The sequence below is a fragment of the Pseudoalteromonas sp. SG43-1 genome, from assembly GCF_014164415.1.
GTDB classification, from domain to species: domain Bacteria; phylum Pseudomonadota; class Gammaproteobacteria; order Enterobacterales; family Alteromonadaceae; genus Pseudoalteromonas; species Pseudoalteromonas distincta.
In genome coordinates, this window is record NZ_JACJFD010000014.1 from 57672 (window position 1) to 105574 (window position 47903).

The following is a 47903-nucleotide window of genomic DNA, read 5'->3' on the forward strand; positions in this document are numbered from 1 at the left end:
CGCGTCTACCAATTCCGCCACTCCCGCATCACTAATTTGCTCATTTAAACTCTAAGCAAGAGTCATTCTTTTATCCAACTTTCCTTGGTAGAAGAAGTTGGCTGGGATACCAGGATTTGAACCTGGGAATGCCAGGATCAAAACCTGGTGCCTTACCGCTTGGCGATATCCCAACAAAGAATTAATTGATATTTTTAGTTCGTATCAAGAACATGGTGCGGAAAGAGAGACTTGAACTCTCACAACCGAAGTTACTGGAACCTAAATCCAGCGCGTCTACCAATTCCGCCACTCCCGCATCGTTTGTGTTATAAAACACAGGTAGCTATTTTAGACTCTTCATTGAGTGCAATTTAACTCTTGCAGAGCCACTTCTAAAAATAGAAATGGTGGCTAAGACGGGATTTGAACCTGTGACCCCATCATTATGAGTGATGTGCTCTAACCAGCTGAGCTACTTAGCCATTGTTGGCTGGGATACCAGGATTTGAACCTGGGAATGCCAGGATCAAAACCTGGTGCCTTACCGCTTGGCGATATCCCAACAATAACAATTGATAGTTTTAATTCTTATCAAGAATTATGGTGCGGAAGGAGAGACTTGAACTCTCACATCCTAAGATACTGGAACCTAAATCCAGCGCGTCTACCAATTCCGCCACTCCCGCACACAAGGTAGTTATTTTAAACTCTTCATTGAGCAACAAAAAATATGGTGGCTAAGACGGGATTTGAACCTGTGACCCCATCATTATGAGTGATGTGCTCTAACCAGCTGAGCTACTTAGCCATCTTTTTTTGTTAGCACTTCATCGCTGAGTGCGGGGCGTATTATGCTGATATGACCCAAATTCGTCAACACCTTTTTTGCAAAAAAACACTTAACTGTGTTTGTTTGCAGGAAAATTAAGCTAAGCGGCTAAATTTTAATAAAAATGATGATTTTTTGAGTGCAATTCAGATACAAAATTTGTCGCTAAATAAAAAAAGCAAAAACCAATAGTTTGAAGCTGTTTGATTATTCGACAAATTATTACGCTCTGGTTAAATCTTAACATTAATTTGTTTAAGAGGTACTTATTATTGAGGTTTGATCTTCTGCGCAGTGTGTTTTTTTAAATTAAACGTAGGCATTTAGGTTGGGGCTAAATCAATTTTATAAGTTTATAACGTTGGAGGTACAAAAAAGGCTCGTAAAAACGAGCCTTTAAAATTATTACCAATACTAACTTGGTTTCATTTGACTTATACGTTGAACAAGAAGTTCATTACATCGCCGTCTTTAACAATGTACTCTTTACCTTCTTGACGCATCTTACCTGCTTCTTTTGCGCCGCTTTCACCTTTAAAGGCAACAAAGTCGTCAAAAGCAATCGTTTGCGCACGAATAAAGCCACGCTCGAAGTCGGTATGGATTTTACCCGCTGCTTGTGGCGCTGTTGCACCTACAGGGATTGTCCATGCACGCACTTCTTTAACACCCGCAGTGAAATAAGTTTGTAATTGTAGTAATTCATAACCACCACGAATAACAAGATTAAGACCGGGCTCTTCTAAGCCAAGATCAGCCATAAACTCAAGCTTGTCTTCGTCATCTAATTCTGAAAGCTCAGATTCGATAGCAGCACATACAGGAACAACAATCGCATCTTCTGCTGCAGCAATAGCGCGTACACGGTCAAGGTATGGATTATTTTCAAAACCATCTTCAGCAACGTTTGCAATATACATAGTTGGTTTAATAGTTAAGAAGTTGATAGAGCTGATTGCTGCTTTTTCTTCTTTAGTTAATGCTAAAGCGCGTAAAGTTAAGCCTTCATCAAGATGCACTTTTACTTTTTCAAGTACGGCATTTTGCTCTTTGGCGTCTTTATCACCACCTTTTGCTTTTTTTGCGTTACGGAAAAGGGCTTTTTCAGCGCTATCCATATCAGCAAGTACTAACTCAGTGTTGATTACGTCAATATCGTCAGCAGGGTCAATAGTGCCTGCTACGTGTATGATGTTTTCATCTTCAAAACAGCGAACTACGTGGCCAATTGCATCGGTTTCACGAATGTTAGCTAAAAACTGGTTACCAAGGCCTTCACCTTTAGATGCGCCCTTTACCAAGCCAGCAATGTCTACAAATTCCATACTAGTGGTAAGAACTCGTTGAGGATTAACAATTTTAGCAAGTTCGTCTAGACGAGGATCTGGCACAGGTACCACACCTGTATTAGGCTCAATGGTACAAAAAGGAAAGTTAGCGGCTTCAATACCCGCTTTAGTTAGTGCATTGAAAAGCGTTGATTTACCTACGTTAGGCAAGCCAACGATGCCACATTTAAAACCCATAGTAAGATACCTTGTTTAGAATTCGTTTAAACGGTGTACTTGGACCCAAGTTACTAGGGTTTAAACGAATGTAGTCTGTTTTGTGCTTTTAACACACCATCTTTTGCAAGTATTTCCATGCAACGAACTGCTTCATCAACAGCAGCATCCATTTTTTCTTGGTCTTCTTTGGTCGCTTTTCCAAGCACCCAACCAGTTACCATTTCACGATGCCCCGGATGACCTACACCAATGCGCAAGCGCATAAAGTCTTTTTGATTTGCCATTTTTGCAATAATGTCTTTTAAACCATTATGACCGCCATGCCCGCCACCTTTTTTTAATTTGGCAACGCCTGGGTCTAAATCCAATTCGTCATGGGCAACTAAAATGTCCTCGACAGGGATTTTGAAAAAATTAGCTAAACTACTGACCGCTTTACCACTTAAATTCATGTAAGTAGTGGGGATCAATAATTTGAATTCTTGGCCTTGAATGATCACTTTGCCTGTAAGGCCGTGATATTTAGGATCGTGTTTTAGAGTGCAGTTATAGCGTGCAGCGATTTGCTCGATGAACCAAGCACCTGCATTGTGGCGTGTGTTTGCGTATTCGGGGCCTGGATTAGCCAGGCCCACAAGCATTTGAATAGAATTCAAGGTTGCGAGACCTTAAATATTATTCTGCTGCTGCAGCGTCGTCTTCAACTGGAGCTGCTTTGTTTGCTTTGATAGTCAGGATAGACTGATCATGGCCTTCGCCTTTAGCTAAATCTACAGAGCTAACGCCTTTAGGGAAAGTTAGGTCAGAGATATGAACTGAATCGCCAACAACAAACTTAGAAACATCTACTTCAATGAATTCTGGAAGTGCTTTTGGAAGACACGTAATTTCAACTTCAGTTAACTGGTGAACAACAGTTGCGCCAGCTTTAGTTACAATCTCTTCACCGATGAAGTGTAGAGGAACTTTAGTTTGAAATTTATGAGTAGCATCTACACGTTGGAAATCAAGGTGAGTAAGCTTAGGCTTGAATGGGTGACGTTGGATATCTTTTAAGATTACTTCAACAGCTTCGCCATCAACGTTAAGCGTAAGGATATGCGTGTAGAAACCTTCGTCTTCTTGAGCTTTGATCATATCTTTATGAGCAAAAGTAAGAGATAAAGCTTCTTTATCAGCTCCGTAAAGGATTGCAGGAACTTTGTCTTCGCGACGTAGGCGGCGGCTCGCACCAGTACCAGTTTCTACGCGAAGTTCAGCGTTATACGTATAAGTTTTGTTAGACATGATGTCTCCAGTTATTTAAATGTGTAGGGCCTTTGCGACCAAGGTCCCTAGCCAAAAGGCGCGCTATCATACCACCACGCCCAGATAAAATAAACATCGCTTACAAAAAAAGCGCCAAAAGGCGCTTTTATATTCAGGAATGTTTAATTTTAGTGTTCAAACATCGCTGAGATAGATTCTTCGTTACTAATACGACGAATAGTCTCTGCTAACATGTCAGCAAGCGTAAGTACCTTAACTTTATCAAGGGCTTTAAGCTCATCAGATAGCGGAATTGAGTCAGTTACAATTACTTCATCAATCATTGAGTCACGTAAGTTTTCGGCTGCTTTACCTGAAAGGATAGGGTGTGTTGCGTATGCAAATACACGCTTAGCGCCATGTTCTTTAAGTGCTTCTGCGGCTTTACACAATGTACCACCGGTATCAATCATATCATCTACGATAATACAATCACGACCTTCAACGTCACCAATAATGTGCATTACTTGAGAAACATTTGCTTGAGGGCGACGTTTATCAATGATTGCTAAATCGGTATCGTTTAGTAGTTTTGCAATTGCACGAGCACGTACAACACCACCAATATCTGGAGATACAACAACGACGTCTTCAAAGTCGCGTTCTTTCATATCTTCAAGTAATACAGGGCTGCCAAATACGTTATCTACAGGTACATCAAAGAAGCCTTGGATTTGTTCAGCGTGTAAATCAACCGTAAGAACACGGTCAACACCAACACTTGATAAGAAATCTGCAACAACTTTAGCGGTAATTGGAACACGAGCAGAACGTACGCGACGGTCTTGGCGCGCATAACCAAAATAAGGAATGACGGCAGTAATACGACCTGCAGATGCACGACGTAGAGCATCAACCATAACGATAAGTTCCATCAGGTTATCGTTTGTAGGGGCACAGGTTGATTGCAAGATAAAAACGTCCGAGCCACGAACATTTTCATTTATTTGAACACTGATCTCACCGTCGCTAAAACGGCCAACAACAGCATCGCCTAATTCAATATATAAACGTTTTGCAACTTTTTGAGCTAACTCAGGTGTTGCGTTACCAGCGAAGAGCTTCATGTCAGGCACGGTAGGGTTCCTCAGGCACTGAATATTTGGACTAACGGGCAATGATAAATTTCACTGCGGGTTAACTTATGATTACTTGTACGTTACTTCATTGATCGAATATGGCGGTTAACTCCGTATGAGCAGGTGAGACATTTGCGCTTGAAGCCACAAAACCCTGCCAAGTATGGGGGAGATTTTCAAGTACATCTTGTGCTTGAACTTGGCTAGCAAATTCGACAAAACAACATGAACCTGTTCCGGTCATCTTCGACGGTGCGTATTTTAGCAACCACTGGAGGGTTTTTTCAACCTCGGGGCAAAGCTTTTTAACTAAAGGCTCACAATCGTTGGTCAAAGTATGGTGTTTCCAGTCGCCTATTATTTTTGGTGTGTCGCGTTTTAAATCTGGATGTGTAAATATTTTTGCGGTACTTACATGTTGGTTAGGGTGTACAACGCAGTACCATTTTTGTTCAAGTGTTACGTGGTGTAGTTTTTCACCAATACCGTGCGCTATGGCGCTTTGACCTTGTATGAACACTGGAACATCTGCCCCTAACTTGAGCCCTAGTTGAGCTAGTGTTTCTAAATTTAGTGCCAATTTCCATAACTTATTTAGGGCTAATAAAGTACTCGCTGCGTCAGATGAACCTCCTCCAACACCGCCCCCCATCGGCAAGCGCTTAATTAAATTTATTTTTACACCCAAAGAGGTTTTACAGTGTGTTTGTAATAATAAAGCCGCTTTATAGATGAGATTATCATTTAGAGGGATGTCTTTAGTATCACCACCGACAGAAATACTCCCATCTGTTGTTAACTCAAAATGCAGCTCATCGCCAAAATTTAAAAAAGTAAATAAGGTTTCAAGTTCATGATAGCCATCTTCTCGGCGAGCATTAATATGTAAAAATAAATTGAGTTTTGCCGGAGCTATAAGTGAAAAAGAGGTTTTGTTATTCATACTTATTTAAACTGCCAATCGTATAGTTGAATTTTAATTTTTATTTGTTGGTGCTTTAACGTCAGTTTAGTAGGTAACCAGTAACCTGCGTTTTGTACATAGGTGCCATAATCTATTTGCCATTTTTTGCCTGTATTATCAAACCATAATACTTGCTTTGCACGCCCAAGCTCATCAACAATTAAACTTTCATCGTCAATAGTGCCTTTAAGCCAGTTATCGGCATTATCAACCGGTAGTGTAAAACCCGTTAATCGTTTTAAAAGCTCTGCAGCATTAGTATCAAAGTATTGTTCACCGTCAAACTCTAATTCAGCACCGTTAGTTGTTTGTTTAAGTGATAAAATACGAGTACCAATAAAAGTAGTCAGTATTAAATTATTGGAATTTGTTGTTTGCTGCCAATTTAAGTTTGCAGATTGACGCTCTTCTGGGCTAATAAATGCAAGTTTACCTTCTACTTGCCAAGTTTTTTGAGCAGCTAAACGTGGTTTCCAATCATCATAAAGTGTTGTTTTTGTATCAATTTGATGAGCACAGCCACCTAAAAACAAAAAAAACATGAATAAAATCAAATATTGTCGAATCAAATGTTGTTCCTTACTTTCCATATTCCGCTGATTTTTGGTAAAATTACCGCCTTTGAAGTAGGGCTCAGCAATATTTGGCAAATATGACCATAATAGCACTAGGTATAAATCACAAAACCGCATCCGTAGAATTACGTGAAAAAGTGGCTTTTTCGCCTGAGCAAATTTCAGAGGCGTTGCAACAATTAAGTGGTCATGCCGACTTTAATGAAGCGGTTATTGTGTCTACCTGCAATCGAACCGAGATCTATTGTAGCCTCGCTCAGCAAAATTCCCAAACACTGTTGAGCTGGCTTGCCAGTTTCCATGGTTTGGATGAACATGAACTGAGCAAAAACACTTATTGCTACGAAGATAACGATGCTATTAATCACTTAATGCGCGTGGCGTGTGGGTTGGATTCTTTGGTGTTGGGCGAACCGCAAATTTTGGGGCAAATAAAACAATCGTTTTTTAGTGCTAAAAACCACGATGCAGTAGGTGTTACGTTTGATAGGTTGTTTCAAAAAACATTTTCAGTAGCGAAACAAGTTAGAACTGAAACCGATATTGGCGCAAGTGCTGTATCGGTAGCGTTTGCTGCAGTTAACTTGGCAAAGCATATTTATGGCAAGCTTGATAAGACCAATGTGTTATTAATTGGCGCAGGTGAAACCATTGAATTGGTTGCTAAACATTTATACCAAAATGAGCCTCAAAATATCACTGTTGCAAATAGAACTATTGAGCGAGCTCGTAACTTAGCTGATGAAGTGTCGGCAGATGTGATTGCTTTGGCGCAATTGCCTGAGCGTTTGCATAAAGCCGATATAGTGATTAGTTCTACAGCCAGCACTTTGCCTATTATTGGTAAAGGGGTGGTTGAGCAGGCGCTAAAGCAGCGACGTCACAAACCTATGCTATTTATAGATATAGCGGTTCCGCGTGATATAGAAAGCCAAGTTGGGGAGCTAGATGCTGCCTATTTATATTCCGTTGATGACTTACAAACCATTGTAAGCGAGAATATGGCAGCGCGCGAGCAAGCTGCACAGCAAGCGCAAATAATTATTACTGAACGCACCAAAGAATTTGCAATGTGGATGCGTTCACTCGATTCGGTAGATTTAATCCGCCATTATCGAAACGATGTACAAACAATTAAGTCTGAACTTGTAGAGCGTGCTGTTAGTCAGCTCAATACAGGTAAAGATGCAGAAAAAATTATATTAGAGCTCGCCAATAAATTAACCAATCGCTTAATGCACGCGCCTACCCGTGCAATACAAGATGCAGCGAAAAAAGGTGAAGTGGCGCAGCTAAACCAGTTGAAAAAAATGTTAGGTATTGATCAGGAATAACCGTTAAATGAAAGAGTCTGTTTATAATAAATTAGAAACCTTAGTCGAGCGTTATGAAGAAGTACAAGCGCTGCTAAGCGACCCGTCGGTCATTAGTGATCAAAACCGTTTTCGTGCGCTTTCAAAAGAGTATTCTGAGCTTGAAGAGATTGTAAAAACGTTTTTAAACTATAAAGAAACGCAAGACGATTTAGCCAGTGCAGAAGAAATGCTTAAAGATTCTGACCCTGAAATGCGTGAAATGGCGCAAGAAGAATATAAAGAAGCAAAAGCACAAATACTAGTGATTGAAGATCAAATTCAAGTATTAATGTTGCCAAAAGATCCGCGAGATAACAATAACGTGTTTGTTGAAGTACGTGCAGGGACGGGCGGCGATGAAGCGGCTATTTTTGCTGGTGACTTATTTCGTATGTACAGCCGCTACGCAGAAAATAAAAAATGGAAAGTAGAAGTTGTAAGCACCAATGAAGGTGAGCATGGCGGTTACAAAGAAGTTATTGCAAATATCAGTGGCGAAGGCGTTTACGGTCAATTAAAGTTTGAATCAGGTGTACACCGCGTACAACGTGTGCCAGAGACTGAATCACAAGGTCGTGTTCATACCTCAGCGTGTACTGTTGCGGTTATGGCAGAAGTACCAGAAGCAGAAGCGATACAAATTAATACAGCAGATTTAAAAGTTGATACATTTCGTGCATCAGGCGCAGGTGGTCAGCACGTAAATAAAACTGATTCTGCTATTCGACTTACACATATACCTACCGGTGTTGTGGTTGAGTGTCAGGATCAGCGTTCGCAGCATAAAAACCGCGCTAAAGCGATGTCAGTACTTGCAGCTCGACTGCAACAAGCTGAAGATGAAAAACGCCATGCGGCAGAAGCCTCTGAACGTCGTGACTTGGTAGGTAGTGGCGATCGTTCTGAGCGTATTCGTACTTATAACTACCCGCAAGGTCGTATTACCGATCACCGTATTAACTTAACACTTTATCGTTTAAACGAAGTGGTAGCCGGTGATTTAAGTGCGATTATTGACCCATTAATGCAAGAGCATCAAGCTGACTTACTTGCGGCCATGGGCGACGAGTAATTGTGGCTCACACTCTTGAACAAGCAATTGCTGCAGGTGCTGACTTATTAGCACTTAGCAGCGAAAGTGCTAAATTAGATGCACAAGTTTTACTTCTTCATATACTTCAAAAACCTCGCAGTTACCTTTTTACTTGGCCAGAACATGCGCTTAGTGATGAGCAACAATCGCAGTTTAATGTATTTATCCAAAGACGTTTAAAAGGTGAGCCCGTAGCCCATATAACTGGGCTGCGTGAATTTTGGAGCTTATCGCTTGAAGTTAACGCAACGACCCTAATACCTCGACCAGATACTGAAACATTAGTCGAGCAAGCACTTGAAATAGCGCTACCCGCTACAGCAAAGGTGCTTGATTTAGGCACTGGTACTGGTGCAATAGCGTTGGCACTGGGTAGTGAAATGCCTAATTGGCAAATTACGGCAGTAGATAGAGTAAGCGATGCAGTTGCACTTGCTACACGTAACCAGCAGCGATTAGCGATTAATAATGTACATGTTAAACAAAGTAACTGGTTTAGTGAGTTGCATGGCGAAAAATTCAATTTAATTGTCACTAACCCTCCTTATATAGAAAGTAGTGATATACATTTAAATCAGGGTGATGTGCGCTTTGAGCCTTTATCGGCATTAGTGGCTGATGATTGCGGAATGTCTGATATTAAACAAATAATTACACAATCACGTGACTATTTGTCATCTAATGGCTATCTTTTAATAGAACACGGTTTTGAGCAAGGTGAAGCTGTTCGTCATTTTTTTGAAAAAATGGCGTTTGTTAATATTAAAACAGTGAAAGACCTTGGTAACAATGACCGTGTAACACTTGCACTGTGGCCCTAGAGAATAATAATTGCCTACTAGTGCGTTAAATAATGCCATGAAGGAATTTCGACTATGATGGGTGATTTTTTATTTTCAGATGAACCAGAAGAAACAATCGATGAGATTGAACACGGTACCTGGAAAGTATTAATCGTTGATGATGAACCTGAAGTTCATGCTGTTACAAAACTAGCACTGAGTGATTTTGAATTTCAAAATAAACGCTTAGAGTTTATTAGTGCTTACTCAGGTGCTGAAGCGAAAGAGCTCATAAAAGAGCATCCAGATGCCGCTATTGTGCTACTTGACGTGGTAATGGAAACCGACGACGCTGGTTTGCAGGTTGCTAAGTTTATTCGTGAAGAAGCTAAAAATAATCATATACGGATTATTTTAAGAACAGGCCAACCTGGCCAGGCACCTGAACGTCAAGTCATTATTAATTATGATATTAACGATTACAAATCGAAAACGGAGCTAACGGCTCAAAAATTATTTACTGTTATTATGTCGAGCCTACGCTCGTATCGGGATATTATTTCGATTGAGCAGTCACGCGAAGGGCTTGAGAAAATAATTATAGCGTCTCGTGATATTTTTTCTGCGCATTCAATAGAGCACTTTATTGAAGGCGTTATGCAGCAATTAACATCTTTATTGGGTATTGCTGATCAAGCTATGTATGCCACCACTTTAGTTGCACAAAACCCAGAACATGAAAAAAATAAAAAACTAATAGTTTGCTCTGGCACTGGCGATTTTGAAAAAAGTGAAGGTAAAGAGCTTGATGAGGTATTACAAGCTGAGCAGTTAAGTGCGTGTCATCAGGCGCTTAATGATAAAAGTATCATTTATAAAGATAATTACTTATTTGCGTACTGCAGTAGTGAGTACAATCATAATTCAATGCTGTTCATATCAGGTGTCCCAAAGGATTTAACGGATACTCAGCGTCATTTAATCAAAATATTTTCTCAAAATGTGCAACTTGCCTTTGAAAATGTGCAGCTTCAGTCTGAAATAGAAGCGACACAACAAGAGCTTGTTTATAGGTTAAGTGAAGCAGTAGAGCAGCGCTCAACCGAGACAGGTAATCATGTTAAACGTGTAGCACATATTTGTCATATTTTAGCTGAGGGCTATGGTTTATCTAAACATGATGCAGATTTAGTAAGGTTGGCGTCTCCTCTTCATGATGTAGGTAAAGTGGGTATTCCTGATGCGATTTTAAACAAACCAGCAAAGTTAGAACCTCAAGAATGGGAAGTGATGAAAACCCATACTGATAAAGGCTATACTATTTTAAAAGACTCTCCCCATGAAATTGTGAGTACAGGTGCAATTATTGCAAAAGAGCATCATGAAAAATGGGATGGGTCTGGTTACCCACAAGGTCTAAGCGGAAACGCAATTAATGTATTTGGTCGCATAGTCGCACTTGCTGATGTATACGATGCACTTCGCCATAAACGGTGTTATAAAGAGCCTTGGACATTACAAAATGTGGTTGATGAAATTAATGCTGAAAAAGGCACACATTTTGAACCAAAAATGGTTGAAGTATTTAACGAAAAGCTTGATGAGTTAGAGGCGGTTCTTAGCCGTTTTCCTGATTAGATTTTTATAAAACAGAAGTACAGGGGCATATGGATTATTTAGCAGTAAAGCACTCGCACATGGCAATTGCGATGTTAAGTGTAATATTATTTTATGTTCGCGCTTTTTCGCGAATGGGCAGTGGTAAATTAGCAAAAAATAAAGCAGTAATGATTGGTAGTCACAGTATAGATACTTTGTTATTAGTGTCTGCACTTACGCTTATATTTATGGCTAAAATTAATCCGTTTGAACAATATTGGCTATTAGAAAAAATAGTTTTAGTGGTTATATACATCGGTATTGGGGCTAAAAGCGCCAGACAAACTAAAATGACGGCTAAAGTTGCTTACGTTTTAGTTAATACCGCTGTTATTTTAGCGATAGGTTATTTAGCGACGTCTAAATCAGCTTTTTTGCTTTAAGTAATACCTGACTATTTGAGCTTTATAGTTGTTTTGTAAAGCTCAAATACAACTCCCTCTCAGAAAATATTCAAATACACCTCTATATTGGTATATAGCTTTAAAGTTAGGTAAACTACGCCTTCGTTTTCTAAAATGTTGCAGTATTAATGACTACCCTCGGGTTTGACGAACACGATGAATCTTATCTTGATGATGCTTACGATGAATTTACACCTCCAGCGATTTACCGCTGTATTAAAGCAGAGTCAAAGTGGGACCCTCAGATAGATTTAACACCATGTTATGAAACTTTAACTGACTTTGAACAGCAAATTTCAGCGCTGTGTTTAAAAGTGAGTGATGAGCACGATCGCCTCGAAAAATTATTAGATATGTTTTACAGTGATTGGCTATTTAGTGCATCAGGTTTAAAAGTGCCTGAATATAAATTAAATACATTAAGCTATACGCTTTCTATGCGCAGTGGTTCACCTACAACACTGGCAATTATACTTTGTCATTTTTTACAACAAGCTAACTGTGACGCGAACCTTAGTCTTACCCAAGGTGATGTTGGCGTACATGTGGCGATTAGTGACGAAGAAGGCTACATAATAGAGCCAAGCAGTGGACAACAAAGTTGGTATATTATCCCTGAAAACGCAGATGAAGATGATGGTCAAGAGCAAGAGCCACTAGAACTGATTTTTGATGACGAAGTATATAAGTTATTTTTAGCTCAGCAAAAATGGTCTTTCATTAGCGAAAATAAATTTGGTCATGCTTTAACCTGTGTAGAGATGCTAATGGAGTTAATAGGCGACGACCCGTATGAGAGACGCGACAGAGGTTACTTATTAAATCAGCTCGGTTGCCCTAAAATGGCACGTGATGATTTACAGTTTTTTGTAGATGAGTGTCCGGACGATCCTGCAATAGAGATTATTCAACACCAAATAGAAGAACTAGAAGATAATAATAAAACGCACCATTAAGAATAGGAATAATTATGGTTGAAACTCAAAGCGCATTAATTACAAATGATGCCGTTGTGCTTGGTTTGCTTGCTATTATTTTGGGGTTTATTTTTAAAACCTCAAACAGTGAGCGTCCAGCTTTAAAACGATTTTATAAATACGTACCTGCTTTATTGCTGTGTTACTTTTTACCTTCGTTATTAAATACCTTTGGTATTGTAGATGGTAATAAATCTAATGTTTATTATGTGGCTTCGCGCTACTTACTACCTGCCTGTTTAATACTACTTACCATTAGTATTGATTTAAAAGCGATTATTAACTTAGGCCCTAAAGCACTTATTATGTTTTTAGTGGGTACTTTAGGCATTGTTATTGGTGGGCCATTAGCTATTTTAGTGGTGAGCGCATTTGACCCAAGTATTGTTGGTGGGCATGGCCCAGATGCCGTATGGCGCGGTATGACAACTGTTGCAGGTAGCTGGATTGGCGGCGGTGCTAACCAAGCATCAATGAAAGAAATGTTTGAAGTTGGTGGTGATATATTTTCTGTAATGATTACAGTCGATGTAATTGTCGCTAATATTTGGATGGCTGTTTTATTGTTAATGGCAGCAAATCATAAAAAGATTGATGCAGCGACGGGTGCTGATACAAGCGCAATTGAAGACTTGAAAAAGCGTGTGGAAGAATATCACGCAGAACATGCACGCATCCCAACTCTTAATGATTACATGACGCTGATTGCAATTGCATTTGGTATAACTGGCTTAGCACACTTTTGCGCTGACTTTTTGGGGCCGTACTTTGGCACTACTTATGAATGGGCAAAAGAATACAGCTTAAACAGTAAATTCTTTTGGCTAATTGTTATATCAACAACGATTGGCATAGGCTTATCGTTTACTAAAGTGAGGCAAATAGAAGCGTTTGGCGCTTCAAAAGTAGCTTCTAGCTTTTTATATATTTTGGTTGCATCGATTGGCTTACACATGAATGTAACCGCTATTTTCAATAACCCCGGGCTATTTTTAGTGGGCGCAATTTGGATGTTAGTGCATGCAAGCATTATGTTAATTGTGGCTAAACTGATTAAAGCACCGTTATTTTATATGGCTGTGGGTTCTCAGGCTAATGTGGGGGGCGCAGCGTCAGCACCTGTTGTAGCATCAGCGTTTCATCCATCATTAGCGCCTGTTGGAGTCTTGTTAGCTGTACTAGGCTACGGTGTGGGTACTTATATGGCTTATATTTGTGGATTAATGATGCAAGCAGTTGCACCTTAAGGAATTTAAATGAAAGATCAAATTATTAAAATTAATGAAATTGAACTTGCAAACAATAAACCGTTTGTACTGTTTGGTGGTATTAACGTATTAGAATCTCGCGATTTAGCAATGCGTGTTGCAGAGCATTACGTAGAAGTTACGACGAAACTAAATATTCCTTATGTATTTAAGGCCTCATTTGATAAAGCTAATCGCTCTTCAATCAATTCGTACCGTGGTCCAGGTATGGAAGAAGGTTTAAAAATATTCGAAGAAATTAAAAACACGTTTAAAATTCCACTAATTACTGACGTACATGAACCGCATCAAGCTGCACCTGTTGCAGAAGTTGTTGATGTAATTCAGTTACCTGCTTTTTTAGCGCGTCAAACAGATTTAGTTGTGGCGATGGCTAAAACAGGTGCAATTATTAATGTGAAAAAACCACAGTTTTTAGCGCCACATGAAATGCGTCATATCATTACTAAATTTAATGAAGCTGGTAATAACAACGTAGCCCTTTGTGAGCGTGGTTCTAGCTTTGGTTACAACAACCTTGTGGTTGATATGCTGGGTATGGATGACATGAAGGCAATGGCACCTGTTATTTTTGATGCAACACATGCGTTACAACGCCCTGGTGGACGAGCTGACTCTGCTGATGGTCGTCGTGCACAAGCAGCAGAGCTTGCGCGCAGCGGTATGGCGTTGGGTATTGCTGGTTTATTTATCGAAGCGCATCCAAATCCTAACGAAGCTAAATGTGATGGCCCATGTGCGCTAGCGCTTAGTAAGTTAGAAGGCTACTTAACGCAAATGAAAGCGGTTGATGATTTAATTAAAAGCTTTGCCCCACTTGATACAAGTGCAAGCGATTTATAATTAAGCATGATGTTTATTAAAAAGCGACTCAGGTCGCTTTTTTTATGCCTTTAATATACACAAACTTATATGATGTATATAATCTCACGCATAAGAAAAACTAATTCTAAGCTTGGTTATTATGTCAAGACGGGTACCTCCATTAAACGCATTAAAAGCCTTTGAAGCGGCTGCACGCCATTTAAGTTTTACAAAAGCTGCAGAAGAGCTTTATGTAACGCAGGCGGCAGTAAGTCATCAAATAAAAACACTTGAAGAGCATTTAGGGCTGAAGTTGTTTTTACGTAAAAACCGCTCTTTATTGTTAACTGAAGAAGGCCAAGGCTATTTTTTAGATATTAAAGAGATTTTTACTCAGCTTATTGATGCAACTGAAAAGCTATTAGCTCGTGGCGCTAAGGGCTCACTAACGGTAAGCCTAACCCCTAGTTTTGCTATTCAGTGGTTAGTGCCTCGTTTGAGTTTGTTTAATGAGTTACATCCAGAGATAGACGTGCGAATAAAAGCACAAGACCAAGATGAAAACTCACTCACGGATGACGTAGATATTGCTATTTATTATGGAAGGGGTCATTGGAATGGCGTACAAGCGTACAAGCTTCATACCGAATATTTAGTACCACTTTGTAGTCCTATGTTATTAAGCGGGTTAAAGCCGCTTGATCAACCTAGTGATTTAGCGCATCACACACTATTACACGACACTACACGTAAAAACTGGAAAACGTGGATGAAAACCGCAGGCGTGCGTAACATCCAGGTAAATCAAGGGCCTATATTTAGCCACTCCTCTATGGTGTTACAAGCAGCTGTACATGGACAAGGTGTGGCAATTGGCAATAGTGTATTAGCTAAACCCGACATAGACGCAGGACGTTTGGTAATTCCGTTTAATCATAGCCTAGAGAGTAAAAATGCGTATTACTTAGTGCTTCGTGAGTCGCAAACAGAGCTTGGTAAAATAGTTTCGTTTAAAGAGTGGATGCTGAGCTTAGTAGAGCATGAGCAAGAACATGAGTATTAATAATGATTGAATGGTTTAAAAGCACGGAGCAACCTGCAATAGCACAGTTTATATTTGCACATGGCGCAGGTGCTGGTAGCGATTCTGACTTTATGCAGCACATGGCAAAATTAATAAGCGAGCAGGGGGTTGATGTTGGTTTATTTGATTTTGAATATATGCAAATCGCTAAACAAACTAATAAACGCAGGCCTCCTGAGCGAGCACCAAAGTTACTTATTTATTATGAACGAGTGCTAACGAATGCGCAGCCAGATTTACCGTTGTTTATAGGCGGTAAATCGATGGGCGGTCGCATGGCATCAATGCTTGCATGTAGTACAGAGCAAAGCCTTTCAGGTGTTATAGCATTTGGTTATCCATTTCATCCGCCGGGTAAGCCAGAAAAATTACGCACCGATCATTTTGCTGATATTGTTTGCCCTTTTCTAGTATTACAGGGCGAGCGAGATACATTTGGTACACGTGAAGAACTTCTTACTATGAAAATGCCAAAGCAGCCTTTGTTTACTTGGCTGAGTGATGGCGATCACTCATTAAAACCACGTAAAAAAAGTGGCGTAACTGAACTACAAAATAGAGAAACAGCAGCGTTAAGTGCTGTTGAATTTATTAAGCAACAAATTGAGATACGTTAAGACTCGAGCAGGGGGTTAGATGATTAAATTATTTTTAATGACCGGTAGTATTTTTTGTATGCTTTCGGTGATGTTAGGTGCATTTGCTGCCCATGGTTTAAAAAGCCGCTTATCGGAGTATTCATTAGGCGTTTTTAAAACGGCTGCTGAGTATCAAATGGTACATGGACTTGCACTTATTGCGGTGGCTATTTTAATTAAATGGGGCATAAACCTGAGTTGGGCTGGTGGCTTTTTTATAATGGGCACACTACTTTTTAGTGGTAGTTTATATTTACTCGCTCTAACAGGAATGAAGTGGCTTGGGCCTATAACACCGCTTGGTGGGTTGTGCTTTATTATTGGTTGGATTGTTATTTTAGTGCAAGTTGCACGATTTAAGTTTTAAAGAGTTTAAGGGTTAATATGTCTAGTGTTGTGATTTTTTGTCGTAGTGGTTTTGAAAACGATGCCGCTGCTGAAATAACGTTTCATGCTGCAGAGCAAGGTTTTGCAGGGTATGTAAAAGCAAAACCAAATACAGGTTATGTTGTTTACGAATGTTTTGAAGCGCATCACAGCGATGAAATAATCAAAAAAGTTGATTTTAAAAACATGGTGTTTGCACGTCAATGGTTTGCCGGCACATTACTTGAAAACATGCCAGTAGAGGACCGTGTGAGCGCAGTAGTTGAAGCTGCTAAAGATTTTACATTGTGCTCAGAACTGCGCGTTGAAACGCCAGACACAAACGAAGGCAAAGAGCTTTTAACGTTCTGTAAAAAAATCTCAACACCGCTTAAAAAAGCCCTCGAAAAACAAAATACTGTACTACGTGAGCCAAAAGCAAATCGCCCAGTAATGCATGTCATGTTTTTAACAAACAATACGGCTTATGTTGGTTACTCGTATAGCTTTAATAATTCTCCATTTTTCATGGGTATTTTGCGCCTTCGTATGCCAAGCGATGCACCGAGTCGCTCAACGTTAAAACTCGATGAAGCATTTAACGTATTTATACCTGAGCAACAACGCGAGTCACGCGTAGCTGCCGGTATGCGCAGTGTTGATTTAGGTGCATGCCCTGGTGGTTGGACTTATCAGCTTGTACGCCGTGGTATGTTTGTAAGTGCGATTGATAACGGCCCAATGAATGACGATTTAATGCAAACTGGGCAAGTTAAACATTTTAGAGCCGACGGTTTTAAATATCGCCCAGAAAAAAGAAATATTACTTGGTTAGTGTGCGATATGGTGGAAAAACCGACCAAAGTGACTACGCTAATGATTGACTGGGCAGTAAATGCATACGCAAAAGAGTTTATATTTAACTTAAAGTTGCCTATGAAAAAACGCTTTGATAGTGTTTATGAATGTCTTTCGATGATCAGAAAAGAGCTTGAGAAACAAGGTATCAATTACGAGTTGCAAGCTAAACATCTATATCATGATCGTGAGGAAATAACCGTTCATTTAAACGTTACTAAGGTGCCACAAAATTTGTATAGTTAATATGTAGAGGCTAAAAGTGGTAAAAAACAATATTAATAAATGGCTAAATTTACTTTTTTTATCACTTTTAATCACAGGCTGTGGCGGGGGAGGCGAAAGTAGTGATACAACTACGGCCCCTGGTAACGCTGCGCCCAGTGTTACGCTTTCGGTTAGCAGTAACGTTATTACTTCTAATCAATCATTTACTATTACAGCGCTTGCAAGTGATAGCGACGGACAAATTGCCAGCTATCAATGGCAACAACTTAGCGGGCCTGAGTTTACGTTTACCTCTAACGGTAACACGCTTACAGCCACTGCACCTAGTGTAACAACCGATACGACCTTTAGCTTTTCGGTTACAGTTACTGACAACTCAGGTGCTACTGCACAACAAGTTTTTTCAGGCACTATCACCTCTCAAAATAATGCTCCTACAGTTAATATAACAGGCCCAAGTAGTGCACTTGCCAGCACACAAGTTAGTTTAGTTGCTAACGCTCAAGATACAGATGGCACTATAAGTAATATTAATTGGATTCAGTCTGCTGGGGACAATGTTGAGTTTTCACAAACTGATGGAGTCCTTAGTTTTACCGCCCCTAATGTATCTGAAAATACAACACTAGGTTTTAGCGTAACCGTAACTGACAATGCAGGTAAAAGCGCTCAAGCGAGTAAAACGGTTTTAATTAATCAAGTAAATAGCGCGCCAACAGTCATTGTTACAGGCCCTGAAGAAGCTGAAAAAGGTGACAGTGTAACCTTAGTTGCAGATGCACAAGACAGCGATGGTAGTATTAATAGCATAACTTGGCAGCAAATAAGTGGTCATGTAGTTGAACTTACTCAAACACAAACAAGCATTAGCTTTAATGCGCCCACTGTTTCACAAAATACCAATGTTACATTTGTGGTTACTGTAACCGATGACGATAACGCTACAAATAGCGCTCAAAAAACAGTTGTAGTATTAGCACCAAACAATCCACCAACTGCAGATGATGTAAGTATTAGCGTGCAATATAATCAAGCCACTGAATTTAGTTTAGTTGTTAGCGATGCCGATAACGATACCGTTCAGATTGATTTTGGTGATTATTTAAATGGTGCACAAATTAGTGTTATTGATGCACAAGCCTTACTTTTTAGCTACACGCCTCCTGCAAACAGTATTACTTCACAAAGCTATACGTTAACTGCGTCTGATTCAAAAGACACAACCGAATTTACCCTGAATATTACTGTGGTTGATTCAACGCCCGCTACAATTAGTAATGTAACACCCCAAAGTAATAATGACCCAGTTCTTGTAGATAGCCCTGTTAGTATTACATTTTCAGATATTATGCTAACGAGCACTTTAGCAGTTAATTCTAGTAGTGGTGTTTGTACAGGAAGCGTACAAGTGTCGGCAGATAATTTTACTACTTGCTTGGCCTTAAATATTGAAAGTTTGTCGGGTACTACTAGTGACACAAGTACTTATTTTCATACTGTAAATGTAAGCGCAAGCTTTAATGAAGATACCCAATATATTGTCCGTGTTACAGCTGATTTAACTAATTTTGATGATACGGCCATTGAAACGCAAACCGCTACTTCTTTTACTACCTCTAGCCAAGATATAAAAATAACTGAAGTTTCTTCTGTGCAATTTAGTAACGACTTACCTTGGATTGAAATTTATAACGGCACAGGGGCTGCTGTAAACTTACAGAGTTACTCGCTTAAAACCCGCAGTATTAATATGATTAATAGCTCGACTAGTGCAGAGACAACTTTTTCACTGCCCAATAAAGAGCTTGAAAATGGTGAGTACCTTATTTTACAAAGCAAGTTTGGAGATGATTTTTTAGTCAGTGCATCAGTTAACAACCCTAAAATAGCGCTTGTGGGTAATGCTAGTGATGAAATTAGACCTTATTGGTACATAAACGGTTTTGTAGAATTACTTAATAGTGCAGGTACACAAACAATCGACTTTGTAAAATTTGGTAACTCAATACAAGAACCAGTAACGCCATCACAATGGCAAGGTGGTAACGCAGAGCAAATCATCTCCGAGCAAGGAGGCAGCTTAAAGCGCGAGCTTAATGCGACAGACACTAATCAAAGTACTGATTGGAGTTATTCTGTGTTTAACACACCCGCTGGGCCAAACAATATAAATTGCACAATAGATGATGATGAGGATGGTATTCCTGATTGCGCTGAGCAACAGGGTACAACATTCGCGGGTTTACCACTTTATGAGTGGGGGGCGCGTACCTCACAAAAAGATATATTTATTGAAGTTGATTATATGGACAGCACTGATGTAGGTATTACTCCACATCGAATCGCACTTGAAAAAGTAGCCACTGTTTTTGCAGAAAAAGGCTATACAGTCCACTTTGACGTAGGTGATTTGTTTGATCAAAATACAAATACAGCACCGCAAAACTTTGATTTAGGTGGCGGAAATCTTGTCCCTTTTAATAGCTATACCCCGTTTGAATACGATTTAAGTAGCCCTAATTTATTTGCTTATAAAATGGAATTTAGCGATATAACTCGCAGGCCCATTTTCCATTATTTATTAATGGCAAGTAGTGGTAACGAAGACGGTAGTATTAGTGGGTCGGGTATTGCTGAGATAAGCGGTAATGATTTAATGGTAACTATGGGAGGCTGGGGTTTAACGCTTGATACGCAAGTAGCAACCAATGTAACTTATAATTATCAAGCATCAACAATATTTCATGAGTTAGGTCATAACTTAGGTTTATACCATGGCGGTGATGAAGAAGTTAATTTTAAGCCTAACCACCTCAGCTCCATGAATTATTTATATCAATTAGCGGGTTTATCAACAATAGGTAATAACGAAGGCGATCGTTACTATGAGCGTTTTTACCCAGGCAATGCTAGTTGCGATATTGCACCAAATACTAATAGTCATTTAGGCTCTACGGATGATTTTATTATTGATTATTCAAATGGTAGTTCAGCAGATTTAAATGAAAGCACCATACTTGAAATACAGGGGTTAAATAGAAATAGCTCACTACCAGTTGATTTTAATTGTAATGCAATTAACACCGAAAGCTTAACCAGCTTTGATACTAACCAAGATAATACAATATCAATACTGAGTGATGTAGATGAGTGGAGCATGCTTAATTTACAGTTTTATATGCAAAGTGCAGGTAATCGATTTGGCGTGCCAAATACAAATAACAGTAAGGTGCATAATTTACAAAGCTCGCCTACTAATATTGAAACGCTGCCCAGTTATATAAAAGAAGCACAGCCAAGTAGTGCAATTATTGCTGAGTTAAAAGCAATTAAAGAGCAATAGTATGAAGCCAATGCTAAGCACTAAGTTTATTATCTTGAGTAGTTTTTTTAGCTTACTAATAGCGTGTAGCGATACTAACAATGCACGTGAGTGGTTACTAAAAAATGATAATTTGTATTATAAAAATACAGCTGTTGACTGGCGAATTGAATCAGTAAAGGACTGTAATACATGCGTTATAAGCCAAGATGTTGTTTATCAGCCTGAAGGTATTAGTCGTTATAATACGTTAATGCAGAGTCAGAATTGGGTCGCGGTACATGAACTAAGTAAAATCAATGCCATTCGTTTAAAGATGCCAGACCAAACACCTTATTTATACGTAGAGCGTGTAAAAGGTCAAATACTAAAGCTGTTTGATCAGCAGCAAAACTACAGTATAAAAATTGGTGAAGTTACAGCCGTTAATATTAATAATCAGCGCTTTAGTATTTTGATTAAAAAATTTGAAGAAGTAGATAAACAAAGCGATGCATTACCAAGGCGTGCATCGCTTGAGTTTATTGCTTTAAAAATAGATTAAAAAAAGCACCTTAGGTGCTTTTTAATCTAGAATGCGGTGTCCTTCGAATATTGAAAAGTCAGCAACCTTTTAATTAACTGCGATATTTTGGACGATAGTTATCTACCCATAAACGTGTTGCACCGCACACTGCGACTGGCATAACTATTAAGTTTATAAAAGGGATAGCAGTTAACAACATAACAGCAAAACCAAATCCGTATGACAAACCTTGCTTAGATTTTAAATCGTCTTTCATTTGCTTAAAGTCAATTTTATGATTATCAAACGCATAGTCTTCGTATTGAACTGCGTACATCCAACAAGTAAATAACACCCATAATATTTGGCCAATGACCGGTAAAACCCATAACAATATAAAAAAGCCAATTGCGCGAGGAAGGTAGTAGCATAGTTTTGTCCACTCACGGGCAAGCATGCGAGGTATATCTTTAACTAGTTCGGCAAAGCCGTCATCGTTAATTTTTTGACCTGTTAGGTAAAGCTCAATTTTTTCACTCAAGAGCGCATTGAAAGGGGCTGCAATAAAATTAGTGATAACTGTAAAGAGCATACTATAGCTAAACAAAACAACTAATACAGCAATAGGCCACATTAGCCACTCTAACCAGCTTAACCACTCGGGGAGCATGTTGTTTATGTAGCTAAAACTATCACTTAACCAGCCAACTAAAAAAAACAGCGAGCTACCAAACAGCAAAATATTAATTAATAGCGGAATAAGGACAAAACGCTTTAGCCCTTTTTGGCTAATTAATTTAAACCCCGAAAAAAAGTATTCCATACCTTGTGTGATCTGCACTGTAACCTCAAAAAATATTTACCATTACTTATAGTATAAATAGCTTAAAAATTTTGAACAGTACTTTTAAGTAACAAAGTGTTAGCTTTAATATTGTGGTTTTGTTTATATAGTAACAATAGGTGTTCAGTAATATGCAACTATGATTATTTTAGACAGGCCCGATTATTTTTTGCCAATAAAATAAAAAACTTACTAATCATGACTATACTGAACTTTACTGCGTAAGAAAAAAGCGCTTGATTAAAGCTTTTGTTGTTTCAATGTGTATAAATAATACGGGTAAAGGAAAATGGGTACGGATAGGTTAAAAAAGTTATTATCTCACCAGCAAGGCATTTTATCTAAAATTGCATTAGGGGTACCTTTAAGTGAGGTGCTTACTGAAATTTGTTCATCAATCGAGCAGATTATTGATGATGAATCCGCTAGGTGTTCAATCTTATCAGTTAAAGGCCAGCAGCTTTTTCATTGCGCAGCTCCTAATATTCATCCAGAGTACTGTAGTTTGCTTAATGGAGTCTATATAGGGCCAAAAGTGGGCTCATGTGGTACTACTGCATTTTCGAAATCGCGCACTATTGTTGAAAATATCGAAACTTCACCGCTGTGGGAGGACTTTAAAGACTTAGCACTAAAGTTTGGTCTTAAGTCATGTTGGTCAACGCCTATTTTTTCAACTCAAGCCGATTTATTAGGCACCTTTGCTATCTATCACAGCACTCCTAAATCACCATCAAAGCAAGATTTAGAGTTAATCGATTTTTTTGTGCACTTTTCTAGTATCGCTCTTGAAAAAAGTAACGAATTTAACAAAGCAAAACAGCTTCTCGCGAATTTACAGCAAAGTAATGAAAAGTTTAAAGCCTTCACTAAGGTAATGCCCGATCTCATTCTTATTTTAAGTGAAGAGGGAATTTATACCGATGTGTATGGTACTTCTAATGAGTTACTGCTTGATTCAAGCAAGGACCTTATTGGTCAAAGTGTTAAGGATCTGCTCTCCCAAGACGATGCACAAATGATAATGGACGTTATTGAAAAAACACTCTCGACTAACGAGACGCAAATTTTTGAATATGAATTAGCTGTACCAAAGGGCAATATAGTTTTTGAAGGCAGGGCTGCTGCATTAGATCATTACCACCCCAATAGTCCTACCAAAAGGCACGTAGTATGGATGGCCAGAGATATTTCAATAAAGAAAAAGGCCGAACAAGAAGTACATAAGCTTGCCTTTTACGACCCATTAACGAATCTTCCAAATAGAAGAATGCTTAGCGACAAATTAAGCATGTGTGTGGAGAGTGTTAAGCGTGATAAAAATATAGGGGCGTTATTATTTTTAGACCTAGATAATTTTAAGCGTATTAATGATTCACTTGGGCACAGTGCGGGTGATGAAGTACTTGTGGAATTATCAAAAAGGTTAAGCGCAATAATAAAAGGCTCTGATACGTTGGCCAGAGCGGGTGGCGATGAGTTTATTATTTTACTAAAACACGTTGGAGAAAATACACAGCAGGCGAGCATCGAGTGCAAAATAGTAGCCAAAGAGATTCAAAGAGCTTTTCATGATAAATTTGAAGTGGGCAACCTTGCATTTCAAGTAAGCTGCAGCATAGGTATTTGTCTAATTGATAGCGTAAATGCGCAGGCAGGCAATATATTAAAATTTGCAGACACGGCTATGTATCGTTCTAAAAATAAAGGGGGGAATAGCAGTAGCTTTTACGATCCAGCCTTACAAACACTGCTTGAAAAACAAACTGAACTAGAAACCGATATAGTCAGAGCGATTGCATCTGATGAGTTTTGTGCTTATTTTCAGCCTCAGGTAAATACGTATGGTGATGTTATTGGTGCTGAAGCACTCATTAGGTGGAACCATCCTCAAAAAGGGTTAATAGCGGCAAACGAATTTATACCAATTGCAGAGCAATACGGGCTTATTCAAAAACTACAAAATATTGTTTTACATGATATATGTATTTTAATAAACGAACTTAAAGCAGATAACATAATAGACGACTCGTTTAGTGTTTCAATTAATATTAGTCAAAGCCAGTTTAATTCATCAAATTTAAAAGGAGAGCTGTTTAGCACTATCAATAAATTTGATATTCGAGCACAGCAAATTAAGTTAGAAATAACCGAGTCAATGCTCTCAAGCGATATAGATTATACAATTAGGCAAATGAAAGAACTCATTGCCGCTGGCTTTTTATTTTCGATTGATGATTTTGGAACCGGTTACTCCTGCTTAGCGTACTTAAGTGCGTTTCCTGTTAAAGAATTAAAAATAGATAAAAGCTTTATTGATAAAATTTTAGATAGCACGGTTGGCTTTAATATTGCGCAAACAATTATCAGTTTAGGAAAAAGCTTAAACTTAGAGGTAGTTGCAGAGGGCGTAGAAACAACAGAACAATATGACTTACTTAAAAAAATGAATATTGACGCCATGCAAGGCTACTTAATTGCAAGGCCGATGGATAAAGAAGGCTATGCAAAATGGCATAGCGCTAATACTAATGCGCAATAATACTTGAACACTACTATTTATTAATTAGTAATAATTTAGCAAAATTTACACACTTGCTAGGCCACTTTTGCTCTTTTAGCTGGTGAAATGTCATAACCCATATGCTAAATAAGGAGTAAAGATTTTTTAATTAAACAATGCTAAGCTATGACCGCTTAAATATATTATTTAAAGCTTAATAAACTTATAACAATGAATGGAAGCTTTATGCAGTTAGTCGATTTGAACCCGAATGATCCCGACGTGGTAAATGTATTTGATGATATAGACCGACTTATAAATTCTTTATATCCTGTGGCTACCGCACAGTCTCTGGAGTTAAACGAATTAACCTTACCTAATGTGTACGCTATTGGTTTAAAAACTGAAGAAGGTATTATTGCCTGCGGTGCGATTGTAGAGAAATTTGATACCCAGCCTTACGGCGAAATAAGACGTTTATATGTAAAACCAAGTCATCGTGGTAAAGGGCTATCAAGACGTATTATGCAGATTTTATTGCATCAAGCTGGCGAAAAACAAATCCCGTTAATACGCTTAGAAACAGGCCCAAAACAAATAAAATCAATCAATTTATATGAAAATTTAGGCTTTAAACGCTGTAGCAGTTTTGGCTCATATGTAGATAATCCACAAAGTGTTTTTATGGAATTAGGGCTTAGTAAATAAGTTCATTAACGCTGCGACATATTAAAGCTTAATGTGTCGTAAATATCTTCCTTCATTATTATCTTGTAATAAAAGTCATACCCAAACTAGTAACTATAAAAGCAGCTTTTATAGTGATGCAAAAATACTTCACTGTTTTTAACACCTGTCTTCGTATAAAATCTGCCTCGATAATTAGTGACTAACTTACAAAGCGAGAATTTTTATCTTTTCTAAAAGTAGCAATAAACAAATGAGCGAAATAACAGTAGTAACCCACAATGGTAATTTTCATGCAGATGACGTTTTTAGTATTGCGGTACTTAAACATGTTTTGCCAACGTTTAAATTGGTACGCACACGCGATAAAGCGCTTATAGAAAGTGCCGACTACGTAATAGATGTAGGTGGGGAATACGATCCTGAAACTAATCGCTTTGATCATCATCAACGTGGTGGTGCAGGCGAGCGAGAAAATGGCATTCCTTTTTCATCATTTGGTTTAGTGTGGAAAAAATACGGCTTAGCACTGTGTGATGATAACCAGGCCGTTGCTGATAGAGTGGATTCAGGCTTAGTTTCAACTATTGACGCCATTGATTGTGGTCATGTTGAAGGTGTATCAAAAGGGATAAGCTTGAGCCAAACAATTTCAATGTTTAACCCTACATGGGAAGAAGAAAGTAACTTTGATACCTGTTTTGATGAAGCCGTTGAATTTGCAGCTCGCATGCTTATTCGTTTTATCGCCTCAGCTCACGGTAGTGTTAATGCAAAAGAGATTGTCGCCAGAGCAATTGAAAATGCAGACGATGCCAGAGTAATCGTGCTTGAAAAGTACACACCGTGGAAAAAAACAGTGCATATTTTATCAAGTGAGGCGCTATACATGGTTTACCCATCACATTCTGGGCAATGGATATTACAAACAGTACCCGTTGAGCCTGGCTCGTTTGAAGATAGAAAACCGCTTCCTAAAGCATGGTCTGGTTTATCTGATCAAGCGTTCGTAGATGAAACAGGTATTGATGACGCAGTGTTTTGCCATAATGGTTTATTTATAGCCGGCACTAAGTCGTTTGAAAGCACAATGAAACTTGCCACCATGGCGCTTAGCGAATAAAAACGCAGATTCATAACGAATACTAAGCATAACAATTTGTATAGATTGTTATGCTTGTTATTTTTGCGCGGAGCATTATGTTTGAATTAAAAACAATCGCACTTTTTATTATTACAGCCTTAGCTGAAATAGTGGGGTGCTATTTGCCCTACCTTTGGCTAAAACAAGATAAAAGCATTTTACTTTTAATTCCTGCAGCGTTAAGTTTGGCACTATTTGCATGGTTGCTCTCTTTACATCCTACTGCTGCCGGGCGTGTGTATGCAGCTTATGGCGGCGTATATATTTGCGTTGCGCTATTATGGTTATGGGTTGTTGATGGCGTAAAGCTTACTATGTGGGATATTATCGGTGGTCTAGTTGCACTGCTAGGTATGGCAATAATTATGTTCGCCCCAAAAAGTGCATAGCTAGCTTATACTCAATTAATCGAATTTGCCTATACACTACTGCAATTTCCCACTTTCAATACCACAGGCAATACCTAACGCTACGTATGCGCCAAGTAATGATTGAAGCTGGTGGATGTATGCTAAGCGTTTTTGACGTGCAGTTTTTATTCACTTTGCAGAATACATAGGTATTACTTGGCCACAACACGTTGGCTAAACTGTAAGTAATTGAGGTGTTGAGAACGCCTTGCTCTAATCCATCAAAAGTAAATTTTATAAACAAAGTAACTCAAGATGAATTTTATTGAATGAGCTAATTCATTTTTGCTAATAAAATTTATAATGAGTCATTTAAAAACAGCCATTTTTTACAACTTTTCTTATCTTTAAAAATCATCAAAGTCCTATTTTATATATGCTAGCGGGCAATAGTTGTTTGGTTATTTTTTTAACATCAAAAATCACTCGTTACGAGCAAAAATACTTGTTGGACTTGAATCTCTATTTTTCTTTTAATGCGCGGCACTAGCCGAGCCGGCATTAATTAAATAAAAGAGAAAGATAAATGAAAGAGACAACATCACTAGAACAAGCTCGTACGAGCTACAATGTTCGTCATTGGAGCCAAGGTTTTTTTGGTATTAATGATCAAGGTGATGTGTATGTTGCGCCCAAGGCTCATGCCCCAGAGCAAACCATTGCACTAACAGATATCGCAAAGCAACTACAAGATAAAGGTTTAAGCTTACCTGCTTTAGTTCGTTTTCCGCAAATTTTACACCATCGTGTACACAGCTTATGCGGCGCATTTAATACTGCGATTGAAAACTATGGTTACCCTAAAGACTACCTATTAGTTTACCCAATAAAAGTAAACCAACAACGTGAAGTGGTTGAAGAAATAGTAGCAAGCCAAGCACAAGTAGAAAAAAAGCAACTTGGTTTAGAAGCCGGCAGCAAGCCTGAATTACTAACGGTACTAGCACTGGCTGAAAAAACCAGCGCTGTTATTGTATGTAATGGCTACAAAGATAAAGAATACGTACGTTTAGCACTTATTGGCGAAAAGCTAGGTCATAAAGTGTATATCGTACTTGAAAAGCTTTCTGAGCTAGACATGGTCCTTAGCCAAGCAAAAGAGCTTAACGTAAAACCACGCATTGGTATTCGTGTACGTTTAGCGTCGCAAGGTAAAGGTAAGTGGCAAGCGAGTGGCGGCGAAAAATCAAAATTTGGTTTATCTGCATCGCAAGTTTTACATGTAGTTAATCGTTTAAAAGGCGCAAACCAGCTTGATTTATTGCAGCTTGTGCATTTTCACTTAGGGTCACAAATGGCGAACATTCGTGACGTACGTTTAGGTGTAAGCGAAGCTGCGCGTTTTTACTGTGAGCTACGAAAATTAGGCGCAGAAATTGATTGTCTTGATGTAGGCGGTGGTTTAGCTGTTGATTACGACGGCACGCGTAGCCAGTCGCATAACTCTATGAATTACAGTTTAGCTGAATATGCGAATAACATTGTGTACACCATTGGTGATACATGTAAGCAATATGAGCAACCAATGCCGACTATTATTTCTGAGTCGGGTCGTGCGCTTACGGCGCATCATGCTGTGCTTATTTCTAATGTTATTGGTACTGAAAGTTACACGCCAGAAGAGTTAGTAGCACCAGCGGCAGATGCACCCCTGTTATTAAAAAACATGTGGGCATCGTTTGTACAGTTAACTGATTTAACGGATGACCGTGCATTAATTGAGATTTATCACGACAGCCAAGGTGATTTAGCTGAAGCGCATAACCAATTTGCACTCGGGTTACTTGATTTATCGCAACGTGCATGGGCTGAACAAATTAATATCCGTATTTGTTATGAACTCAACAAGCACATGGATAATAAAAACCGTTTTCATCGTCCTATTATTGACGAGTTAAACGTACGTTTAGCCGATAAGTTTTTTGTAAACTTCTCATTATTTCAATCGCTTCCAGATGCATGGGGCATTGATCAAGTGTTTCCGGTATTGCCATTAAGTGGCTTAACTGAAGCGCCAAAAAAACGTGCCGTATTACTTGATATAACCTGTGATTCAGACGGCGCACTTGAGCATTACGTAGATGGACAAGGTATTGAAAGCACACTACCAGTGCCAGAGTTTAGTGCTGATAAACCTTATTTAATGGGCTTTTTCTTGGTGGGTGCTTATCAAGAAATTTTAGGTGACATGCATAACTTGTTTGGCGATACGCACAGCGCAATTGTTAATATGGATGAGCAAGGCGTTGCAAGTATTACCGAGATAAACCAGGGTGACACTGTTGCCGATATGATGCGCTATGTACATTTAGATGTTGAAAGTTTTCAGCAATCATACGAGCAGTTAGTAAGCACTAAAATTGAAAAACACGAACAGCAAAGCGTTTTAGACGAGTTGCAAAGCGGCCTTGATGGCTACACTTATTTAGAAGAGTTATAAGCAATGTCAACTTTGTTTGGTCACGCAGATCACTCATTGTACTCAAATGGGATGACGTTTTTACGCCGTCCTATGGTGCAAAACATTAATGCAATTGATGCAGACGTAGTGGTTTTAGGCTTACCATTTGATTTAGCGACCTCGGGCCGCCCTGGTGCGCGCTTAGGCCCTGATGCAATTCGTCGTGCATCGGTTCATTTAGCATGGGAAGACACTAAATACCCGTGGACTTTCCCGCTGTTTGAGCGCTTAAAAGTGGCAGACGCAGGGGACTTTACTTACCCTGTCGGCGATCCTGAGTATTTTACTGCGCAACTAGAAATGGCTGCTGATCAAATACTTCGCCAAGGTAAAACACTATTAGGTTTAGGGGGCGATCACTTTGTAACGCTTCCGCTATTGCGTGCTCATGCAAAAATACACGGCAAAATGGCGTTAGTGCATTTTGATGCGCACACCGATACCTATAGCAATGGCTCGCGATTTGATCACGGCACTATGTTTTATCATGCACCAATGGAAGGGCTGATTGATGTTGAGCACAGTATACAAATAGGTATCCGTACCGACTTTGATCAAAGTAAACATGAGTTTGCTGTGATTGATGCAATGCAAGCCAACGATTTACATGCTAATGATATTGCAGCGCAAATACTTGAGCGAGTAGGTGACCTACCTGTTTACTTAACGTTTGATATAGATTGTTTAGACCCTGCGTTTGCGCCTGGTACAGGCACTCCTGTGTGTGGTGGTTTAACGTCAGATAAAGTACTTAAAGTACTGCGTGCGCTAAAAGGCATAAACATGGTGGGTATGGATGTGGTAGAAGTATCACCTTCGTACGACCAAAGTGAGCTTACCGCAATTGCTGCAGCGACCATTGCGAGCGAATTACTGCATTTGTGGACGCATAAAAATAAGTACTAATTTTATAAATTTTGTACTACAAAAAAGGGTATGCATTTGCATACCCTTTTTTATTTAGAGATATCGATTATTCAACTGCTTAATTTCTTTTAACCAAATAACGCTTAGCCCAATAAGCGGCAGGTTAGTAGTTACAGGGTTAAATGCTTCAATAAGCAATTGTGGCTGCATTACAACTACAGCAAGTAAAAGCCCCATAAGCGCCAATATATTTAAAGCTACCAAATGCTTATGTTTATAAAACACAAATAAACACAAGCCAAATATAATTTCGCCAACACCCGCCGAACGTGTAATTAAATCAGACACTTCGGCTGAAAAACCAGCACTGCCAGTCATTAATTTTTCAAGTGGTGCTACGTGATAAAGCTTTGGGAAAAAGCCGTGATATATCCAACTTAAACTCAATATGTAGCGAGCAAGTTGAATATAACCGCGATTATTTCCTAGCATTGTCAATACGCTCTTGTGCACTTGGGTGGCTAGACAAGTACTCTAAAAAGTCATTTACTTTTTCTAGGTGTTCGTTTTCGCTGGTATGGCTTTCTTGCAGCGCTTCTATTGCATCAGCAAAGTCATTACTCGAATACCCAAGCGATTCTAATTGGGTGAGTGCAAAGCTATCGGCCTCACGCTCCATATCTCGTGAAAACCCTTGCTGAGCAAACGATGCACCCGTACCTAACGCAACCTCTGCAACTCCCTCTAAATCACCAAATACAACCGCTAACACAATAGTACTTGCGGCAGATTGTGCTGTAATACGTACGCTATGCTGGTGGACTACATGGCCCATTTCGTGTAGCAATACCGCTTTTAGTGCATTGGGTTTATCGGCAAGTAAATTTGCTAAATCATCGGTTACCACGATACGGCCATGGGGTAGTGCAAACGCATTAGCACCAAAGCTGTCTGATTTATAAAACGATAACCTATAAACCGATTGATCAAGCGATAACGCATTAAGCATACTTGTAAAATGTGCTTGTACTTTAGTTTGCTGCTCTGCGGGCAGCTCACTTGGGTCAAGCGCAATCTTTTTAATTAGTGTAAAACTTTGCTCCCCCATCTGTTCCACAACATTACGTGGCAGGGTATCAACACTATAAACAGCAATGGCCGGTACCGCTTTATAAAGTACTAACCACATAAAAAGTGGTGTAAATATGACTGCGGCTAAAATTGCCCATTTACTTTTTTCAAGGCGCTTCATTATGTGATGGTTATTTTCTTTAAATGGCCATCTGTAACTTACATCTTGAGGTATAAAACGACTGCCATCTTCAAAGTTTAGTTCGTCGGCAAGTCCTGCCATCCCCGAGCTTAATTTAAGAGTTGAGATTGCGTGGCGAGCTAAAACGTGTTCATCGTTAATAACGTCAATGTGTGTGTCGCTAAGAGTGGCAACACACACTTGATAGTTACTCGATGCGATGGGGAAAAAATGTCCCTTTACATGCATAGTGAGCTCTTAAGTTAGAGAAAGGTCAATATCAAATACGTTTGCAGCTTCTTCAGCAAATGATGATTGCTGTTCTTGCACGGTATCGATCAGGTTTAATGCACCAGGATAGATAGTGACGTTAGTTACATCAGCGAGCATTTTTGATGTACGTACTTTTGTCCATGGGTATGCAAGCCCTAAAGAAAATACAATAGCCAACATATTAGTTAATAGTAAAACAGCGAAAGGAATTGGTTTCAGCTCTGATTTAAATGTAGCAACGCCTTCAAAATGGCTGTTATCAAAAATGTGATTTCTAATAGCGGCGTGCCATACAGCAGAAACAATGGCAATCATTAGCACATAGGCAATCATCATAAAGATAGGAAGCATAACCATAGCTGCAGAGTTTTCTAAATTTTGTTGGTTTTCAATATCTACTAAGTTGAGGCCAAATAATCCTAAAATCCCCATAAATACCACCATGGTGATAGAGCTCACTACAAAGCAAATAAGCGCTGTGAGGTAATAGGTCTCGCCTTTTAGATTTACAGTAAGCTGTTTGTCACCGTAACTAATATTGCTATGTATATAGCTATCAATACGTTTTATAACGTAAGGCATTAATAAGTAAAGCGTAAATATGCTTGCAATAGGTAAAAGTATAAAGTTAACAAAGGCTTCGCTATAACTGCCTTTAAAAGCAAAGCGAACATTACGATGGCGGGTCATACGCAGATTAAAACGTAAACCTTGGTTAATAATCCATGGCATTAAAAAGATAAAACCAAGAGCAATAAACAGCCCTAAAATAGGCATAAAGCTAATTGAGAATGTGTAAATAAAAAATACAACAACCGCTAAAATCCGGCCTTTTAAAATTTGTATTGGTGTTGCTAAGTAGTCAAAGCTATGACCATCTATACGTGTGTGGCCGTAAAAATAGCGATGCGTACGTACTTTAGCCCACGCTGAGTATATGCCAAGCGTAATAACGCTAAGTAATATATTTACAATCCAAATTCCAAAAAACTCACCACCTTTACCACTAAATTGCACTTTTCCGCTAAAAATTGGTTCGGCAGGTTCATTTATTGGTGGGGTTGTTTCAGATGGGGTAGGGTGTATTGATTCCATTAAATTATATCCATGTTGTTTTTTTGTTAATTTACCCATTTTTAGTGCAAAACTCAATGTTTATAATTATCCAACCCTTCTGCAAACAGCTATAAATAGGCGTTTTAAGTATTGAGTTAAATACTCTAATACTTTTTTATAAATAAACCTCGCTGGTTTATGTATTTGGCTGGTAACTGGGGTCTTTAGCTTTTTAATATGCGATTTAGCTACTATACATACTTAGTGCTGCTTAAATGTAATGGCATTAATTATGTATTAAGCACACCTACGTACAATTAAGCTAATTGATTTATATGCCAAAATAATAGATTGTAAGAGTAGTGCAGATGTAAATTTATTTAGGTTTTACAGCTTTTATCACCGCTTTAAATAACATTAGGATATTTATTATGTTCCAAGCAGTCGTGTTAGGGGGATTAGAGTTTAGCCCGCTGATTGTTTACTTCCCAATTGCATTTATTTTAACGGCGTTGACTCGTTTTGCTTTGCATCGACTAGATTGGCATGACCGTATTTGGAAAGTGGCTTGGTTTGAGGTGTCACTATTTGTTTGTTACTTGGCACTCGCCGTCTATTTATACCAATCTGTTTAATTAATTGAGCTATTTTGAGGCAAGAAAACCGTGTCGATAACAAGGCAAAAATTTCGTTATTTAGTTGTTCTATATCAGAAATTTTTAACACAGTTAGCGTCAGGTTTAAGCCCTCAAATTACTCAATTATTATTGCGGGTTGGTATTACTAAGTGGAAGATAAATTGAATGATTAAATATCTGCGTATTACTTTTACTATCTTGGTTGTTATAGCCGCCGTTTTTGCTGGGCGTTGGGTATGGACTGACTACATGCATACTCCTTGGACGCGTGACGGGCGTATTCGAGCCGATATTGTCACGGTTGCTCCAGACGTGTCGGGTTGGGTAACTGCTTTAAATATTAAAGATGGTCAAAACGTACAAAAAGGCGAAGTACTTTTTAATGTTGATAAAAAGCGTTATCAAGCAGCGCTTGATAAAAGTAAAGCAAACACAGAAAACGCATTGTATACATGGGAGCTTGCCAAGCACAAATACGAAAGACGTGTTGAGCTAAACACTCAACAGGCAATTAGTGAAGAAACTCTAGAATCAACTCGTATTAATACTAAAATTTCTGAAGCAAATTATAACTTAGCCAAGACAGAGCAAACAATTGCGCAGTTAAATGTTGATAGAACTAAAATTGTTGCGCCTGCATCAGGACAAATAATTAATTTAAATTTACGCCAAGGCAACTATGTAGCTCAAGGCACGCCTGTTTTTGCTATTGTTCAGTCAGATTCGTTTTATGTAACGGGTTACTTTGAAGAGAGTAAAATACCGCTTATTTATCCTGATCAAAAAGCTAAAATAGCGCTTCTAAGCGGTGGTAAGCAATTAACAGGGCATGTAGTGAGTGTAGGTAAAGCCATTGCAAATACGAATACACAAAGTAACGGACAACTTTTACCGCAAGTACAACAAACATTTAATTGGGTACGTTTATCACAGCGTATACCTGTTGATATTAAGTTAGATTCATTGCCCGAAAATACACAGCTTAGCGCAGGAATGACCGCCACTATACATCTCGCTACACGTTAAGGGGAATACAGTGGGCGTAGTATTACAAAATTTGTTTTTTCCTAAAAAACAGGCAATTATTTTTGCGACTAAGGGCGTTATAGCCATGGTGATGGCGCTCACTATTGCTATGTCGCTTAATCTTGAAAGGCCTTATTGGGCGTTAGTCTCGGCTATATTTTTGCAATTACGCCCGCAAAGCGGATTGGTTATTGAAAAAGCAATTTGCCAAATAATAGGCACCATAGTGGGCGGTTTATTTGGCATATTGCTTTTAACTCAGTTAATTCTCTACCCTTATTTAGCGCTCGGTGCACTGGCATTATGGTTGGGGGTGAACTCTGCGTTATCGGCAATGGTACGCCAAGCAAACTTTGTGTATGCGTTTGCTATGGCCGGTGTAACAGCCGCCATTATTGTACTTTTAGTCATGGTTACTCCGGCAATGGTGAGCAGCCAAAGTATATTTGATATTGCACAAGCGCGAGTAAGCGAAATAATAATAGGCTCTGTATGTGCTGGGCTTGTGAGTCATCTATTTTGGCCTGTAAAGGTTAAACATTTACTGCAAACACAAGCGCGGTCGGTTATAAATCAAACGTTACATTATTTAGTTATTGAGCTTGATTCTAAGGGCTCGCACGAAAACCGTCATCAGCAAATAGATGGCATTATGGCAACATTGGGATCAATAAACGAAGATTCCAGCGCAGTAAGGTACGAAGGACCAAAAGGTCCAGGGCGCTCGCGTGCTGCAAATCAGTTGTCGCAAAAAGTACTTTCTTTATTGGCCTTAATTCAAATAATTGGCCGTCTACAGCGAAACCACGAAGACCTTATTACACCTACTTTAGATAAATTAATAAGTAAACTTAAGCACGTATTTGCGCAAATTAAAGAGTCTGACGATTTTGATTACTGCGCCGAACAAGTTAAAACGCTGCGTAAAGAGCTAACCGACTATAGAGCAAATACGGTGTGTGATTCGCCATTTGAATCTCACATGCTCAATGTGAGCTTAGAAGTAGCAGCCGACTTAACAATTTTACTACGCGCATACAGAGCGTTAGAAGAGCGTGATAAAACATTATTAAATGCACCCAGTATGCTTACATATCGCGACCCATTAGCTGGCATAATTGTTGGATTTAGAACTGCTTTGGTGTTTTCTATCGGCGCATTTATTTGGATTAATACAGGCTCTTCTGCTGCATTATTAATTATGATTTTACCGGTCATATTTTCGATAATGTTGGCGAGAATACCGTTAGCTATTTTACAGGTGGTAATAAAGCGTTTATTGGTAGGCGTGGTGGTTGCTGCTATTGTAACTATTTTTTACGCACTCAATTTATTATCACAAAGTGGTGGGCAATTAGAAATATTGCTACTTGTATTAGCAGGGCCTTATTTTCTGGGTTTACTGCTGCTAGCTGATCAACAAACATTGCCATATGGCTTGGGGTTTTGTATCCCATTTACGATTTTGGTAAGACCCAGTACCGATATGAGCCTTGCGTTTTCAATCGATTACACACTTAGCTCTGCCATGGCAATTTTTGCGGGGGTGAGTATTTTATTTTGGATTTTTCAGTTATTCACAGGCCCGAGTGTGCAATTGCTTGTTCATCGTGTTTTTAAGGCCACTTATAAAGATTTACTCGAAATAAATAACCATCCAACCCCAAGTATTTGGTATAACCGCCGCATGGCCGATAGGTTAATTCGCCTAACTAATTACGATCAAGGTTCACACTCACGCGTAATTACTGATCTTGCTCTAACCGCTCTAAATTTAGGGCATGCGTCGGTTCGATTAAACTCAATTTGTGAAAATTTGGCTGGTAATACAAAGCTAAAGTATTTAAATGAGTGGCAGCGTACATTAGCCGATGCATTTATGTTGGCAACCAAGGGCAAATTTAATAATAAGTTTAAGCAAGCGTCAGATAATCTTTATGGGGAATTGGCTCAGACGGTTGACGATTCAAATCAATTAGAAGCAATAAAAGGTATGTTTATTCGCATTAATCTGACCTTTGAAAGAAGTGCGAGTAAGATAAATTAGCCCCATTCGCTGCTTTTCGAGTTCAGATGTTATAGCGAAATCTGTTATACTTGCTGGATAATTTTATGGGGCTGTTATGATTTCAAAAAACCAACTCAAACTTATTCGCCAACTTGGCCAAAAAAAGTACCGAAAGCAATATAATCAATACCTTGTACAGGGTGAGAAAAACGTACTTGAGTTATTAAACAGCCCATTAAGTGTGGTTAATATTTTTGCTACAAACGAATTTATAAATGCGTACCAAGGTAAGTATCAGCACGCTAATTTTATTGAAGCTGATGAAGAAGTCCTCACCAAAGCCAGCACGCTAGTTAGCAATAATGCAGCCATTGCTATTGTTGATATGCCAAAGGCAGCTTTACCACAAGCAAGTGGCTTAATACTCGCACTTGATGGCGTATCAGACCCTGGTAATTTAGGCACAATAATAAGAGTGGCAGACTGGTACGGTATTAAACAAATAGTAACTAGCACCGACAGCGCAGACGCTTACAACCCAAAAACAATTAGCGCCACGATGGGCTCATTTGTAAGGGTATCGGTAAGCCAAATAGATTTACCTGATTACCTACAGTCTTTAAATTTACCTGTTTACGGTGCTTTTTTAGATGGGCAAAGCGTGCATAAAACCCAATTTACGGGCTCAGGCGTTTTACTAATGGGCAGTGAGTCGCATGGAATACGCGAGACATGTGCAAAATTAGTAACTAATAAAATCACCATCCCCGCTTTTGGTGGTGCAGAATCGCTTAATGTTGCAATGGCGACCGGTATTATTTTAGATAATTTTAAACGACAAGCTTAACAATTTAACTGTTAATGAGTTAAATTGTTTGTAATCAATAACAATAATAATCGGTAATAACAATAAGATGCGCTTAAGCACTATTAAATTAGCGGGCTTTAAATCCTTTGTAGAGCCCACTAAAATTCCATTTCCTGATCAAATGACGTGTGTTGTTGGCCCCAATGGCTGTGGCAAATCTAACGTTATTGATGCAGTACGATGGGTGCTAGGTGAAAGCTCTGCTAAAAACCTGCGTGGCGACGCCATGACCGACGTTATTTTTAATGGCTCAACTAATCGAAAAGCCATATCACAAGCCTCTGTAGAGCTTGTTTTTGATAACGATAAAGGAAGTCCTTCAAACACATTTGCCGATCGAAACCAAATTGCTATTAAGCGTTTAGTAACGCGCGACGGACAGTCACTGTATTTTTTAAATGGCAGTAAATGCCGTAAGCGTGATATTACCGATATATTTTTAGGCACCGGTCTTGGTCCACGTAGTTACGCAATTATTGAGCAAGGGATGATCTCGCGCTTAATAGAAAGTAAACCACAAGAGCTGCGCGTATTTTTAGAAGAAGCCGCTGGCGTTTCTAAATACAAAGAGCGTCGCCGTGAAACACAAACTCGTATAAAGAGCACTCGCGAAAACCTTGAACGTTTGTTAGATGTGCGTAAAGAATTACAAAGCCAGCTCGATAAATTGGCTGTGCAGTCGGTTGATGCAAAAAAATACCGCGAATTAAAAGTACAAGAACGTACGCTAAAAGGCCAAATTGCCGTTTTAAAATGGCAAAAGTTACATCAGCAGCAACTTGAAAAAAGTGCCCAAATTAAAAAACTTAATGATCAAATTTTGTTTTTTAAAACCGCTAACTCAGGGCATGACGATGTACTTGCAAGCCTAGAGGGGCAAGTACAAGCCCAGCAAGATAAACTAAGCGATGCACAGCATCAGCAACATGTAATACACACCGAGCTTACTCGCGCTGAGCAACAACAAATCAATGTAAAGCAGCAAACCCAAACGCTTAAACAAAGTTTAATTAAATTACAGCAACGCCAAATTCAAAGTGCTGAGGTAAAATCGCAGCAGCAAATTGTGTGCGAGCAACTTAATGAAGCCCTGCAAGAGGCAAATGAAAACGCCTTAATATGTGAAGAGCAAGTTAGTGGGTTAACGCATGAACTTGAGGAATTATTAGCACTTAATCAGCGCCACCATACTCATTGGCAAGCTTTGTGTGAGCAACAGCAACAGCTTAATAATAACGTGCAACTACATAGTAGTCACATTAAACAAACTCAGCAGCAAATAAGCCACGTTAACGAGCAAATTGATCAGTTAACTGTTCAGCTTAGTGAGCTACAAAGTAGTGATGTAGAGCAGCAGTTAATACAGCAAACACAGCAAACACAAACCTTAACTCAAGAACTTGCCGCTAAACAAACAGCACATACGAAGTGCACTGCTAAGCTTGAAGTGCAAAATGAGCTTGTTAATAACTCACAAAAACAATATTCGACGCTCACTCAAACAATAAACGAGTTAAAAGCCAGTATAACGGGGCTTAAAAGTACATTAGGGCTTGATGAGAAAAGTGAACGTACTAATGGTTTGTTTAATCAGCTAGGTGTTAAAGAAGGCTTTGAGCTTCTAATAGAGCAAGCACTTAAATCTTTAGAGCATTTAAATGTAAGTGAGCAGCAAGCTGATAACAGTGTGTGGCCAAATAGTGATAAAAGCATGCCAACAAATAGCTTAGCTACATATATAACAAGCGGTGTTTATCCAGAGCATTTAGCACGTATTGCTTATAGTGAAAGCGGTGATTTAGAAATACTAAAAGATAGTTTTTATACAGCCATTATGGATAAAAACGGTGCTTTATATGGTCGTAACTGGCATGTAAGTGCCGAATGTAATGCAGAAAACTCATTACTTTTAAAGCATAAGCAATTGCAAGATAAAGCTCAGCAGTTAAATAATGCCGAGGACGAGTTACAACAAGTAACACACACGCGTGACGTACATACAGCTGAGCAAATAAAGTTAGTTAACGAGCAAAGCGAGCTAAAAGAAGCCATACATGAGCTTGCGCAAAATATAGCAGTAGCCAGTACGCGCAGCGATATGCTCAAACAGCAAGTAGCACAATTTAAGTTACAACTAGAAAAGCTACAGCAACAAAAACAGCAATTCACCACTGCGCTTTTACAATTAAATACCGTGCTTGATGAGCAAGTAGCGCAATTTGAAGTGTTAAATGAGCAGCAACTTAACTTAGCGGATGAAGTAGACGCTGCAAATAGCTTGCGCTCACAAAGTGATAAAAGTTATAGCGAAGCATTAAGCATGCTTGAGCAATATAAAACACAAGCACATAAGGCAACGCTCTCAGAGCAAAAGGCACGCAGTGAATGGCAGTTAAGCCAAACCAAATTGAGCCATGCGGAGCAAGAGCACGTTAGTGCATCAGAAGGTGCGCAAGAACTACTAAATGAAATAGAAGAGCTGCTGATACCAGAGCAAGAACTTAGCGATAAAATTACGCAGCTCTTAGCACAGCATCAAAAAGGTGAGCAGGCATTAGTATTGCTACAAAAAGAATTAGCTCAGGCCAAAGAGAGCTTAAACACTAAGCAAATAAGCCTTAAAAATTCACAAGGTGAGCTGGTGGGCTTGCAAGAGCAGCACCAAAAGCTAACAATTGAAGAGCAAAGCTTAGTAATAAAAGCGCAAGTTGCGCTTGAGCCATTAGAAGAGTTGAAACAAAGCTTAAAAGCAATACTTGATGAATTACCAGATTCATTAAATTTAAGTGCAGCACAAAATCAGTTAACAGGATTTACTAATCAGTTAGATCAATTAGGTGCAGTAAACTTAGCGGCAATAGAAGAATTTGATTTAGCCAAAGCACGTAGTGATTATCTTGATAATCAATTAGATGATTTAACAAAAGCGTTAAGCACCCTTGAAGGTGCAATTCGTAAAATTGATAGTGAGACCAAAACACGCTTTAAAGCGACGTTCGATCAAGTTAACGAAGACTTTGCTGAGCTATTTCCTAAAGTTTTTGGTGGTGGAAGCGCGTATTTAGAATTAACCAGTGACGATTTACTCGAAAGTGGTGTTAGTATAATGGCACGACCACCGGGTAAGAAAAATTCAACAATTCATTTGTTAAGTGGTGGAGAAAAAGCGCTGACCGCATTATCATTAGTGTTTTCTATATTCAGGCTCAATCCAGCTCCTTTCTGTATGCTGGACGAAGTAGATGCACCATTAGATGATGCCAACGTTGTGCGTTTTTGCCGTTTGGTTGAAGAAATGTCACAATCAGTGCAGTTTATTTATATTAGTCATAATAAAATTGCGATGGAAATGGCAGGTAGATTAACAGGTGTTACTATGGCAGAACCTGGCGTATCGCGTATGGTTGCTGTAGATATAGAGCAAGCTGTGCAACTTGCACACGCATAAATTTTTATAACAAGTGTATTAGTTTTTCATTAATATACAGGTTTTAGGCATATCAAATAATAAAAGGTGAGGGGATGGCCGAACAATTAAGATGGGTTTTAATCGTTATCAGTGTAATTGTCATTGGTGGTTTATTAATACATGGATTGTGGTCAGTTAGAAAAAAAGACCGCCCAGAAGTATCGGATAATGAACGGGTTGAGCCATTACAACAAAGCACACCAGCTTCATCTAAACCGTTTCGTACTGAGGCTGAGCCAAAAGAGCCAATGCAAGACGAACGTGATGAGCCACAATTTGGCGAGCTTAACTTTGATGCAAATGAGCCGCAAATTGATACAAGCGTGCCAGAAACACCAATTGAAGACGACCTAGAAATAGTTGATGATCTTGAAACAAAAGATCAAAGTGCTGAAGAAGCGCCTGCTCAAATGTCTGACTTTGTTATTGTGCATATTCAAATGCCAGAAGAGCTTAGTATGCAGGGCAGTAAACTATTACCAGCAGTTAATACTTTAGGTTTTAAATATTCTGAGGAAGGCTTTTTTAATCGCCACTTAGATCCGGCTGGCCAAGGCCCTGTTTTATTTAGATTAGTAAATATGTATAACCCAGGTACGTTTGATATTGATAATATGGAACAGTTTAGTACCGCTGGGGTAAGCTTATTTATGACGTTACCGTGCGACGGCGATGGTCTAGCGGCATTTAATATGTTGCACAGCGCAGCTAAAAAGTTAGCGGATGAATTTGGTGCACAAATTTTAGATGCTGAGCGAAATGAAATGACAGTAGATCGCATCAGGCAATATGTTGAACAGGTTCGTTCTTTTTCAGCGTAAATAACGCATACATTATATTTTTATAAGCCACTGGACGGTGAATCGTCAAAGTGGCTTTTTTTATGTTTATTGAGGTTTAAATGTCTAGCAGCATTAGTGAGCAAATTAATCATCTTCGTACTACATTAGAGCAACACAACTATAACTATTATGTGCTCGACACCCCCAGTATTCCTGATTCTGAATACGATAGGTTATTACGCGAATTAAGCGCACTAGAGATGCAGCACCCTGAATTTTTAACCGCCGACTCTCCGACACAAAAAGTAGGCGGTGCCGCACTGAGTAAATTTGAGCAAGTAGCGCACCAAGTACCCATGTTATCGCTTGATAACGCGTTTAGTGAAGAAGAATTCACTGCGTTTAATCGTCGTATAAAAGAGCGCTTAATGAGTACTGATGAGCTTACTTTTTGTTGTGAGCCAAAACTTGATGGATTAGCCGTATCAATTATTTATCGTGATGGTGTGCTTGTACAAGCGGCTACGCGAGGTGATGGTTTTACCGGTGAAAACATTACTCAAAATGTTAAAACCATTCGTAATGTACCGCTTAAGTTACGTGGTGATTACCCAAAAGAGCTTGAAGTGCGCGGCGAAGTATTTATGGACAGCGCTGGCTTTGATAAATTAAATACTGAAGCGCAAAAACGCGGTGAAAAAGTATTTGTTAACCCGCGTAATGCAGCCGCGGGGAGTTTGCGTCAACTCGATTCTAAAATTACAGCTAAACGCCCGCTCATGTTTTATGCCTATAGTACCGGGCTTGTAGCTGATGGCAGTATTCCTGAGGATCACTATCAGCAATTAGAAAAGTTAACTGACTGGGGGTTGCCACTGTGCCCAGAAACAAAATTAGTTGAAGGTCCTAAAGCCGCGCTTGAGTACTACAGCGATATTTTAACGCGCCGTGGCGAGCTTAAATATGAAATTGATGGCGTAGTAATAAAAATAAACCAAAAGGCCTTACAAGAGCGTTTAGGCTTTGTGGCACGAGCTCCCCGCTGGGCTATTGCGTATAAATTTCCGGCGCAAGAGGAAATAACCCAACTACTTGATGTTGATTTTCAAGTCGGTCGTACTGGCGCCATTACACCGGTTGCACGTTTGAAGCCTGTTTTTGTGGGTGGCGTTACCGTATCAAATGCAACGCTTCATAACAGTGATGAAGTTGCACGTTTAGGCGTAAAAGTAGGCGATACAGTTATTATTCGCCGCGCAGGAGATGTAATCCCACAAATAACGCAAGTTGTACTTGAGCGCCGCCCTGATGATGCCAGCGATATCGAATTTCCAGTAACTTGTCCTATTTGTGACTCTCATGTTGAAAAGGTTGAAGGCGAAGCTGTCGCTCGTTGTACGGGTGGGCTTGTATGTCCTGCACAACGCAAACAAGCAATTAAACACTTTGCGTCACGCAAAGCGCTGGATATAGACGGCCTTGGCGATAAAATTGTTGATCAGCTGGTAGACAGAGAGCTTATAAAAACACCCGCTGATTTGTTTATTTTAAAACAAGGACATTTTGAGTCACTTGAACGCATGGGACCTAAGTCAGCCAAAAATTTAGTAACAGCCCTTGAAGAGGCGAAAGGCACTACGCTTGCTAAGTTTTTATATTCATTAGGTATTCGCGAAGCAGGTGAGGCAACAGCACAAAATTTAGCTAATCACTTCCTTACCCTTGAAAATATAATAAATGCCAGCATTGATAGTTTAACGCAGGTAAGTGATGTAGGCGAAATAGTTGCAACGCATGTTCGTGGCTTTTTTGATGAAGAGCATAATTTAGCAGTTGTTAATGCGCTTATAGAGCAAGGCGTAAACTGGCCAGCGTTGAGTGCGCCTTCTGAGGAAGAGCAACCACTCGCAGGACTTACATATGTACTTACTGGCACGCTTAATACACTTAACCGCAATGATGCTAAAGCTCGCTTGCAGCAATTAGGTGCTAAAGTATCTGGTAGCGTATCAGCGAAAACTGATGCGTTAGTCGCAGGTGAAAAAGCAGGTTCAAAACTAACTAAAGCGCAAGATTTAGGTATCGACATACTCACGGAAGATGAATTAATTGAGCTGCTTAAAAAGCATAATGGCTAGGAAAGCGACAATGAGCCGATATGGGCCAGAATACTGGGATAAGTACGGAAGTTACCGTACACCTATAGCATTTCATTTAAGTTTGCTGGTGCTTTTACGTGGCTATTTTATTTGGGTGATTGCGGCTTTAAGCCGCAGGCCTGAACTGGATTTAATGTCGTTATTTTTTAAAAATAAAAATGATTTTTTTATCGCAATAGCAATTGGAAGTATTGCAATAATACCGACTATTTTATTTTGTTTACGCAGACCACGAGATTCACACAGTGCGAGCGATAAGTTAGCAAAAATATGGCGACATATGCGCTGGCCTCTTATTTTATGTGCTGTTGTTGATTTAACATGGTTAAGTATTCAGGCAGCGCATAGCCATTATCGATTTTCATCATTTTTAGCAGTACAAATGATGATTGTTTTATGGGTATTGTGGTATTTGGTGAAAAGCCGTTATTTAACCGTTTTTTTTAATGATTGGCCTGAGCCGACAGAAAAAGCATCAGAAGAAAAAAAGCGACTTAAAAGGGATTAGTTGTGGACGCTGTAAATAAAAAAATAGCGATAGCTATATCGTTAATAGGGTTAGTGCTTATTATTTTAATGATTAGCACTGAGCTTTTAGAGTCTATGTGGTTTAAAGCGCTATTTGGGTTGTGGGTATTTGTTTTTTGCTCAAGCGTTTATAGGCTAACGCCCTTATTTAAATCAAGAAATAGGCTAGAGGATTTTATTCAGCGAGATGCCCAACATTTACTACTTTTTAGTTTGATGGGATTTTTTGATAAAAAGCATGGTCCAAATTGGTTAGTTATTGAGAGTATTGAACGCATAACAACAAAGGATGATGAGCTAATTATTTACAGTAATAACGAGCGCCAAATGAGTGTTAGTTTACCTGTAAAAAAAGCAGAGCTAGATAGTTTTATTAAACGAATACTTACCGACTCAGAAAAACAAAATATTACCTTTAGCTGAGGAGATTACCTTTAAAATTGAACGAGTTTTAGTTTTAAACGGTCAACACTCTTTAGCTGATCTTTAGTGTATTAAATAACGTAATAATTAACCGTACTTCTTATAAATTTATTAAGTACGGTTAATCAACTATTCAATGAGGCTATTATGTTGAAGTGGAATGATGTTATTAACTTTGCCACCAACGGCAATCCTACCCCAAGTAAAAAAGTAGTCAAAACTGACGAGCAGTGGCGGATGCAACTATCAGAAGATGAATATTACGTAACACGTAAGAAGGGAACAGAGCGCCCAGATAGCTCGGGTAGTTGTACATTACTCGAACCTGGCAAGTATGTGTGTATTTGCTGTGATAATCTATTGTTTGATGCCGATGAAAAGTTTGATAGTGGCACTGGTTGGCCGTCATTTACGCAACCTGCAACAATTGAAGCGATTGGTTATGTAAACGATACAAGTCATGGTATGGAGCGCATAGAGGTGGTTTGTAACGTATGCGATTCGCACTTAGGCCATATTTTTCCAGATGGCCCATTACCAACAGGTTTACGTTATTGCGTTAATGCCGCAGCAATGAAAAAGATCTAATATTTTATTTACTAGCGCTTTGAATATCTAAATTCATTTCTTTTGCTATATGTAAAATCTTATCTAAACGCTGCGTCTGATCTGCTTGTAATTTAGTTTTATCAAGAAGGGCGTAGCATCTTCTAGCAAGATCCATATTAAATGAGCTGCCAGATTGCTTGGTTGAATCAAATAGGCACTGTAATAAATTAAGTGCAATACTCTGATTGCGAGGCATTACTCTAAATGCTTGCGTAAAAGCTTCCAGCGCAGTATTTAACTGCCCTTTATTAAATTGATTAACGGCATGGTTATTAAGCTCTTTTGGACCCATTTTAATATCGCGTCGCTCACTTTGTTGCTGCTGAATATAACGCAAGTAAGTTGTGTCGCTAACTGCAGGGTGTCTTTCACAGTGGCTAATTATTTGTGTGAATAAGGTTTGCGCCTTCTGATGAAACCCCAGTTCATGAAATGCTTTTGCTTTATCAAGTGCTCCATCAACCGATCGGATATGAGTATCGTCGTCATCAAGCTGCTCAATTAGCTTTTTCGCTTTTTGATGCTCGTCTTTTAAGTAATGAAGTCGTGCATTAAGTACATCAATTTGAGCTTGATTTGCATTATTAGGAAACTGTTTTTTTAAATCATTAATGTACTGATTTGTTTGTCTAGAAATTCGTTGAATTTGATCAGTTTGATCAGTCGTTAACGCAAAGTCGATACCGGCACGTGCTGCATTTAAATATACATCGGGGTGGTCGTGTATTGAGTGCTTTGCAAAGGTGGCTATATCTTTTTGAGTTAAATAGCTTTTTTCGTAGTCGTGATTAATTAGCGACACATTACTTAACGATTTTTGGCGTGTGATGTTTCGCGGTGCAATGTCTGCTGCTTGACTTAAAAAGCTTTGTGCTAGTTCAAACTGATTTAGCTTTATTTCTAATCTGCCCAACAAATCAAGGGCTACTAAACGAGTTTCTTGGCGCTCTAACATTGTCTTGAGCATTCGCTGCGCCAAAATATGTTCGTTATTCGCTATAAGTGCCTCTACTAAACCTACTTTTGCCCAAGCAAATTTTTGAATATCGAGAACAGACTTAAAAAAGTCTTTTGCATCTTGAGCACGCTTTAAGCGAAGTAGGGCATCGCCTTTTAAGCGAAGTAGGATAGGACTGTAATTATTATTTTTTTTATCCAGAGCGGTATCAATAAATTTAATAGCTTTTGAATCGTTACCATCATCAATTAATGAATACACTGTTTGTAAGTCGTGTTTACGCTTTAAGATTCGTTCAATGCGTGTTTTAAGCTCTTGTACTGTAAAAGGCTTAACTAAAAAGTCATCTGGCTGCAGCTCAAGAACACTATGAACGAGTGAGCCACTTGTTTCTGCTGAGATAAAAATAAAGCCAGTCGAACTTTTTATGAGCTGCTTTACACGTAGCTCTTCATAAAGCTGGTAGCCATCTTGGTGTTTGTTTAAGTTGAATGAGCAAACTATTAGATCAAATTCTTCACTTAAACACTGCTCTTTTGCAGAGTTTGCATGATCAGCAAAGCGCAACTGCCGAAAGCCAAGCCTTTCTAACGATTGTTTCATATAGCTTTGAGCAAGTGGCTGCTCCTCTACTATAAGTATTTTGGCTTTTGAATAGATCTTAGTTGGCATTGGCTTAAGCGTAATTGTATTTAACACAGACTATAATCAACAGTTTAACTCCTTACAAGGGAATTTAAATGATAGCTGTATTTATTAGGTACTTAACTTTGTCTAATACGTTTATCTAACTTCGAAAGTACTGAGCCGAATAGCATAATTAAAAACTAAATAAGTAAAATGGAAACGCTATATTTGATGAGTGCTTTGATATGGTAATTTAGATTTTAATAAAAATATGAAATGTATTTAAGGTAAAAAGAGGAGTTAAACGTATTTAATATGGGAAAAAGTTATTACTAGAGAAGTTGTCTGATGGTATTTATATGTGGTGGGTGATTACTTGGCTTGATACCAGTGACCCTCGCCATTATTTGTAAAGAGTGGGGATGCTCTTTATTAAATGCGATTTATATATTGAGTTTTTATAAAGTTTGTAAATGTGTTTAATATGAGAAGGAAGAGTTATTACTAGAGAAGTAGTTTAATGGTATTTATATGTGGTGGGTGATACTGGACTTGAACCAGTGACCCTCGCCTTGTAAGGGCGATGCTCTCCCAACTGAGCTAATCACCCACATATAATTGGTATCGCTACTATTTAATTCATTATTACTAGTTATTCACCTGCTAATAATTGGTAGATGATCCTGCACTGGAACCAGTTACCCTCGCCTCTTGATGTCGATG

41 protein-coding genes and 8 tRNA genes (1 of these 49 only partly in view) are annotated in these 47903 nt (G+C 38.9%); 30 read left to right on the plus strand and 19 right to left on the minus strand.

The window, feature by feature from the left end; translation table 11 throughout:
- The 13 genes from H5159_RS11280 to lolB form a co-directional block, all read right to left on the minus strand.
- Positions 1–27 (minus strand) — tRNA-Leu (locus H5159_RS11280) (it extends 58 nt beyond the left edge of the window).
- 71 nt (positions 28–98) lie between these two features.
- Positions 99–173, minus strand: a tRNA-Gln gene (locus H5159_RS11285).
- A 40-nt stretch (positions 174–213) separates the two neighbouring features.
- Positions 214–298 (minus strand) — tRNA-Leu (locus H5159_RS11290).
- An 89-nt stretch (positions 299–387) separates the two neighbouring features.
- Positions 388–464: transfer RNA gene (locus tag H5159_RS11295), tRNA-Met, on the minus strand.
- A gap of 5 nt (positions 465–469) precedes the next feature.
- Positions 470–544 (minus strand) — tRNA-Gln (locus tag H5159_RS11300).
- A 39-nt stretch (positions 545–583) separates the two neighbouring features.
- Positions 584–668, minus strand: a tRNA-Leu gene (locus tag H5159_RS11305).
- A gap of 45 nt (positions 669–713) precedes the next feature.
- Positions 714–790: transfer RNA gene (locus H5159_RS11310), tRNA-Met, on the minus strand.
- A gap of 455 nt (positions 791–1245) precedes the next feature.
- Positions 1246–2337, minus strand: a complete 1092-nt coding sequence (gene ychF, locus H5159_RS11315) for a redox-regulated ATPase YchF (RefSeq protein WP_002958547.1) — start codon at positions 2335–2337, stop codon at positions 1246–1248.
- A gap of 53 nt (positions 2338–2390) precedes the next feature.
- A complete protein-coding gene (gene pth, locus H5159_RS11320; RefSeq protein WP_182780302.1) occupies positions 2391–2975 on the minus strand; it encodes an aminoacyl-tRNA hydrolase in 585 nt (194 codons plus the stop codon).
- Positions 2976–2994: 19 nt separating this feature from the next.
- Positions 2995–3606 (minus strand): 50S ribosomal protein L25/general stress protein Ctc, encoded by a 612-nt coding sequence (locus tag H5159_RS11325; RefSeq protein ID WP_002958549.1) that lies wholly within the window; start codon positions 3604–3606, stop codon positions 2995–2997.
- A gap of 149 nt (positions 3607–3755) precedes the next feature.
- Complete coding sequence (locus H5159_RS11330; protein WP_002958550.1) at positions 3756–4703, minus strand: ribose-phosphate pyrophosphokinase; 948 nt, start codon at positions 4701–4703, stop codon at positions 3756–3758.
- 88 nt (positions 4704–4791) lie between these two features.
- Positions 4792–5649, minus strand: a complete 858-nt coding sequence (gene ispE, locus H5159_RS11335; RefSeq protein ID WP_154903382.1) for a 4-(cytidine 5'-diphospho)-2-C-methyl-D-erythritol kinase — start codon at positions 5647–5649, stop codon at positions 4792–4794.
- Positions 5650–5651: 2 nt separating this feature from the next.
- Complete coding sequence (lolB, locus tag H5159_RS11340) at positions 5652–6239, minus strand: lipoprotein insertase outer membrane protein LolB (protein WP_182695314.1); 588 nt, start codon at positions 6237–6239, stop codon at positions 5652–5654.
- 83 nt (positions 6240–6322) lie between these two features.
- Between lolB and hemA the strand changes: the two genes are divergently transcribed.
- From hemA to H5159_RS11410, 14 genes are all read left to right on the plus strand, one after another.
- A complete protein-coding gene (hemA, locus tag H5159_RS11345; RefSeq protein WP_024594740.1) occupies positions 6323–7579 on the plus strand; it encodes a glutamyl-tRNA reductase in 1257 nt (418 codons plus the stop codon).
- Between the two features lie 7 nt (positions 7580–7586).
- Positions 7587–8672 (plus strand): peptide chain release factor 1, encoded by a 1086-nt coding sequence (gene prfA, locus H5159_RS11350; protein WP_002958554.1) that lies wholly within the window; start codon positions 7587–7589, stop codon positions 8670–8672.
- A 2-nt stretch (positions 8673–8674) separates the two neighbouring features.
- Positions 8675–9514, plus strand: a complete 840-nt coding sequence (gene prmC / locus H5159_RS11355) for a peptide chain release factor N(5)-glutamine methyltransferase (RefSeq protein WP_154903383.1) — start codon at positions 8675–8677, stop codon at positions 9512–9514.
- Between the two features lie 54 nt (positions 9515–9568).
- Positions 9569–11113, plus strand: coding sequence for a response regulator (locus H5159_RS11360; protein ID WP_024595292.1), 1545 nt, complete (start codon positions 9569–9571; stop codon positions 11111–11113).
- A 29-nt stretch (positions 11114–11142) separates the two neighbouring features.
- Positions 11143–11517, plus strand: a complete 375-nt coding sequence (locus H5159_RS11365) for a SirB2 family protein (RefSeq protein ID WP_007583965.1) — start codon at positions 11143–11145, stop codon at positions 11515–11517.
- Positions 11518–11666: 149 nt separating this feature from the next.
- On the plus strand, positions 11667–12494 hold the full coding sequence (locus H5159_RS11370; RefSeq protein ID WP_002958558.1) for a tetratricopeptide repeat protein: 828 nt from the start codon (positions 11667–11669) through the stop codon (positions 12492–12494).
- 14 nt (positions 12495–12508) lie between these two features.
- On the plus strand, positions 12509–13762 hold the full coding sequence (locus tag H5159_RS11375) for a DUF819 domain-containing protein (protein WP_024595290.1): 1254 nt from the start codon (positions 12509–12511) through the stop codon (positions 13760–13762).
- Between the two features lie 9 nt (positions 13763–13771).
- Positions 13772–14626, plus strand: a complete 855-nt coding sequence (gene kdsA / locus H5159_RS11380; RefSeq protein WP_002958560.1) for a 3-deoxy-8-phosphooctulonate synthase — start codon at positions 13772–13774, stop codon at positions 14624–14626.
- A gap of 121 nt (positions 14627–14747) precedes the next feature.
- The gene (locus tag H5159_RS11385; RefSeq protein ID WP_002958561.1) at positions 14748–15650 is read left to right on the plus strand and encodes a transcriptional regulator GcvA; all 903 of its coding nucleotides are present in this window, start codon (positions 14748–14750) and stop codon (positions 15648–15650) included.
- 2 nt (positions 15651–15652) lie between these two features.
- Positions 15653–16288: an alpha/beta family hydrolase gene (locus H5159_RS11390; protein ID WP_024605424.1), complete on the plus strand. Its 636-nt coding sequence runs from the start codon at positions 15653–15655 to the stop codon at positions 16286–16288.
- A gap of 19 nt (positions 16289–16307) precedes the next feature.
- Entirely contained in the window at positions 16308–16676 is a 369-nt protein-coding gene (locus tag H5159_RS11395) for a DUF423 domain-containing protein (protein ID WP_024595287.1), read from the plus strand.
- 17 nt (positions 16677–16693) lie between these two features.
- Positions 16694–17779 (plus strand): 23S rRNA (cytidine(2498)-2'-O)-methyltransferase RlmM, encoded by a 1086-nt coding sequence (rlmM, locus tag H5159_RS11400; RefSeq protein WP_024605425.1) that lies wholly within the window; start codon positions 16694–16696, stop codon positions 17777–17779.
- Positions 17780–17795: 16 nt separating this feature from the next.
- The gene (locus H5159_RS11405; RefSeq protein WP_182780303.1) at positions 17796–21104 is read left to right on the plus strand and encodes a PKD domain-containing protein; all 3309 of its coding nucleotides are present in this window, start codon (positions 17796–17798) and stop codon (positions 21102–21104) included.
- 1 nt (position 21105) lies between these two features.
- The gene (locus H5159_RS11410) at positions 21106–21627 is read left to right on the plus strand and encodes a hypothetical protein (RefSeq protein ID WP_182780304.1); all 522 of its coding nucleotides are present in this window, start codon (positions 21106–21108) and stop codon (positions 21625–21627) included.
- A gap of 73 nt (positions 21628–21700) precedes the next feature.
- Here H5159_RS11410 and cysZ read toward each other — a convergent pair whose 3' ends face one another.
- Entirely contained in the window at positions 21701–22411 is a 711-nt protein-coding gene (gene cysZ / locus H5159_RS11415; RefSeq protein WP_029751956.1) for a sulfate transporter CysZ, read from the minus strand.
- Between the two features lie 310 nt (positions 22412–22721).
- Between cysZ and H5159_RS11420 the strand changes: the two genes are divergently transcribed.
- The 6 genes from H5159_RS11420 (at position 22722) to speB (ending at position 30543) form a co-directional block, all read left to right on the plus strand.
- On the plus strand, positions 22722–24974 hold the full coding sequence (locus H5159_RS11420) for an EAL domain-containing protein (RefSeq protein ID WP_182780305.1): 2253 nt from the start codon (positions 22722–22724) through the stop codon (positions 24972–24974).
- 207 nt (positions 24975–25181) lie between these two features.
- Entirely contained in the window at positions 25182–25643 is a 462-nt protein-coding gene (locus H5159_RS11425; protein ID WP_002958569.1) for a GNAT family N-acetyltransferase, read from the plus strand.
- A gap of 232 nt (positions 25644–25875) precedes the next feature.
- The gene (locus H5159_RS11430) at positions 25876–26745 is read left to right on the plus strand and encodes an MYG1 family protein (protein ID WP_154903389.1); all 870 of its coding nucleotides are present in this window, start codon (positions 25876–25878) and stop codon (positions 26743–26745) included.
- 77 nt (positions 26746–26822) lie between these two features.
- Positions 26823–27155, plus strand: a complete 333-nt coding sequence (locus H5159_RS11435; RefSeq protein WP_002958571.1) for a YnfA family protein — start codon at positions 26823–26825, stop codon at positions 27153–27155.
- Between the two features lie 547 nt (positions 27156–27702).
- On the plus strand, positions 27703–29616 hold the full coding sequence (speA, locus tag H5159_RS11440; RefSeq protein ID WP_002958572.1) for a biosynthetic arginine decarboxylase: 1914 nt from the start codon (positions 27703–27705) through the stop codon (positions 29614–29616).
- Between the two features lie 3 nt (positions 29617–29619).
- Positions 29620–30543 carry an agmatinase gene (speB, locus tag H5159_RS11445; protein WP_024597470.1) on the plus strand — a complete coding sequence of 308 codons (924 nt, stop codon included), beginning with the start codon at positions 29620–29622 and terminating at the stop codon, positions 30541–30543.
- Between the two features lie 54 nt (positions 30544–30597).
- Here the strand turns inward: speB and H5159_RS11450 are convergent, their stop codons facing one another.
- The 3 genes from H5159_RS11450 to H5159_RS11460 are packed head-to-tail and all read right to left on the minus strand — an operon-like array spanning position 30598 to position 33124.
- Positions 30598–30996 carry a DoxX-like family protein gene (locus H5159_RS11450; RefSeq protein WP_182780306.1) on the minus strand — a complete coding sequence of 133 codons (399 nt, stop codon included), beginning with the start codon at positions 30994–30996 and terminating at the stop codon, positions 30598–30600.
- Positions 30983–32005: a M48 family metallopeptidase gene (locus H5159_RS11455; protein ID WP_182780307.1), complete on the minus strand. Its 1023-nt coding sequence runs from the start codon at positions 32003–32005 to the stop codon at positions 30983–30985. The genes H5159_RS11450 and H5159_RS11455 overlap by 14 nt, the downstream gene beginning before the upstream one ends.
- Positions 32006–32014: 9 nt before the next feature.
- Positions 32015–33124, minus strand: coding sequence for a YjgN family protein (locus H5159_RS11460; RefSeq protein ID WP_182780308.1), 1110 nt, complete (start codon positions 33122–33124; stop codon positions 32015–32017).
- Positions 33125–33516: 392 nt separating this feature from the next.
- On the opposite strand from H5159_RS11460, the gene H5159_RS11465 reads away from it, so the two are divergent.
- The 10 genes from H5159_RS11465 to msrB all read left to right on the plus strand — a co-directional run bounded on the left by H5159_RS11465 (position 33517) and on the right by msrB (position 45574).
- Positions 33517–33720, plus strand: coding sequence for a DUF1656 domain-containing protein (locus tag H5159_RS11465; RefSeq protein WP_024605434.1), 204 nt, complete (start codon positions 33517–33519; stop codon positions 33718–33720).
- A gap of 168 nt (positions 33721–33888) precedes the next feature.
- The gene (locus H5159_RS11470; RefSeq protein ID WP_182780309.1) at positions 33889–34749 is read left to right on the plus strand and encodes an HlyD family secretion protein; all 861 of its coding nucleotides are present in this window, start codon (positions 33889–33891) and stop codon (positions 34747–34749) included.
- Positions 34750–34759: 10 nt separating this feature from the next.
- Positions 34760–36796: an FUSC family protein gene (locus H5159_RS11475; RefSeq protein WP_182695306.1), complete on the plus strand. Its 2037-nt coding sequence runs from the start codon at positions 34760–34762 to the stop codon at positions 36794–36796.
- 76 nt (positions 36797–36872) lie between these two features.
- Positions 36873–37604 (plus strand): RNA methyltransferase, encoded by a 732-nt coding sequence (locus tag H5159_RS11480; RefSeq protein ID WP_182780310.1) that lies wholly within the window; start codon positions 36873–36875, stop codon positions 37602–37604.
- A gap of 67 nt (positions 37605–37671) precedes the next feature.
- Entirely contained in the window at positions 37672–41073 is a 3402-nt protein-coding gene (locus H5159_RS11485) for a chromosome segregation SMC family protein (protein ID WP_182780311.1), read from the plus strand.
- Positions 41074–41147: 74 nt separating this feature from the next.
- Positions 41148–41915 carry a cell division protein ZipA gene (gene zipA, locus H5159_RS11490; RefSeq protein WP_182780312.1) on the plus strand — a complete coding sequence of 256 codons (768 nt, stop codon included), beginning with the start codon at positions 41148–41150 and terminating at the stop codon, positions 41913–41915.
- 80 nt (positions 41916–41995) lie between these two features.
- The gene (gene ligA / locus H5159_RS11495; protein WP_182733427.1) at positions 41996–44014 is read left to right on the plus strand and encodes an NAD-dependent DNA ligase LigA; all 2019 of its coding nucleotides are present in this window, start codon (positions 41996–41998) and stop codon (positions 44012–44014) included.
- 10 nt (positions 44015–44024) lie between these two features.
- On the plus strand, positions 44025–44543 hold the full coding sequence (locus tag H5159_RS11500; protein ID WP_182712209.1) for a DUF2919 domain-containing protein: 519 nt from the start codon (positions 44025–44027) through the stop codon (positions 44541–44543).
- A 2-nt stretch (positions 44544–44545) separates the two neighbouring features.
- The gene (locus H5159_RS11505) at positions 44546–44986 is read left to right on the plus strand and encodes a hypothetical protein (protein WP_138489371.1); all 441 of its coding nucleotides are present in this window, start codon (positions 44546–44548) and stop codon (positions 44984–44986) included.
- Positions 44987–45133: 147 nt separating this feature from the next.
- The gene (gene msrB, locus H5159_RS11510) at positions 45134–45574 is read left to right on the plus strand and encodes a peptide-methionine (R)-S-oxide reductase MsrB (RefSeq protein WP_024605441.1); all 441 of its coding nucleotides are present in this window, start codon (positions 45134–45136) and stop codon (positions 45572–45574) included.
- Positions 45575–45578: 4 nt separating this feature from the next.
- Here msrB and H5159_RS11515 read toward each other — a convergent pair whose 3' ends face one another.
- Together H5159_RS11515 and H5159_RS11520 are read right to left on the minus strand one after the other, a co-directional pair.
- Entirely contained in the window at positions 45579–47225 is a 1647-nt protein-coding gene (locus H5159_RS11515) for a tetratricopeptide repeat-containing response regulator (RefSeq protein ID WP_033020645.1), read from the minus strand.
- Positions 47226–47714: 489 nt separating this feature from the next.
- Positions 47715–47790: transfer RNA gene (locus H5159_RS11520), tRNA-Val, on the minus strand.
- Positions 47791–47903: the final 113 nt, after the last annotated feature.

Bases quoted from the DNA above. Each gene is read 5' to 3' on its own strand.
- ychF (WP_002958547.1), bottom strand. From the start codon at position 2,337: ATGGGTTTTAAATGTGGCATCGTTGGCTTGCCTAACGTAGGTAAATCA.
- H5159_RS11325 (WP_002958549.1), bottom strand. From the start codon at position 3,606: ATGTCTAACAAAACTTATACGTATAACGCTGAACTTCGCGTAGAAACT.
- ispE (WP_154903382.1), bottom strand. From the start codon at position 5,649: ATGAATAACAAAACCTCTTTTTCACTTATAGCTCCGGCAAAACTCAAT.
- hemA (WP_024594740.1), top strand. From the start codon at position 6,323: ATGACCATAATAGCACTAGGTATAAATCACAAAACCGCATCCGTAGAA.
- prfA (WP_002958554.1), top strand. From the start codon at position 7,587: ATGAAAGAGTCTGTTTATAATAAATTAGAAACCTTAGTCGAGCGTTAT.
- H5159_RS11360 (WP_024595292.1), top strand. From the start codon at position 9,569: ATGATGGGTGATTTTTTATTTTCAGATGAACCAGAAGAAACAATCGAT.
- H5159_RS11365 (WP_007583965.1), top strand. From the start codon at position 11,143: ATGGATTATTTAGCAGTAAAGCACTCGCACATGGCAATTGCGATGTTA.
- H5159_RS11370 (WP_002958558.1), top strand. From the start codon at position 11,667: ATGACTACCCTCGGGTTTGACGAACACGATGAATCTTATCTTGATGAT.
- H5159_RS11375 (WP_024595290.1), top strand. From the start codon at position 12,509: ATGGTTGAAACTCAAAGCGCATTAATTACAAATGATGCCGTTGTGCTT.
- kdsA (WP_002958560.1), top strand. From the start codon at position 13,772: ATGAAAGATCAAATTATTAAAATTAATGAAATTGAACTTGCAAACAAT.
- H5159_RS11385 (WP_002958561.1), top strand. From the start codon at position 14,748: ATGTCAAGACGGGTACCTCCATTAAACGCATTAAAAGCCTTTGAAGCG.
- H5159_RS11390 (WP_024605424.1), top strand. From the start codon at position 15,653: ATGATTGAATGGTTTAAAAGCACGGAGCAACCTGCAATAGCACAGTTT.
- H5159_RS11395 (WP_024595287.1), top strand. From the start codon at position 16,308: ATGATTAAATTATTTTTAATGACCGGTAGTATTTTTTGTATGCTTTCG.
- rlmM (WP_024605425.1), top strand. From the start codon at position 16,694: ATGTCTAGTGTTGTGATTTTTTGTCGTAGTGGTTTTGAAAACGATGCC.
- H5159_RS11410 (WP_182780304.1), top strand. From the start codon at position 21,106: ATGAAGCCAATGCTAAGCACTAAGTTTATTATCTTGAGTAGTTTTTTT.
- cysZ (WP_029751956.1), bottom strand. From the start codon at position 22,411: ATGGAATACTTTTTTTCGGGGTTTAAATTAATTAGCCAAAAAGGGCTA.
- H5159_RS11420 (WP_182780305.1), top strand. From the start codon at position 22,722: ATGGGTACGGATAGGTTAAAAAAGTTATTATCTCACCAGCAAGGCATT.
- H5159_RS11425 (WP_002958569.1), top strand. From the start codon at position 25,182: ATGCAGTTAGTCGATTTGAACCCGAATGATCCCGACGTGGTAAATGTA.
- H5159_RS11430 (WP_154903389.1), top strand. From the start codon at position 25,876: ATGAGCGAAATAACAGTAGTAACCCACAATGGTAATTTTCATGCAGAT.
- H5159_RS11435 (WP_002958571.1), top strand. From the start codon at position 26,823: ATGTTTGAATTAAAAACAATCGCACTTTTTATTATTACAGCCTTAGCT.
- speA (WP_002958572.1), top strand. From the start codon at position 27,703: ATGAAAGAGACAACATCACTAGAACAAGCTCGTACGAGCTACAATGTT.
- speB (WP_024597470.1), top strand. From the start codon at position 29,620: ATGTCAACTTTGTTTGGTCACGCAGATCACTCATTGTACTCAAATGGG.
- H5159_RS11450 (WP_182780306.1), bottom strand. From the start codon at position 30,996: ATGCTAGGAAATAATCGCGGTTATATTCAACTTGCTCGCTACATATTG.
- H5159_RS11455 (WP_182780307.1), bottom strand. From the start codon at position 32,005: ATGCATGTAAAGGGACATTTTTTCCCCATCGCATCGAGTAACTATCAA.
- H5159_RS11460 (WP_182780308.1), bottom strand. From the start codon at position 33,124: ATGGAATCAATACACCCTACCCCATCTGAAACAACCCCACCAATAAAT.
- H5159_RS11465 (WP_024605434.1), top strand. From the start codon at position 33,517: ATGTTCCAAGCAGTCGTGTTAGGGGGATTAGAGTTTAGCCCGCTGATT.
- H5159_RS11470 (WP_182780309.1), top strand. From the start codon at position 33,889: ATGATTAAATATCTGCGTATTACTTTTACTATCTTGGTTGTTATAGCC.
- H5159_RS11480 (WP_182780310.1), top strand. From the start codon at position 36,873: ATGATTTCAAAAAACCAACTCAAACTTATTCGCCAACTTGGCCAAAAA.
- H5159_RS11485 (WP_182780311.1), top strand. From the start codon at position 37,672: ATGCGCTTAAGCACTATTAAATTAGCGGGCTTTAAATCCTTTGTAGAG.
- zipA (WP_182780312.1), top strand. From the start codon at position 41,148: ATGGCCGAACAATTAAGATGGGTTTTAATCGTTATCAGTGTAATTGTC.
- ligA (WP_182733427.1), top strand. From the start codon at position 41,996: ATGTCTAGCAGCATTAGTGAGCAAATTAATCATCTTCGTACTACATTA.
- H5159_RS11500 (WP_182712209.1), top strand. From the start codon at position 44,025: ATGAGCCGATATGGGCCAGAATACTGGGATAAGTACGGAAGTTACCGT.
- msrB (WP_024605441.1), top strand. From the start codon at position 45,134: ATGTTGAAGTGGAATGATGTTATTAACTTTGCCACCAACGGCAATCCT.
- H5159_RS11515 (WP_033020645.1), bottom strand. From the start codon at position 47,225: ATGCCAACTAAGATCTATTCAAAAGCCAAAATACTTATAGTAGAGGAG.